Raw genomic sequence first — 56,788 nt, 5'->3', positions numbered from 1 at the left:
TCGCCTTCCTCGTCCAGCAGCTCGTAGGCATTCTCGTAATAGACCGGCACGGTGGCGGACGTCATCCCCTTGTTCGCGACCGCGTTCCAGCCCGGATCTTGCATCCGGATGACCGCCTTGCCGTTCTCGACCAGAATCGATTCCACCTTCGCCCGCGGGTTCGTCCACAGCTCATGATAGACGAATTCGAGGTCGGCGACGTTCCGCCAGCCGGCAATATACGTATCGTCCGACACGTAGCCGTCCGCCGTCTTGACCGGATTCGTCAGCCCTGCAGCGCTCCGGGCGCGCACGGCTCGGACGCCGTCGACGAACAGCTGGCGGGTCGCCAGATCCGTTCCCGCGTCCGCCTTATAGATGCCATGCGCCTCGTCATGCAGCGTCCACCCGTCGATCGTCCGTCCGCCGCTGAGCGCCGCCGTCTCGCCCGGATAGCTTCGGTACGCGACGAAGTACCCGTTCGCGCCGGAGTCCTCCGTCGTGAACGTCAGCGCCTCGTCGAGCGTATACGTCCCGCCGCGTAAATACACGACGATGTCCCCGGTCATGGCGTCGTTCAGCGCCCGAACCTCCTGCTGCGCCCGCTCGATCGTGCGGAACGGCGCCTCTAACGTGCCCGCGGCGGCGTCGTCGCCCGCCGGCGAGACGTACAGCTCCCGATACGCGGAGCGCTCCGTCACCGTCACCGTCGCTTCCCCGCGCACGAGGCCGCCCGGCGTCGACGCGACGATCGTCGTCGTCCCCGGGCCGACGCCCGTCACTTCGCCGTTCCCGTCTACCGTCGCGACGCGCTCGTCCGCCGAGCTCCAGTCGATGCGCCGGTCCGTGCTGTTCGCGGGCAGCGCGTCCGCGGTCAGGAACGCGCGCGACTCGACCGGCAGCGTCAATGCGGACGGGCTCACGGCGATCGATTCCACCGGCACCTCGAACACGGTGACCGCGACGCTGACCGCGGGAATCGGCTCCCGCGGCGTCGCGGTAATCGTCGCCGTTCCCGGCGAGACGCCCGTGACGACGCCGCTCGAGGACACCGTCGCGACCGCCTCGTTATCCGAGCTCCAAGACGCGCTTTGGTCCGTCGCGTCCGCCGGCTCGAACCGCAGCGGCAGCGCCGCCGTCGCTCCGGCGGCCACTTCATATGCGGCCTCCTCGAAGGAAGCGCTTACAGCTGCTTTGTACGAATGCAGGTGCATCTCGTCGAACGAAGCCGCGCCGACGCTGTCCTTGTAGATGCCGAGATACATACTCGAGACGGAGCCGCCTTCCGTCATCGGCTCCCGGTTCAACTTCATCTCGCCGTCGACGAACAGATCGAACGTATCGCTGTCGGTGTCCATCGCGAGACGCACCTCGTGCCAGACGCCGGCCTGGTACGGCGCGAGCTCGGTCCACCCGGAGGCGCCGGGTTTCATGTACGCGAACTTTCCGTTGTACAATGCGAACCGGTTCAGCACGACCGATCCGCTGCGCACGGACGGCAAATAAAACACCGCGTTCGTCTGCTCGGCGCGCACCTTGTACGTCAGCACCGTCTTCGCGGTCGGAACGCCCGAGAAATTCCGCGACAGGGTGAACGTCGCGGTCGACTTGCCGTTCTTCTCCACGCGGAACACGCGTCCCGCTTCGCCCTGCAGCTCCTCGACCGTCGCCTTCGCGACGTACGGCTCCGGCGCCGGCGATACCGCGGCCGGCGCGCTCCCGGTCCAGCCCGGCGGACGCGCTCCGATCTGGGCCGCGTCGAACGTGTCCGCGAGCAGATCCCCGCCGGTCGCCGCCGCCGCGCGCGGCGCGGCGCCCGGCGCCATGCTTCCCGCCAACAATGCCGCAGCCAAGAAGACGCTTACCAAATTTCGTAATCCCCTCGGCCGATGGACTCGCTTCTCCTGCAATGTCATCTTCCTCCTTTCAGATTCGGCCCTCAGCGTACGTCCGCGAATCGCCTCCTGACAATATCCAATTTTCCCGTATACGCTTATTCCGCGACGGAATCGTCGAATTCGAGCCGCACGACCAGCGCTTCGCCGGCGAATTCGTTCACGGGCACCCGGCGCAGCCGCAAGTACGGCTTCTCCTTCCAATACCAGGGCAGCAGCTCCACGGCGCAGTCGAGCTCCCGACCGTCGTTCAGCAGCACGGCCCGCTTCGGCTGCTTGTCGAGCGGACGCAGCACGATGCAGTCGCTCTGCAAATCTTTATACGCATGTACATAAAGATGATTGCCCTTCCGCGTCAGCAGCACGTGATCCCGCGCGACGACGCTGTGCACCTCGTCCGAGGAGACGATCTCGTCGCGGCCGCCCATATAGGAAGCGGGCTCCGCCCCGAGGAACGCTTCCTTCACGCGGCCGAACCAATCCCCGAGCCTTCGCAGCGTCGCCGCATTGATCGGATCGAGCGTGCCGTCCGCCCTCGGCCCGACGTTCAGCAAATAATTGCCGCCCATCGCCAGCGCCTTGTCCATGCTCTGCATGATGAATTTGTCGGAGTAATAATCCTCGTTCTCGCGGTACCCCCAGCTTTCCCGCCCGAGCGATTGACACGCCTCCGTCGGCGTCCGAAAGACGCCGCCCTCGGGCACGTGGCGCTCCGGCGTGCTGTAATCGCCGTCTCCAGGGCCTCGGTTGTTGATCAGAATGCCCGGCTGCAGCTCCCTGATCCGCTCGTTGATCGACGGATCGCGGTGCTCGGCCACGTTGACGTCCCAGAACCATTGATAGATCGGACCGTATCGGGTGAGCAGCTCCTCGATCTGGCGGCGCACGTACGCGTAGTACTTTTCCAAATCCGGCTCGTCTCCGGCCCTCGGACCGAACATCTCGTGATGGCGCCCGAGATTCGGATAGTTCGGGTGATGCCAGTCGGGACATGAATAATAGAGGCTGAGCGGCATGCCCCGCTTCGCGCACGCTTCCGCGAGCATCGCCAGCACGTCCTTGCCGTACGGCGTATTCATCACGTTATAGGACGTCTCCTTCGTGTCCCACATGCAAAATCCGTCGTGATGCTTCGTCGTGAAGCAGACGTACTGCATGCCGGCCGCCTCCGCGACGTCCAGCCACGCCTCCGGGTCGAACCGCTGCGGGTCGAAGCGATGCATCAGCCGCTCGTATTCTTTGCGCGTCGCGTTCCCTCGCCACAGCAGCTGTTCGTGCCAAGCGGGAATCGCGTACAACCCCCAATGAACGAACATGCCGAAGCGCATATCGAAAAATCGGTCTCTCGCATCCTGAAATCTAGGGATCATGGTCGTTCCTCCTCTTTGGAAAAAGGAATACGCCTCAAGACGAGGCGTATTCCGGTGCATCGCTTCTCCTTACGGAGCCATCTCGTACAGATCCTTCATCAGAAGGGCGCTGTCTTTGCTCTTCTCGTACCAATCGCTGTAGAACGCATCGACCTTCGCGCCGCCCGCTTTCTCCCACACGGACTTCGCTTCGTCGACGAATTGGTCGACGGTGTACGAGCCGCCGCTCACGATCGCCTTCACCGCGAGATCGACGATCGTCTTGTTGGCGTTCGTCTTGATTTGCAGCAGGTCTTGCGGCAGGATCGGCATGAAGCTGCTGTGCGTGAGGCCGACCATCGGCTTCGCCGGATCCATGTACGCCTCGCGCGCCATCGCGCGGATCGCGATCATGCCCTTCTCCGCTTCGGTCGGATTCACCTTGTTCTCGAGGCCGAAGCAGTCGCCGACGAGCGGCGCCAGCATGTTCATGTCGCCTGCGTATCCGAGCTCTTTCTTGTTCTTCTCGGCGTCGATCGCTTGCGGGCAGCCGTTCTCGGCTTTCGTATGGTGCACGCCTTCCAGCCCGTTCGCGATCGTGTCGCGGTACGTCTCGGACGCCATGAAATCGACGTGCTTCATGACGGCGGCCGGATCCTTCGCGGCGGCGTTGATCATGCCCGTCAGTTGGACCGGAGCGGAGAGAATCGGGCTGAATTGGCCGAACTCGGTTACCGGCAGCGCGATCGGGACGATCTCCGCCTCCGGAACGTTGGCTTTCAGCGCTTCGTAAATTTTCACGTCGGAGCCGTTGCCGCCGTAGATGCCAAGCTTGCCGGCGATCCACTGCTGCTTCTGCTTTTCCCCGTTCTTGTCCGTGACGAAATCTTTATCCGCGACGCCGGATTCGTAGATTTGCTTCTGGAACGCGAGCGCCGCCTTCATGCGATCCCAGTCGTGAACGACCTTGCCGCTCTCGTCGAGCATCCAAGGGTTCTGATCGGTGCCGAACAACGTGAAGCCCGAGCCGAACATATGATTCAAGATGATGCCGGCGACGAAGCTGAGGCCGATGCCTTCCGTATCCGCTTGGCCGTTGCCGTCCGGATCCTGCGTCGCGAACGCCTTGGCGACTTCCAGCAGCTCTTCCGGCGTCTTCGGCGCTTCGAGGTTCAGCTTCTTCAGCCAGTCCGCGCGGATGAACAGGTAATGCTGGGGACCGAATTCGAGCGGGCGGCCGAGCATGTACATCTTGCCGTCGTCCATCGTGGCGGCTTTCTTGATGGCCGGATACTTTTCCAACATCGCCTTGTACTCCGTGCTATGTTCGGCGATCAGGTCGTCGAGCGGCATCAGCTGCTTCTGCGTGTACAGCTGGCCTTGGTACGCGGCGTCGAATTCGAGAATGAGGTCCGGCGCCGTTCCCGATGCGAACATGACGTTGAATTTCTGCAGCGACTCGAAGCGCGGCACCGTCACATACTTCACGTCGACCGGACCGTTCTCGTTCACCCACTTCGTCCAGCGATTGTTGTCCATCGTGCCTTCTTCGGCCGGAACGGTGCCTCTGTCGTACAGCGACGACGTGATCGATCCGCGCTTCTCCGGCTCCTGAGCCGCCGGTTCGGCGGGCGTCTCGGCGCCTGCCGCGGGCGTCTCCTCCTCCGTCGAAGCGTTGTCCGCCGGCGCGGTCCCACAAGCGGCGGCGACGAAGCTCATCGCGAGAACGGCGGTCAGCGGCGCCGTCGTCTTGCGCATCCATGTACGTTTCTTCATTTCGAAAAACGACCTCCCTAGAATAAGTGTATTGTCTCGCATTCGGAAAGCAAAGATCAACGGGTGTTTCAGCCTTTCACCGCGCCGATCATCACCCCCTTCACGAAATACTTTTGGAGCAGCGGGTAGACGATCAGCATCGGGAGAATCATGACCATAATGCCTGCGGCCTTCATGCCCTCCGGCGTGACGTTCACTTCCTCCAGCTGGCTCATCGTGTTGAACTCCTGCAGAATCGTCTGACTCTGCACCATCTGTTGGATGAGCACGGTAAGGTTGTACTTCGCCGGGCTGTTCATGTAGATCAGGACGTTGAAGAAGGAGTTCCAGAAGCTGACGCCGTAAAATAAGCCGATCGTCGCAAGCATCGGCAGCGACAGCGGAAGATAGATGCGGAGCAGCAGCCGCCATTCGGTGCAGCCGTCCATCCGCGCCGCCTCGTCGAGCTCCTCGGGAATATTTTCGAAGAACGTTCGCATGATGAGCATATTGAACGTGCTGACGAGACCCGGCAGCCAGAGCGCCCAATACGAATCGATAAGGCCGAGCTGCTTCACGACGAGGTAACTCGGAATCAGGCCGCCTTGGAACAGCATCGTGAACACGATGGCGAGCGTCAAGTACCGCCGGCCGAAGAACACCTTCCGCGATAGCGGATAGGCGGCAAGGATCGTGAAGATCATGCTGTACAGCACGCCGAACGCCGTGATCGTTACGTTGTTGAGCATCGCGCGGACGACCGGAGTGCCTTGGAACAACAGCGCGTACGATTCGAACGTCGCGTCGATCGGCCAGATGCCGACGAAGCCGGACATGACGGCCGTCTTGCCGCTCAGCGACAACGAGACGAGATGCAGCAGCGGCAGCAGGCAGGAGAGGCCCGCCGCGGCGAGAATCGCGTAATTCAATCCGTAGAACAGCTTTTCCGAAAATGCGCTTCGCACGTTAGGTTCCTCCTCTCACCACAATTGTTTGTTGAAACGCTTCGCGACCGCGTTCGTCAGCACGACGAGGACGAAGCCGACGAGCGATTCGAACAAGCCGAGCGCCGCGGTCAAGCTGAATTGTCCGCCTTGAAGACCCGCCGTGTAGATGAACGTGCTGATGACCTCGGAGACGTTCGAGACGATCGGGTTTTGCAGCACGTACACTTGGTCGAAGCCGACCTCCATGACGCGCCCCATCGCCAGAATGAGCATGACGACGATCGTGGAGCTCAGGCCCGGCAACGTCACGTGCCACATCTGCCGCCACTTGCCGGCGCCGTCGATGCTGGCCGCCTCGTACAGACTCGGCTCGATGACCGTCAGCGCGGCCAAATAAATGATGGCGCTGAAGCCCGCTTCCTTCCAGATGCCGGAGCCGAGGAAGATCGAGATCCACGCCCATTCGCTGTACAAATAAGCGAACGGCTCCCCGCCGAACAGCCGCGTCGACAGCCCGTTGACGATGCCGCTCTGGGAGAAGAGCGTGACCACGATGCCGCCGACGACGACCCAGGAGAAGAAGTGCGGCAAATATACGAGCGTCTGGATCATTCGCTTGAACCAAGCCCGGCGCACTTCATTGAGCAAAATCGCGAGCAGAATCGGGAACGGGAAGCCGACGAACACCGTCAAGACGCTAAGCATCAGCGTGTTCCGAATGATCTGGACCGACTGCGCCTGCGTGAACAGGTTGTCGAAGTTGTCCAGTCCCACCCATTGGCTGCCCAGGATGCCCTCGTAGAAGGTGTAGTTCTTGAAGGCGATGATCAGGCCGAACATGGGGGTGTACTTGAAAATCAGATAGAAAGCGACGACCGGCAAAAACATCGTCCATAGCGGAACATTTTGCCTGAACGCTCGGTTCCGCCAGAACGGGCGCCGGTTCGCGCCGGAGTCGGGCTTCTTCGCTTCTGCAGCGACTGCGTGATTAGGTTGCAAGTTTCGTTCTCCTTTCGGCAGAAGTCGATGTGTGATAGGTCTCACAGTACCCCCTGGCCGCCGCTTCCGGCAATATTCATCTTTCTTGTATACGCCCAAAGGAAAACCGCCCCGAGGCGCGGAGCCATCGGGGCGGTTACGGCTTCTATTCGGTTGGCTTCGCGCCGGCGTCCTTCCGGTAATCGCCCGGCGTCACGCCTTCGACCTTCTTGAATACGCGGATGAACGACATCGGATACAAATATCCGATTTTCTCGGCGATCGACTGGATCGGTTCCGACGTCTCCGTCAGCAGCCGCTTCGCCTGCTCCACGCGTACCTTCGCGAGGTAATCGACGAATTTCTCGCCGAATTCTTCCTTGAAGATCCGGCTTAATGTCTTCTGATTCATCTCGAACGCGTCGCTGACGTGGGAGAGCGACAGCTCCGGGTTCGCGTAGTGCGCGGCGATGTACTCCCGCACCTGGGCGGCCAGATGATAGCTCTGCCGGTCCATCCTCAGCTTCCGCAGCTCCCGATCGGCGTCCTTCAGCACGTCGAACAGCGCGTCCTTCGTCTGCGTCGCCCACTCGGGCTCCTCCGGAACGGCCTGCAGCCTTCGGGCCCCGACGGAGGACCACGCTTCCTGAAGATTGGCTTGCAGCTCCAGCATCTCCCGATTCAGCTGCGACTTGAACAGGCGGATCATGCCGGTTACCTCTCCGCGGGTATAGACGCCGGACGCGATCGTTTCGAACGCATGGTTCAGCAGCAGCTCCCAATCCGGATTGCCGAGACGATACAAGGTCGCCGCTTCGCGAAGCTGCTGCAGCAGCATGTCCGCGCCGGACGGCTCGGTCAACAAGCGCCACTGGGGATCGTACGCGATGACGCGATTCGGTCCGAGCGAAATTTTCCGCTCCAGCGCCGCAGACGCCTGCTTGAACGACTCCGCCGCTTCCGACGGTTCCCGGACGGCCGAGCCGATGCCGAACGTGACGGTGAACTTCAAGTAGCGCTCCACCCAAGCTCTCGCCCGCTCCGACATACGGCTCGCCTTGAGCGCCATATGCCGTTCGCCGCTGCCGCCCGGCATTCGGTACAAGACGCCGAGCCGCTTCGGCGTCACCCACTCGGTCAGGACGAGCTCGTCCTCCTCCTCCGCGATTTCCTCGATGACGCTTCGCACCGTGAACTTGAAGAGCGACTGATCCCGCTGCGAGAAGCTCGAGACGAAGCCGGCGTAATCGTCCAGTTCGACGACGGCCGCGAGCATATGATCGAGCGTTCCTTCCAGGTCGAGCTCGGCGAGCTCCCGGCTCAGCTCCTCCTTCGTCATCGGCCGCGTGCCTTCCGTCAGCTCCTTGAACAGATGGCTACGCCGGTAGAGCAGGCTCTCCGCCTGCCGCTCCTCGAAGTGGTTCGTCTGCTCGATCAGGCTGACCAACGCGTGATCGATGAAGGCGAACTCGTCCTTCAGCTCCCCCTTCGACGCGAGATCGTCGCGATCCTCGCCGAACGAACGAATGCGGGTGAGCACCTGCTCGAGCGGGCGATAATGCCGGTGGCTGATATACGTCATGGCCGCGATGCCGGCGGCGACGGCGAGCAGCCCGAGCCAGAACCAAATATACGAGAAGGTCGACACGAACGAAAAGGCGCTCTGCGCCGGCAGTCCGATCCGGAGCTCCCAGCCCGTATACGCCGAAGTCGACGAATAGGAATGCGCCGCGGCGCCGTTCGCGCAGGCGGAGCCCGGACCGGCGAGCGGGACGCCGTCGGCGTCGTACAGGCAAGCCGTTCCCCCGCCCCCGCTTTCGTACATCTCGCGGACGAGCGCTTGCAGCGAGCTGGAGCGCACGTTGACGACGATGAGCCCCTTTTCCCCTGAATAATAAGGCACCTTCTTGACCAACGAGACGACTTGCGAGGTTCGGTCGTCGCCCTCGAACAGCCGAAGCGTTCTCGCTCCGCTCCAGATCATCGGTCCGTCGATGCGCATGCCCTGCTCGATGAAGCGGCGGTCCCCGAACGACGTCAAGTCGGAGGCGTAGTGCTGCATGAGCACCTTGCCGTCCGACTCGCGGTACAAATAGATGGAATCCACCATCGGCATCGTCGTCGTGAAGCCTAATAACACCTCGGTAACCCCGTAATACGTATAGGGGGATTGCTCCCCCGCTCGGTCGAAATAATCGACGACCTTCGGATTCAGCAGCAGATCTCTGCTGGCCATCGCGTCGATGTTTTGCAGCGTCGAATCGACCAAGTGCCTCACTTGTTCGGAATACACCTGATGCGCGTTGAGCGACTGCTTCCGCAGCAGCTCGCCGAAGCCCATGAAGAACGCCAGCATCAAGCAGAAGACGACCGCGAAGAAGATCGGGATATAAGACATAATAAGACGGAACAGCCATTTCTTCTGCAACTTGTCGATCCCTCCCTCGATGTCGGCGTTCGCGTGTTTATAAGTCGTCCGCTAACTATTATAGCATTGCCCTACCGAGCGTTCGACCGATCCGTTCGGCCAGCCTCTCGCCCATCCGAACGTTCCCGTACGTCCCCGGATGAATCAGATCGCAGGTAAGATCGCCGAGATCCGCCGCGATGTCCCCGCCTTCGATCAGCGCCAGCCGCTCGTCGCCCAGCCGATCGACTTCCCTGCGCACGATGTCGTTGAACGCTCTTTCCCTCGCTCCCGAGACCGACTCGGCCTCCGTCGCGAAGTTCGGGAAGACGGTGAGCGCGAACAGCGGCTTCTTCGGATGGCGCGCGCGGAGACGTTCGAACGCGTAGCGCGCTCGTCGCTCGAACGTCTCGGGTTCGAACCGCTCCCGCATATTCACGCCGAGCTCGAGCGTCGCGAAGTCCCAGTCGTCGCAAGAAGCGATGAAATCGATCGCTTCCTTCTCGCACCAGCACGATCCGCTCAGCCCCTTGTTCAGGACGTCGACGCCGAGGCGCCGGGCCGCGTGGTCGATATAGCTGTGCGGGTAGGCGCCGTGCCCGTGCGTGATCGAGGAGCCGTACGCGAGCCAGCGGAGCGTCGGCATCTCGTCCGCTCTCGGCGGCCGGACCTCGCGCCCGAACGTATGGACGCGCAGCAGCGCGACCGGCAAGCGTCCGAAGACGACGCGCCACACCTCCGGCGCGAAGCCCGACGCGAGCAGCCGCCCCCGATCGACGGCGTCCATTCTCGCCGGACGCTCCAAGTGGAGCGTCTTGACGACGCCGGCTTCCGCGCGGTGGAGCGAGTGCTGCAGTCCGCCCTTATAGACGGCGATATCCCCGCCCGCCTCCGAGAAGATCGTCACCCGCACGTGCTCCGCGTCGGTCGCGAACCGAAGCTCGCAGCCGGTCGCCTCCTCGGCGACCCATCTGCCCCGCTCGCCGAGCGCATGCCGGGCGGCCCGCGGGTATCGCTGCAGCTGCAGCGCCCCCGGCAGCGCGCCCTCGTCCAGCTCCGCCGCGTTGTGAAAATACAATCCGTTCCGAATCACGCCGTCCGCCCTCCTACAGCTTCACTTCCGCGCCCGTTCGCGCCGATTCGTAAAGCGCCGATAAAATCCGGATCATGTCGATCCCGTCCTGCGGCGTATTGATCGGCTTCGCCCGGCCTTGGAGGCAATCGACGAAGTGATGCAGATGCTCGGTATGGCCGCCGCTGTCCTTCGGCAGCTTCGGGATCACGTCCACGAGCGTCCCTTCCAGCTCGGTGAACACCTTGGCTTCGCCGCGTCGATAGTGCAGCCCCGCCTTCGTCCCGCGGAGCTCCACGAAGTTCGCTTCCTCTTCGACGTTCGCCGCCCAGCTGAACTCGATCTGCAGCGTCGCGCCGTTGTCGAACCGGATGAAGCCGGTCGCGAGATCCTCCACGTCGAAGATGCCGTCCGCCTTCTTCTCCCCGAAGGCGCTGTGGACCGAATCGCTGATGACGGCGTCCGCGAACTTCGCGTACGTCGCCCCGGTCACCGACACCGGACGCGGATCGCCCATCAGCCAGATCGCTACATCGATGAAGTGCACGCCGAGATCGATGAGCGGTCCGCCGCCGGACAGCGCGGCCGTCGTGAACCATCCGCCCTTGCCCGGAATGCCGCGGCGCCGCGTCCACCCGCAGCGGCCCGTGTAGATATCACCGGCGTATCCGCGATCCGCCAGCTTCTTCAGGAATTGCACCGCCGGACGGAAACGGTTGTTCCGCATCGACATCAGCAGCTTGCCGCTCCGCTCGGCCGCCTCCGCCATCGCGGCCGCCTGCGCCGGATCGACGGCGTCCGGCTTCTCGACGAAGACGTGATGTCCCGCGTCCAGCGCCGCGACGGCGATCTCGCTGTGGAACGCGTTCGGCGTCGCGATGTCGACGAAGTCGAGCTCCGGATGGTTCCGCAGCAGCTCGCGGTAATCCGCATATACGTGCGCGAGCGGAACGCCGAGCTCCTCGGCCCGCGCCTTCGCTTTATTCGCGTCGGGGTCGCAGATCGCGACGAGCTCGACCTCAGGATGGTTCGCCAGCGCCGGCGCATGCGCCGTTCTGAATATATTGCCCGCGCCGACGATGCCGGCCTTCAATTTCGTTTTCATGCTTTTTCTCTCCCTCGCCGATGGACGGCCCTTTAATTCTGTCAGCCTCCACCGTAACTCGGAGCCGCCGGGAGAACAATATACATCTTTCTCGTTTATTCGAGGGTCCCGCCGACTGCACCGGCGTGCAGCGTTTTCCGCCCCATCTCGTTACAAATTTTGCACCGCCGCGGTGCGCCGCACCACCCCTTCGCGCCAGAGCTAACCTGTATCCCCGTTGATTGCACCATTGTGCAGCACTTTCCGCCCCATCACGTTACAATTATTGCACCGCCGCGGTGCGCCGCACCTCCCCTTCGCGCCAGAGCTAACCTGTATCCCAGCCGATTGCACCGTCGTGCAGCGTTTTCCGCCCCATCTCGTTACAATTATTGCACCCCCGCGGTGCGCCGCACCTCCCCTTTGCGCCAGAGCTAACCTGTATCCCCGTTGATTGCACCGTCGTGCAGCACTTTCCGCCCCATCCCGTTACAATTATTGCACCGCCACGGTGCAATACGTCTTCTGTTAGCGGATTGGGCGTCGGCGCAACGCAAAAACGCCCGCCATCGGGAAGCCCCGATGACGGGCGTACGAAGTATGACAGCTCTACCGCAGCCCCGCCGCGGCGAACGCCTTGTCGAAGCCGGCCTTGGACCGTTCGAGCAGCGTCTCGACCGGGTCGGTCGGCGGCGACTGCGTAAGCACCTCTTGCGTGACCGCGCCGGCGTATCCGGTCGACGCCAGCGCGCGCAGGAAGCCCGCGAGGTCGATGACCCCGTCGCCCGGCAGGACGCGGTCGTTATCGAGCGCCTCCGATACCGGTACGTCGCGCGCGTCGTTCAGATGTACGTGTACGATCTGATGCGGCTGAAGCTTCGCGATGTCGCCTGCCGCCAATTCGGTCGTATACCAGTGATACGAGTCCAACAACAATCCGACGTTCGGTTCCGCAATTGTCTCGACCAGTTCCAGCGTTTCCTGCTGCGTCCAGATGAACGGATTCGCCCACCGGGTCCGGAGATGATGCGGGCCGACGTACTCCAGCCCGAGGCGGATGCCGTACGCGCCGAGCAGCTGCGCGCAGAGGCGCAGCCTGCGGACGGCTTGAGCCATGAAGCGAGCGGCCGGCGCATCCGTCGAAGGAAGGATGTACGTGCAGCATGCCGTAACGCCGATCGCCGCGGCGGCTTCGGCCGCGTCCCGCAGCTTCCCGAGACCGTTCCGGAACGCTTCGTCCGTCGTCCGCCATTCGACCGGCAAGCCGATCGAGCTCGCCTCTACGCCGTGCTTCGCAAGCAACTCCCGCGCCCCGTCGACGCCGTGGCGCGTCACCAAGCCGACAGCGTCAAGGTCGACCGTCTGGAAGCCGTAAGCGCCCGCCAGCTCGATGAATCGCTCGTCCGAACCGATGTCGCCGAGTCCGGCACGCGTCAATCCGATTTTCATATTCAAGGAAAACACCTCTTCTTCGTTAATAATTCCAGTTTAACTTGACTTCGTTCCCCGTGCGAGAAGATTCGTAAATCGCGTCCAGGATGAGGCTGTTCGCGAAGCCGGTCATCGCCGAGCTGATCGGCTGCTTGCCTTCGCGCACGCACTCGAGGAAGTGGCGGCTGAGCCGTTGGCGCGCGCCTTCGTCGCCCTCCGGCGTCCGCAGCTCCGTCTCGAGCGGACGGTCGAACTTCTCCGTGAGCAGCTTGCCGTGGGCCCCGCGATACGAAGCGCCGCCCTCGCTGCCCATCAGATGGATGAACGGCGCGCTGTCCGTATCCATATGGACCGCCCAGCTCACTTCGAGCGTCAAGGAAGAACCGTCCTCCATCTTGATCATCGCCGTGGCGAGATCCTCCACGTCGTATACGCCGTCCCAGTTCGGCTTGCCCCACGTGCCGATGCCCTTCTTCTTCGGGCCGAATTCCGCGTACGTCGAGCCGTAGACCGATACCGGCTTCGGATTGCCCATCAAGTACAACGCCAGGTCCAACATATGGACGCCGATATCGATGAGCGGCCCGCCGCCGGACTCGTTCATCCGCGTAAACCACGTGCCCCATCCGGGAATGCCCTTCCGGCGGTACCAACCCGTCTTCGCCGTATAGATGCGCCCGAGCTCGCCGCGGAGCGCCTGCTCCTTGATCTGCATCGGCACCGATTCCCACCGCATCTGATGCGCGATCATCAGCGTCCGATCCGTTGCGGCGGCCGCTCGCATGATCGTCCGCGCCGCTTCGGCGTCGATCGCCATCGGCTTCTCCAGCAGCACGTGCTTGCCGGCCTCGAGCGCTTGCACCGCCAGCGGCGCATGAAATTGGTTCGGCACGCCGATCACGACCGCGTCGACGTCCTTGCTCGCGATGAGCGCCTCGGCCGACGACGCTACCGTTCCGACGCCGTATTCCTTCGCCCTCGCTTCCGCGAGCGGCAAATAAACGTCCGTCACCGCCGTAATTTCGCATGCGTCGGACAGCTTCGAGAACTCTTTCAAGTGAACGTTTCCAATATTGCCGGCGCCGATGACGCCGAGCCTCAGCTTGTTCGTGCCGCTCATCATTTTTCATCCCCCGCGAATCGTTTTTTTGCTATGATCATGGTAACCGAGCCCGAGCGAAAATACGTACCGCTCGTTTCGGCGAATGTCTCATTTTTTCGGAGTCGGAGGACCCTCGTCATGACGCACTATCCCGGTTATTTGAAGACGTATCCCAATATGCACGCGCCCTTCCCGTTTCATCTCGGGCTCCATCGGCTGACGAACGGATTTCGCGCCCACCGGCACGACTTTCTCGAATTTTCGTACGTCGTGGAAGGCAGCGGCTCGGAGACGATCGACGGCGTGAACCACCCGATGGTGCCGGGCACGTTCACCTTCATCCTGCCGTATCAGGTGCACGAGCTGTTCACGGATCCGGGAAGCACCTTGGTGTTATATAATTGCAATTTCGGAATGGACTTGTTGTACGAGACCGGCATGAGCGGGGGCTTCGGCGAGCTGTTCGCCGGGTTGGACGACTTGCCTGCGTATGCAAGGCTCCAAGGGGAAGCGATGGAGGAGATGCGGGTCCGCATCGAAGAGATGTACCGCGAGACGATGTCTACGGAGCGGTGGCGCGACACGCTGCTGAAGGCGAAGCTCGCGGAGACGCTCGTCCGATTCGACCGGTACCGCCATCAGTCCGAGGCGGCGCCCGAGACGAGCGGGGCTACCGCTTCCGTCCGGCCGCCCCGGAGCGGGAAGAGCTCGGTGTGGGCCGCTGTCCATTACATCCACAACAATTATCAAGAGGATCTGTCGCTGAGCGACCTCGCGAGGCGCTTCTCGCTCAGCGCCTCGCGCATGAGCGAGGTGATCAAGGAGGCGACCGGCCAGACGTTCGTCCGGTTCGTGCACGACCTGCGCCTTCGCCAAGCGGCCAGCCTGCTCGTCTCCACCGACATGTCCGTCACGGACATCGTGCACGAGGTCGGCTTCGGCTCCTACAAGACGTTCGCTCGGATGTTTAAAGAAGCGAAGGGCATCTCCCCGACCGATTATCGGAAGAGCAAGCGGGGCCGTCCGGCGGCGGTCAGGGACTCATTTTCGCAAGGGAAGGAATCGCAGCTATGAACATCTTTCTCCTCAATGCCGTCGATGCGTCGGAGGACGAGCCTCGCGTTACGTGCCGGGCGTACTCCGATTTCCTCGGGGAGCGTGCGAGCCCGCCGCATTGACGGACGGCTCGCTCCGGTTCTCCCGCTTGATCACCCACGCGAAGTTGAACTGCATGAGCGCGGCTCCGAGCACGACGGCCCCGATCCACGGGCTGTCCAAATCGGACGAAAGCGCGATCATGAGGAACAACGCGACGACGCGCCCGACGTTGATGAACGCCTCGCGAGCGACGATCGTTTCGACCCGCAGGTTTCCCTTGAGCGGCAGCTGGCCGACCAGGCGGTAATGGTACGCGGAGAAGGAGTTCACGAGCAGCGGTATGCAGCCGTAATACGACACCGCGAACGCGGCGACCGTCCACACATGAACGCCGAACGCCGTCAGCAGCGCGGCGCCGGTCGTGAAGGCGCAGGCGGCGATCAATGCGTAGCGCTTCGCGAGCTCGGGCTTCGCGTACCGCGAGAGCAGGTAGCTCGTCAGAATCGTCAGGCCGAGCAGCGCGACGCCCGCATAGCCGACCCAATCCTCGCGGCCCAACGCGTCGAACAACAGGATGTTCGGCAGAAACAACAGCAGCCCTTGATACAACCCGAGAATCATCCACCCGAACAAGCTGTGCCGGAACGACGCGTCCTTACGAAACAAGAGCGGCAGCAGCCGTAAATAATACGATTTATGATGGCTGCCCTTCGCCTTCAATCGGAAGCTTCCGATCGTGGCGAGGACGAACGTGACGAACGCGATCGTAAAGACGATCATATACCCTTCCAAGCCGTCGGCGAGCCCGATCATATAGCCGGCCGCCGCCGGACCGATCAGCCCCGCGAGATTAAAGCAGATGGAATTGAGCCCCAGATACCGAATCCGATTCTGGTCCGTGGACACGTCGTACATGAGCGTTAAGTACCCGAGCCAATAGAAGGCGCCCGAGGTGCCGGCCAGCATCGCGAAGACGTAGTAATAATCGACCACTCGGGGGCCGGCGATAATGACGAGCAAATAAAAGGTCGCCGTCATCGCGATGCCGAGCCGATACGCGAAGAGCCGATCCTTCGTCTTGGCGTATTTGCCGCCGATCGCGAAGACGATCGGGCCGACGGCGTACGACAGCAGCGCGTACATGCCGTTGATCGCGAGACTTTCCGTCAGACGCCATAAGTACAAATTGAGAAACACGCCGGACATCGACGCTCCCAGTTGGAAGAAGCTGTGGATCGAGATCGTCGTGACGGCTTCCTTGGATAATCGTTTCTCGAGCGGAACGCCCGCGGAGAGGCGCTTCCATCGTACGCTCGGAAAGGCCATGAACGGTACACCTCGGTTCGGTGAGTTGACCTGCTATGCCCGAAGGCGAATTCATTATAGCAGAAACCGGAGCGCCGCGGGGAAAAGAATACCGGCGTCAATTGCCCCGGAAATGATCAAAAAGCCCGCCGGCGGGTTTCCCCGACAGCGGGCTTCGCATAATTACAGCCGAAATTCGACGCCCGTTAGCCGCTCCGACACGTCCCAAAGCCGACGCGCGACTTCGGGGTCGTCCTTCTTCGCGCCGACGGCGTCCGGCGCCGGATACCCGCGGCGCCCGCCGCGCCCGTCCGGGCCGATCAGCTCGCCGCCGCGTATCGACGGGCTCGTCGCCGCGTACAGCGTCGGCAGCGCCCCCATCTCCGCGGAGTGTCCGACGGAGGCGAGCAGCATCTTCATAAACCAACCCGATTGTTTGCCGGAGCCTCGCGAGAACAAGTTCGTCGTCGAGATGCCCGGGTGGCAGGCGACGCTGATCGCGGCCGCGCCGGAAGCGCTCAAGCGCCGCTGCAGCTCGAGCGCGAACAGCAAATTCGCGAGCTTGCTCTGGGAATAGAACTTCATGGCGCCATACCCGCGGGATCCGTCCAAGTTGTCGAAGTCGATGCGTCCGGAACGTGCGGCGATGCTCGTGAGCGTAACGATGCGGGCGCGGCCGGACTCCGGCGACGTCAGCGACGGCAGCAGCAGGCCGGTCAAGGCGAAGTGCCCCAAGTGGTTGCTGCCGAATTGGAGCTCGAAGCCGTCCTTCGTCTTGCCGTACGGCGGAATCATGACCCCCGCGTTATTGATCAGCAGGTCGAGCCGACCGCGAGCCTCCCGGAACGCCGCGGCGAACGCCCGCACGCTGGCGAGATCGGCCAGGTCGAGCGGCAGCAGCGTCAGCTTCGCCCCGGGTACGGCGGCTCGGATGCGCTCCGCCGCCGCTTCCCCCTTCGCCGCGTTGCGCACGGCCATAACGACGTCGGCGCCTTTCCCCGCGAATACCCGAGCCGCTTCCAAGCCGATACCGCTGCTGGCGCCGGTCACGACGACCGTCTTCCCGGTTTGATCGGGGATATCCTCCTGTCCCCGCGCGTTCCCCGTCTTCTTGTTTTCACTGCTTCCATTGTGCATCTACCGATCGTCTCCCTTCGAAAAATCGCGCATGCATGGATCCGAGGGCTTACTTCCCTACATACGTAAGCTTATCTGGATTGCGCATAAGATAGATGTTCCGGATCCCGTCCTTCGCGATGCGGAACATGCCCGCGGTATGGACGATCCCTTCTTCCGAGCGAATGACGAAGCCCGCTTGTCCATTGAGACGGACAAGGTCGATCACGACGTCGTCCCCGACCGTAGCGGCCTTGCGAACGCCGCCGAGCAGAAACTGCGCGACGCGCTCTCTCGTTCGAATCGGATTCAATGCCGCGACCGCCTTGCCGCCTCCGTCGGCGACGAGGACGACGTCTTGATCCAGCAACGCGTAGAGCCGGTCCAGATCCCCCTTCTTAAGCGCCGCCACGAAGTCGTCGGCCCAAGATCGGCCTGCCGGATCGGAGCGAATCGGCTCGTCCTCGGGAAGCTCCATCTTCGCTTTCGCCCGGCTGAACAGCTTCCGGCAGCCGACCTCGCTCTTGCCGAGAAGCTTTGCGACTTCCCCGTACTCGAAGCCGAGCGCTTCGCGCAGGACGAACACGGCGCGTTCCGAGATCGACAGACGTTCGAGCAATACGAGCATGGCATACGATAAGAGGTCGTCCTGGACGACCGATTCCGACGAATCTTCCGCCGCGCCTTGGAGCGGCTCCGGCAGCCATTCCCCGACGTAATGCTCCCGCTTCTTGCGCGCCGATTTATACAAGTCGCGACAGCGATTCGTCACCATCTTGCATAGGAAAGCTTTCGAATCTTCCAGCCTGCTCGGCGGAAGGCTCTGCGCTTTCAAAAATACATCGTGGACGACGTCCTCCGCATCGGCGGCCGATCCGGTCAATTGATAAGCCAGCTTGAACATCAACCCTTTGTACTGCACGTACAGCTCTTGCATCGGAGCACTCCTCCTTCCGCGCGATCGATTTCCTTCCCTCACTCTATCTTCTGCGAAGCGGTTAAGCAAGGGATGTCACAAAACGATCCGCTCGGTCGTGTTATGGATGAAGCCCGCTGCGACGAACCGGCCGTCGACCGGCTTCGACATCACGCCGCCCCGCAAGGAGGGCTATATCCCAGGAGGTTATCATATGAAAATCGTAATCGTCGGCGGTACCGGATTGATCGGCAAAAAAATGATCGCTAGACTTCAGTCGCTCGGACATGAGACGGCGGTCGCCTCGCCGTCGGCAGGCGTCGATTCCGTCACGGGAGAAGGATTGGCGAAAGCGATCCGAGGCGCGCAGGTCGTCGTCGACGTGACGAACTCCCCATCGTTCGAAAGGGATGCCGTCATGTCGTTCTTCCAGAAGTCCACGCGGAATCTCCTCGCCGCCGAAGCGGCCGCCGGGGCGGTCCATCATGTGGCGCTGTCCGTGGTCGGCGCGGACCGGCTCGAAGAGAACGACTATCTCCGCGCGAAGCGGGCGCAGGAGAAGCTGATCGAAACTTCCGAAATCCCGTATACGATCGTACGCGCTACGCAATTTTACGAATTCGCCGGTACCATCGCCTACACCGCGACGGAAGGGCAAACCGTCAATCTGCCCTCCGCCCTCGTGCAGCCGATCGCCGCGGACGACGTAGCGGAAGCGATGGTCGACTATGCCCTCGCCGCGCCTGCGAACGGCGTCGTCGAAATCGCCGGACCCGAGCGGCTCGGTCTGGACGAATTCGTCCGCGTCTCCTTGCGCGCGAGCCGAGACGAGCGGCAAGTCGTTACGGACGATTCGAAGGGGTACTTCGGCGCGCCGCTCCAAGCGGAATCGCTCGTCCCCGTCGAGGACGGCGCAAGGATCGCCTCGACGCGCCTCGGCGATTGGCTCGCCCGTCTCGGAACCCAAGCCTAAACGAACGCAGCCGGTGTATGCGAAAAAGCGGCGCCCCCGATCGATATCCGACCGGAGGCGCCACTTCTCTATACGCTTATTGGCTAAGCCACTTCTTGAACAACAGCTTCGTCGTGTCGCGGTTGATCGCGGCGATCGACGTCGTCAGCGGAATGCCCTTCGGACACGACTGCACGCAGTTCTGCGAGTTGCCGCAGCCCTCGATGCCGCCGTCCTGCATCAGCGATTCGAGACGCTCGTCCGCGTTCATCTCGCCCGTCGGATGCGCGTTGAACAAGCGCACCTGCGAGATCGGCGCCGGACCGATGAAGTCGTTCCGGTCGTTGACGTTCGGGCACGCCTCGAGGCAGACGCCGCACGTCATGCACTTGGACAGCTCGTACGCCCACTGGCGCTTCGCTTCCGCCATCCGCGGACCCGGTCCGAGATCGTACGTGCCGTCGATCGGAATCCACGCCTTCACGCGCTTCAGCGAGTTGAACATCCGGCCGCGGTCGATGACGAGATCCCGCATGACCGGGAACGTCTTCATCGGCGCGAGGCGGACCGGCTGCTCGAGCTTGTCAACGAGCGCCGTGCACGCCTGGCGCGGCTTGCCGTTAATGACCATCGAGCAGGCCCCGCACACTTCCTCCAAGCAGTTGGACTCCCAGCAGACGGGGGACGTATTGTCGCCCTTGGCGTTCACCGGATTGCGCTGTACTTCCATCAGCGCGCTGATGACGTTCATGTTCGGGCGGTACGGAATTTCGAATTCCTCCGTGTACGAAGGAGATTCCGGCGTATCTTGACGCGTTACGATAAACTTGACTGTCTTCTTGTCGTTCGCCGTTGTCGTAGACATCGCTCTGGCACCCTCCCTTTCTTATTTCTTCTTATCCGAAGTATAATCGCGCTTGCGCGGCGCGATGAGCGAGACGTCGATATCCTCGTAGGAAATCTCCGGACCGTTCGACGTATACTTCGCGACCGTCGTCTTCATGAAGTTGTCGTCGTCGCGCTCCGGGAACTCCGGCTTGTAATGCGCGCCGCGGCTTTCGTTCCGCTGCAGGGCGCCGATCGTCATGACGCGCGCGAGCTCGAACATGTTCCACAGCTGACGCGTGAACGACGCCGCTTGGTTGCTCCACTTCGCCGTGTCGTTGATGTTGATGTTCTTATAGCGCTGCATGAGCTCCTGGATTTTGTTGTCCGTCTCCTGCAGCTTCTTGTTATACCGGACGACCGTCATGTTGTCGATCATCCATTCGCCGAGCTCCTTATGCAGCACGTACGGGTTTTCAGTGCCCTTCGTAAGACCGAGAATGCCTTCGTATTTCTCCGTTTGGCGCTTCTTCTCCGCGCTGAACACGCGCTCGTCCAAGTCCGCCGAGGACTTCTTGAGACCCTTGATATATTCGACCGCTTTCGGTCCCGCCACCATGCCGCCGAAAATCGCCGAGAGCAGCGAGTTCGCGCCGAGGCGGTTCGCGCCGTGGAATTGATATTCGCATTCGCCCGCCGCGAAGAGACCCGGGATGTTCGTCATTTGGTTGTAGTCGACCCACATGCCGCCCATGGAGTAATGTACCGCAGGGAAAATCTTCATCGGAATTTTTCGCGGATCGTCGCCCATGAACTTCTCGTAAATCTCGATGATGCCGCCGAGCTTCACGTCCAGCTCTTTCGGATCTTTATGCGACAAGTCGAGGTACACCATGTTCTCGCCGTTAATGCCGAGCTTTTGGTCGACGCACACCGCGAAAATTTCGCGCGTCGCGATATCCCGAGGCACGAGGTTGCCGTAGGCCGGATACTTCTCCTCGAGGAAGTACCACGGTTTGCCGTCCTTGTCGTACGTCCAGATGCGTCCGCCTTCGCCGCGCGCCGACTCGGACATGAGGCGCAGCTTGTCGTCGCCCGGAATGGCCGTCGGGTGAATCTGAATGAACTCGCCGTTCGCGTAGTAGACGCCTTGCTGGTATACCGCGCTTGCCGCCGTACCCGTGTTAATGACCGAGTTCGTCGACTTCCCGAAGATGATCCCCGGTCCGCCGGTCGCTAGAATGACCGCATCCGCGCGGAACGTGTGCACTTCCATCGAACGGAGATCCTGCGCGGAGATGCCGCGGCAGACGCCTTCTTCGTCGATGACGGCGCCGAGGAATTCCCAATGCTCGTACTTCGTGACGAGGCCCGCCACTTCCCAGCGGCGCACCTGCTCGTCGAGCGCGTACAGCAGCTGTTGGCCCGTCGTCGCGCCCGCGAACGCCGTCCGGTGATGCTTCGTGCCGCCGAAGCGGCGGAAGTCGAGCAACCCTTCCGGCGTCCGGTTGAACATAACGCCCATCCGATCCATCAAGTGGATGATGCCCGGCGCGGCTTCGCACATCGCTTTGACAGGAGGCTGGTTCGCGAGGAAGTCGCCGCCGTAGATCGTATCGTCGAAGTGCTCCCACGGGGAGTCGCCTTCGCCCTTCGTATTGACCGCTCCGTTGATGCCGCCTTGCGCGCACACCGAGTGGGAGCGCTTGACCGGCACGAGCGAAAACAGGTCGACGTGCTGACCCGCTTCCGCCGCTTTGATGGTTGCCATCAGGCCGGCGAGACCGCCGCCGACGACGATGATGTTTTGGTTCGCCATAATGTTACCGTTCACTCCTCTTCTATTGTAGGGACGCAGAGGCAAGCGGCTCCGCGAAAGAATCGTCCAAGAACCCGCCCATCGCCATCCAGAACATGAAGGTCATCAGGACGAAGAGCGCCATCGTCGCATAAGAGGCGACGCGCTGCGCGCGCGGGCCGACTGCGATGCCCCAGGACACGAGGAACGACCACAACCCGTTGCAGAAGTGGAACGACGCCGCTAAGACGCACACGAAATAAATCCAAAAATACACCGGGTTCGACAAGATCTCATGCATTTGCACCCCGACGGCGTCCTGCTCGACCGTGCCGAGCGCGATTTGCACCCGCGTGCTCCAAATATGCCATACGACGAAGACGAACGTGATGACCCCGGTGATGCGCTGCGCAAAGAACGCCCAGTTCCGGATATAGCCGTAATTGCTGACGTTGTTCCGCGATTGGTACGCGACATACAGACCGTACACGCCGTGATAGAGAAGCGGAAGCCAGATGACGAAAATTTCGAGCCCCAGCACGAGCGGCAAGCCGTGGATCCAATGGATGTGCTCGACGAATTTTTCTTGCCCGCCTTGAAAAGCGGAGTAATTCGTGAGCAGGTGCTCGATGAAGAAGCCCCCGAGCGGAAGCACGCCTAATAAGGAGTGGATCTTCCGGTGCAAATACGAATTTCCTTTCATGTTCCTTGTTCCTCCCTGATTGAAATCGCCGTTCCGTTCACTTTGTGACAAACCGTACACAATTCTACTCCCGCGGGATAAGCCCGTCAATACGATCGGCACAGTCCGTTCAAAAAAGTTTCACATTGTAAATGATACAACTCCGCCTCTTATAATGGAAGTACCGATTTATTATAATGAATAATACCTAAACTGCATAAGATCATATATGGAGGTGTCCCCCTCATGTACGACCAGATGATCGCCCTCGCCGCCGTCGTCGAGCACCGGAGCGTCAACAAAGCGTCGCAGGCGCTCAATATTAGCCAGCCTGCGCTGTCGCGCAAAATTTCGACGCTCGAGGAGGATCTCGGCGTGAAGCTGTTTCATCGGCGCGGCAAGCGGCTCGAGCTGACGCGCGTCGGCCAGATCAGCTACGAATTCGCCGTCGAGATGCGACAGCTGCAAGGGCGGTTTCTACAGACGCTCGGCGAATTCAACTCGGCCAACCGGGGCCGCTTGACGCTCGGGGCGAGCCTCACCACGCTGCAATCCACGCTGCCCGATCTCATCGCCGCGTTCACGCGCCACGCCCCCGACGTCGACATTCACGCCGTCACCGGGAAAACCCACGAGATCGTCACGCTCGTGAAAGAGAAGAAGTGCGACGTCGGCCTCGTCGCCTCCGCCGTCGACACGCCGGACACCGTCTGCGTGCCGCTGTTCGACGACCACTTGTCTCTCGTCCTGCCCGCCTTCCACCCGCTCGGGGCCAAGGCCGAGCTGTCGATCGGCGACTTGGAGCGGCTGCCGATGATCTTATTTTCCCAAGGGACGTGGTATCGGGTGTTAACCGACGAGCTGCTCGCCGCGAACGGCGTCGTGCCGGACGTCAAGATGGAGATCGATTCGTTCGAGGTGATCGTTCGCCTCGTCTCCGCCTGCAATCTCGCGACGCTGCTTCCGCAATCGTATCTCCGCAGCAGCGTCGCCGACGACGACGCGGTCGTCGTGCGGCACATTCCCGACATCGCCCATTTCACCCGGACGACGTCGCTGCTGTATTCGAAGCATAGTCCGCTGACGCCCGCGGCCGCTCAGCTGATCGAGCTCGCCCAGCAAACGAAGCTGTGGGGCTCGGCGTCGTCGCATGAATCGTTCCGGACGCCTATGATAAAATAAAACGACGTCTATCATTAAGTATGTACATAAATGTTAGGAGCGAAATCATGACTATTTCGAAAATCGCAAAGTCGTTATGGATCGCTTCGGCGGTCGGCCTCCTTGTATTTCTTGCGACCAACGTCGTCCCGATGGTCGCGGGCAATGATCCGAGCGCGACGACGCACGTCGTCGACCGTTCGGGAGCCGAGCAGGCCGCTGAAGCGTACGTTCGGGAGCGGACCGGGGACGCCGGCGCGGAGCTTCGTTCCTTCGCGATGTATTCGGCCGACCGGGACGTCTTCGGGTATTTCTACGAGGCCGAGACGATCGCCGACGTACAGAAACGGTGGTCCGCGACGCTTCCGTTAGAGGCGTACCGCGTCGAAGTGGAAGACGCGGGGACCGGCGCGAAGCACTGGGTCGACGTCAATCCGTACACCGGTCGCGCGACCGAATGGAGTTTGGGCGTCGCCGGCGAACCGGTCGCCGGAGGCGAGCTGGAAGCGATCGGCCGCCAGGCGATCGCGGACCTCGGCTGGACGGGCGCCGAGCCGGAGCTGCTCTGGGCGGACGAGGACGTCGGCGAGGCGGCCTACGCGCTCTCGGACCCGGTCTTCGGCGAGGCGTCCGCCGAGGTGTCGGTGCGGGCCGACGATCTGCGAGCGACCGCCTTCACGGTGCGTTGGATCGTCCCCGAATCGTACGCGTCCCGTATCGCGGACCAAGACGCCAAGTCGTCCGCGCTCGGTCTGATCGGCCTGCTGCTCAGCGGCGTCCTGCAATTCGCCGCCTTCATCTATGCGCTCGCGCAGGCCGGCTCCGTCCGTTGGAACCGCGGCGTCTTGATGGCGCTCGTCTTCGGCGTGTTCTATTGCGCGATGAACGTGAACATGTACCCCGGACTCAAGGCGACGATGCTCGACCTCCTGAACGGCGGCGACTATACCGGCATCGCCGAGCTGGACGGCGCCGGGGCGATCGCCGGCATGATCGGCGGACTCGTCGTCACGAACGCCCTGACGCTCGCCATGGCGATCGGCCTCTACTTCAGCGCCGTCGCCGGCGATACGCTCGCCGCGCGGCAAGGCTACCGGCTGTGGCCGCAGCCGGAAGACGCCGAGTACGGCTCGCACGTCGCGGCCGCGGCGAAGCTCGGCTACGTGTACGCGCCGATCTTGCTCGGCGTGCAATCGATCCTGTTTCTGTTCGCGGAGCAAGGCTTTCGCACCTGGTACACGATCGACGCGCTCAGCTCGCCGAACAACATGGCGTATCCGTTGCTCGCGCCGCTGCTCGCCTGGTGCGCGGCCGTCTCCGAAGAAGCCGTGTATCGCCTCTTCGCCATCGCGGCGCTGAAGCGGCTGTTCGCCTGGCCGCTGTCTTGGGCGTTGAAACCGCTCGGCGCGTCCAAGCGGACCGTCGGCGCCGTCGCCCTTGTCGGCGCCATCCTGCTGAGCAGCATGGTCTGGGCGCTCGGCCACGTTCAATATCCGATCTATCCGTATTACACGCGATTCGCGGAGGTGACGGCGCTCGGCTTGCTGTTCGCCTTCATCTTCCTGAGGCACGGCTTCCTCGCCGCCGTCTTCGCGCACGCGGTCGTCGACCTGATCTGGTTCGGCATCTCCGTCGTCTCCTCCGCGCCGACGGCAGGCGGCTTCGCCGCTTTCGCCTTCTACCTGGCGACGCCGGCGTTCGTAGCGCTCTACGTGCGTTGGAGCCGTCGGGACCGACCGGCCGCGCCGATCGGCTAAAGGAAAAACCTCCTTCCGCTTCCGTCCTCGGCGCTCGGCAATCGAGCGTCAAGGGCGGCAGGGACAGGAGGTTTTTACTTCCGCCGCTTACGTTCTTTAACCCATGTCAAGATCGACAAGGCGAAGGCGGCGCCGACGATCGCGCATTGCATCATCCATGGCGATTCGATCATAGCGGCGGACGCCCAAGGGAAGACGACGTTCATCGGTACGCCGCCCTCTTGAACCGCCTGCCGAGCCAGGAGGCCGCTCCGGCGGCTGCAGGCAGAAGGATAAACATCGGAACCCACAGCGCATACGGCAACCGCTCCAACCCCGCTTGCAGATGCTCCGAGAAATTGTTCGTCATCGTTAACGAGACGAAGAACGCGGAACCCGCCGACAACCAGATCGCGGCGCCGCTGTTCGCGGCCGCGGTTAATTCCTGGATGCACATCGCGGCCGCGATTAAGTGGACCGCCATTTTAACGAACGACGTGCATAAGAAATACATAGCGCCAAGAGCGTTCAAATTTTCCAAAAACCCTGCCACGCTGGATAGGTTCAAGATCGTGAACGCAGGGAAGATCATCTCCATAAACAGATGCTCCCCCATCGCGGCGATCCCGAGCACATCGAACAAGACGATAAACAGACCGGCGAACAACGTCGCCGCGATGCCGACGGTCGGAAGCCGCTCCTTCTTGTTCAGCAGATGCCAGAAGACGGCCATCTCGATGCTCTCCCCGTACGTCTGCGTAATGCCGAGCGGCCAGATCCCGGTAAACACTCTGCCCCAGCCTTCGCCGAGAATCGGAAAGAAATATTCCGGATGAAAGCTCTTCGAAGCGATCAGCAACACGGCTTCCAGCAGGCTGAACAACACAAGTATGGGGAGCAGGACGCCGGCGATGCGGCCCAACACCTCTACTCCCGAAAACATCAAATACAACGCTACCGCCAAAATCGCCGCGAGAAAAAACCATGGAGGCGTGGCCGGCAGCAGCGTCAGCGGCACGAGAAATTCCAAATCGGTTAATATTCGAGCGGCGTCATAGATGAATAGGAGCGGGTACAGCCATGCCAGCGGAACGCCGATCCAGGATCCGAAGCCGCCGCGAAACCATTGCACCAGGGAGACGTAGCCGGTCAATTTCGTAATGCCCGCGTAGCCCGCAATGAGAACGCAGCCTAGGAGGGCGGAACCTGCGGCGGTGATCCAGGCGTCCCGACCCGCTCCCGCAGCGAAACCGAAGATCACCGTCGTGCCGAACTGGAACAACACCAAAATCGAAAATAATTGGTAGCCGGTCATCGCTCCTCCTCCCATATGTCCACGCGCTTCCCGACAAGGCCGGTGTTCAACACTTGAACGGATACGGAGATGTCCGCGCGTACGTTCGGGAACGTCTCGTCCCATCGTTCCGCATACTCCCCGCGCCAACGCTTCGGATCGTTCCGGTACAAACTCTGTCCGAAGCCGACGATGTCCGTATGCAGATTCCGTTGCACTTTGTCGCAGAGAGCTCGAAGCCGCTCCTCCAGATCGCGTTCGAAGTAAGACTCGACGGTACCCAAATGTCGTTCGATTTCCATTTTCGAAGCGTTCTCCGCAATATCCAACGTCGCCTCGGTTTCGATTCGGATGCGAACCCGGCCGTCTCGAACGGACGGTCGAAATCGCGTCGAGCCGGATTTGATTTCGGCGCTGATTTTCCCGCCTCCGCGACTTTCCGGAACCTGAATCGTGATCACGCCGTCTCTCACCTCGTTGCGTAGCCATACAAGACCTCTAGTCGCTTCGTCGCCGAGCAGGCCTACAAGGCGATCGCCCCGGAACGCGGCCGTCTTCGTCGTCGCCCTGAGGTTCGAACCGTTCTTCTTCTCTGTCGATTTGGTCAATTCGACGACGGGAGCGAACGCTTCTTGGCCCTCCGCGTGTAACATCGCAAGAAACTCTACGAGCCGCACGTTCGTCCCGACCCCTCTAACGATTTCCTCTTCGATGATTTCGGAGGATAACTTCTCGAATGTGGGCTTGAACCGCAAAATGTCTTCCGGATGTTCGGCTACGAGGACGAAGCTGTTCAGTTGCGACTGCCGATTGCGCTGGAAGACGTCGAGCACGGGAGCGATCCCTTCTCTCGCCAGCCGCTCGCCTAACAGGAGGACGCGGTTATGCGAGAAATAGATCGTTCGCGGCAGCTTCGCTTGAATGTTCCGGAAGGCGTCCATCACCGTCTCGCCGCCGGCCGTGACGACCCACCCCGCCGTCGTCGACATCTTGCTTTCGCCGCCGCCCCCGGTCATTGAGGACGTGCCCACCAGACGCGGGATCGCGAACAGCAGCATCACTACGATGTCGCCATTATCCGACCGGTCTACCGCCGTGGCGGTTACGATGCCGATATCGTTCACCTCTTGTCGTCCCCAGCACCCGGTCATGACCGGAAGCAGCAACAACAGCAGCCACCATCTCCGACGTCCCAGCGAATATCCCGAAGCTCCCGGATTCACGCGCATTCCCCCATTACGGCTCTTGCCGTCCCTTGTTCCAAGCAAGCCATGGCCTGCGCATGAGCACGTCTTTGATGCCGTTCAGATTCAGCGGCGCCGCCGGGGATAAATAAGGGACGCCGAACGACTTCATCTTCGCAAGATGAATGAGGAGCGCCAGCAAAAACAAGACGATCCCGTACAACCCGAGGAGCCCCGCCACGATCATAAGCGGGAATCGCAGCAGGCGAACGGCCAAACCGAAGCTGTAAGAAGGAAAAATAAACGAAGCGATGCCGGTGAACGACACGACGATGACGAGCGAGGCGGAGACGAGGCCGGCTTGAACGGCGGCCTGACCGATGACGAGGGCGCCGACGATGCTGACGGCTTGCCCGACGGGCCTCGGCAGCCGCACGCCCGCCTCCCGCAATCCTTCGAAGGCCATCTCCATAATGAACGCTTCCACGATCGCCGGGAACGGCACGGCCTCCCTGGACGACGCGATGCTGAGCAGCAGATTCGTCGGCAGCATCTCCTGATGCATGGTCGTGATGGCGATGTACAGCGAAGGGAACACCAAGGCGCTGAAAGCCAGCCAATAGCGAAGCCACCGCGTTACCGACGCCACGATGTAATGTTGACTATAATCTTCGGACGCTTGGAGCATCTCCAAGGCCAGACCGGGCGCAATCAAGCCGAACGGCGAATTGTCCACCAATACTAGTACGCGTCCTTCCGCCAAAGCGGCCGCCGCCCGATCCGGACGTTCGGTCGCATGCAGCTGGGGAAACACGGTCATCCGCCGCTCCTTGATCAGCTCTTCGACCGCTCCGCTTTCCAGGATCGCGTCCAGACGGATGCGTTCGAGCCGCGACTTCACTTCTTCCACGAGGGAACGCGAGGCGATACCTTCCAGATACAGTACGGAAAGGGCGGTTTTCGTCAGCTTGCCGGCTTGGCGCATTTCCATCTTCAGCGCGGGCGTCTTCAGCCTTCGCCGAATCAGCGATATGTTCGTCTGCAAGCTCTCGGTAAAGCCGTCCCGCGATCCTCGAATGACGGGCTCGCTCGCTGGCTCCTCGACGGACCGCGCGGGATACGCCGCCAGCCCGATGAGCAGGACGGGGGTCACCCCGTCGACGAGCAGCATGACATAGCCGGCCAATACCGACTCCGTCGCGCGCTCCCGATCGCTTTGCACGACGATATCTTCCGCGGGAAGCGCCTCGGATACGAGCCAATCGAGTCGGCGGTCCGGTTCGTGCGGAGGAGAAGTCGCTTGGATTTGCATCAGCGGCAGCAGGACGTTCCTCTCGATCCGAAGATCGCTCGACATCGCTTGCGTATAGACGAGCGTCGCTTCGATCCGCCCGCCCGCGCGGACGGATCTGAAAGTCACGTCTTCGCATCGATCGAACGTTCGGCGGAAGTAGGCTACATTGTCGGCGTACGCATTCATCGGCGACAGGCGCCTCCTCTGTTCGATCCTGATCTTACCGTATACTTTTCCCAAATTCGGCAATCGATCATGCAGAGGCGAACGAGAAAAAAGAAAAAGCAGGAGGCCGCCGCCGGGCGGTCCCCTGCTTCTTATTCCGCTTGCATCCCCGATTCGGCGCCCGCTTCGAGCTCCGCTTCCGCCGCCGTCTCCTCCTCGGCCTGCGTCGGACCGCGCAGCGCGTCTACGATCTGCTGCGCCAGCTTATCGCCGAAGCCGAGCGGACGGAACGCCTCCACGTCGGCTTCGCGCATCGCCTTCACGCTGCCGAAATGCTTCAGCAGCTGCTTCTTCCGTTTCTCGCCGATGCCCGGAATGTCGTCCAGCAACGATGCGAACGACCGCTTCGACCGCGTATCCCGGTGGAACGTAATCGCGAAGCGATGCACCTCCTCCTGAATGCGCTGCAGCAAGTAAAACTCCTGACTGTCGCGACGCATCGGCACCGGCGTCGGCGGATCGCCGACCATCAGCTGCGCCGTCTTATGCTTCGCGTCCTTCACGAGACCGCATACCGGCACGAACAAGCCGAGCTCGTTCTCGAGCACGTCGACGGCCGCCGCGATCTGTCCCTTGCCGCCGTCGACCACGATCAGGTCCGGCAGCGTCAAGCCGTCGCGCAGCACGCGCTCGTAACGGCGGCGGATGACCTCGCGCATCGTCGCGTAGTCGTCGGGACCGACGACCGTCTTGATCTTATACTTGCGGTATTCCTTGCGGTCCGGCTTGCCGTCCGTGAAGACGACCATCGCCGACACCGGATCGGCCCCCTGGATGTTCGAGTTGTCGAACGCCTCGATACGGTGGATGCGGTCCGCGCCGAGCCACTCGGCGAGCCCTTCCACCGCCTTGACGGTGCGCTCCTCGTCCCGCTCGATCAAGCGGAACTTCTCCTCGAGCGTGACGCGCGCGTTGTCGGCCGCCATCTCGAGCATCTTCTTCTTGTCGCCCCGCTGCGGCAGCAGCACCTTCACCTTCAGCCAGGACTCGAGCGCGGCCGCCAGGTCGCCGCCCGCATCGCCGTGCTCGCCTGCGCCCTCCGCAGCCGCGCCCTCCGCAGCCGCGCCCTCGGCGCCGGCTTCCGCGCCGGCCGTCCCGGCCGCGGGCGGACCCGGCAGCAGCACTTCCTTCGGCAGCGCCGGGTTGTCGCTGTAATACTGCGTGACGTACGTCATGAAATCGTCGTACGCCTCGCCGTAATACGGGAACGCCGAGGCGCGGCGTTCGATCATTTTCCCTTGCCGCACGTACATGATCTGCACGCACATCCAGCCCTTGTCCACGGCGTATCCGAACACGTCGCGGTCGACGCCCGCGGCGGCCGTGATCGTCTGCTTCTCCATCAACGCGTCGATCGCCGCGATCATGTCCCGCAGCTCCCGCGCCCGCTCGAAGTTCAGCTCTTCCGCCGCGGCGGCCATCTTCTCCTGCAGCTCGTCCTTGATCGCGTCGTGCCCCCCGTTCAGGAAGCGCGTAATTTCCCCGACCATGCGCTCGTATTCCGCCTTCTCGACCGGGTACTCGCAAGGCGCCACGCATTGGCCGATGTGATAGTACAAGCACACCTTATCCGGCAGCGTCTTGCACTTGCGCAGCGGGTACAGCCGGTCGAGCAGCTTCTTCGTCTGCTGAGCGGCGAAAGCGTTCGGATACGGTCCGAAATATTTCGCCTTGTCTTTGACGACGCGCCGCGTCACCTCGAGCCGCGGATGCGCTTCGTTCGTGATCTTCAAATACGGGAACGACTTGTCGTCCTTCAGCAGCACGTTATACTTCGGGCTGTGCTTCTTGATCAGATTGCACTCGAGCAGCAACGCCTCCACGTTGTTCGCGGTGACGATATATTCGAAGTCGACGATGTCCATGACCAGACGGTGCGTCTTCGCCGAGTGGCTGCCCGTAAAATACGAGCGGACCCGGTTTTTCAGCACCTTCGCCTTGCCGACGTAGATGATCGTGCCTTCGTTGTTTTTCATTAAATAGCAGCCCGGTTTGTCCGGAAGCAGCGCCAGCTTATGGCGTATGGCTTCGAGCTCCTTCTCCCGGTCCCGGTTCGTTCCTTGTTCCATGCGGCCGTTCATCCTCTCCTGCGCACTCCTGTTCCCCTCATTCGATTGTACACGAAATCGTCCGTCGAACAAACGGGTCCGTTCAGGAAAAAATCGGCGCGAAAAACCCTCCCCCGCATAAACGGAAGAGGGTTGTAGGAACCTTACATATGACGGCTGACGACGTTCTTCAGAGCGTCCTTCGACTGGAAGCCGACGACCTTGTCGACCGGCTCGCCGTTCTTGAACACGATCAACGTCGGAATGCTCATGACGCCGAAGCGGCCCGCGGATTCCGGATTGTCGTCGACGTTCACCTTAGCGATCTTCAAGCTGCCCAACTCTTTATCGAGCTCTTCGAGCACCGGAGCGATCATCTTGCAAGGTCCGCACCAAGGCGCCCAGAAGTCTACGAGCACCGTACCCGTTCCCTCGACCTCGGTCTTGAAGGAATCGTCGCTTACGTTCACGATTGCCATACGAATTTGTACCTCCCTCATGCGAGAATAAGTCAACATGCAAAGTATACCACATTTCTTGCCGCCATCCTAACGCCGCCGGAACCTTCTTAGTATTGTCACATCCTTGACGCTTTACAATGGACGCTCGTTTTTCTATACTGTTGACATGGAATCTAAAGGGGGATGTAAGATGAACGACCCGAGACAGCACGTGAACGAAGAACCGCGCAACGACTTGCTCGACGTCGGCGTCGGCTTCCTGGGCATGTTCGGCCTTATGCTGGTCATCGCCGTCGCAGCCACGGTCATTCAAGTGATGACGCGCTAATCGACGATACAAACAACGAACGCCTGACGCTTCGCGAAGCACGCGAAGGTCGGGCGTTTTTTCGTGTCTTTTTCTTTTATTCGGAAAATGCTCCTTACGTCCCGCGCTGATTTCGGCCCGCGACCTCGATCACCTCGACGAACGGACGGATTCGGTCCATGATGCGCTGTCCCCGGTACTCGTCCTCGCCTTCGCGCGTCGTAAAGCTTAAGTGGCGCTGCAGCCCGTTCAAGTCGTGGTTCGACGTGTAGAACGTCGGCTTGCGGTTCATGCGGTAATTCAAAATCGTCCCGAGCACGTGATCGCGCGTCCAAGCGTTCAGATGCTCCGCTCCGATATCGTCGAAGACGAGCAGATCGGTTTCCTTCAGCAGGTCGATCGTTTCCTTCAGCTTCTGCGGATCGCCGAACATCGACTTTAAGTCCTCGACGAAGTCCGGTGTATAGACGATCACGCCCGTAAGGCCCAGCTTCGCCAGCTCGTACAGCAGATAACTCGCCAGGAACGTCTTGCCCGTGCCGAAGTCGCCCATCAAATACAAACCGTTCGGCTGCAGCCCCTCGTCCTTCGTACGCAGCACGTATTTCATGACCGCTTCGACCGCCGACGCCCGCCGCATATCCCGCGAGATGATCTCCGCCGGGGAATACTCGCGATTGAGCGCCTTCTCGTCGACGTAGAAGCTTTGGATGCGGGATCGGACCGAATCCTGCGCGGACTTCGTCGCTTGCAAGGAGCACGGCACCTTGTAATCCGCGATGCTCGCCTCCGCTCCGGCGCCGCTGACGACGAGCTTCGTGTAATGCCCCGGCATATCGTTGGGGCATCGTTCGAGCCCCGGGCAGCGGGCGCATTCTTTCGCTTCCTTCGCGTATTGGTACAGCCGCGTCACGTTCTTCGTCAACGCCTCGCGCTCCAACTCCGGATGCCCCGCCACCCACTCGGCGACGACCGCGTCGTTGAGCACCTTCATCTGCTGCCGCTTCCAGTCCGCTTCCCCGATCCCCGACGCGGCCCCGAGCCATCTCCCCATGGACTCCATCCGCTTCCTCTCCTCCCGACAAGCTTTAAGTAATTTATCCGTTCGTCAGCCGCTTGGCCATCTCCATCATTCTCATGATATCTTCTTCGGTCGCCTCCGGCGAGTCCGAAGATTTCGCGACCGGAATGACCGGCTTCGCCGTCCCCGGCGGCCGCCCGCGGCGCGCACCCGGCGCGCGCTGCGGCGCCGCTCCGGCCGCCGCGTTGCCCGCGTCGCCGCCGTTCCGTCCGGCGGCGCCGGCGCCCGAGCGCGACTGCTCCGCCTTCCGGAAATACGTGACCGCGTTCTCGAACGAGCGGATGCGCTTGCCCGCGACGTTCCCCGCGATCGCGTCCAAATAGTTGCGCTTCCAGTCCAAATCGTTCGCGCGAATATAATGGATCATGACGTTGAGCACTTCGTCCGGCAGCTGGTAGTTGACCTTCATCGTGAGGAACGCTTCCTCCACCGCGGTCGGCACGGCCGATGGTTGGAAGAACATCTTCAGTACGCGCGTATACGGCGAATTCGCGAGCATCGCGTTATACTGCCGGACGTCGCACTGACCTTGGAACTGCTCAGGCACCTCGAGCCAATACGGCGCCGAGACGTCGCGCTCCGCGGCAAGCGCCGACGCCTCGCCCTCGCGCGCGGCCGCCTGTTTATGCGTCGTCCGTTCCCTGCGCATCGCCTGCTCGTTCGAGCCGCGGTACACTTCCGCCGCCCGCGCCTGGAACCGATCCGCGGCCCATTCGCCGTTCGCGGCGAACATGCCGTCCTCGTCGAGCAGCGACACGGTCTGCTTGAGCGTCAGCTCGAATCGGCCGGCGTGATAGTTCAGCTCCGCCAGCCGCGCCGGGTCGGCGACGAGCCGCTCCACGGCGCGGCGATGCGCATGCGACCTCGGGAAGCGCCTCAGCAGCTCGTCGCCGCGGAAGCCGTCGCGGCCGAATTCTCCGCCGGCTAGAGCCGCGGACGGCTCGACGGGCTCCGGCGGCTCCTCGGCCGAGACGGCGCCGACGGTCATCCGGAACACCTCGTAGAACGGCGCCGAGATGTCCTCGAGCGTCTCGTGCTCGGCGGGTCGCGTCATGGCGCCTCCGTCCGCCGCGAACGAGCGCCGTACCGCCTCGGCCCCGTTCGGGCCGAGCTTCTCCTGCAGCAGCAGCCACAGATGGTGCACCCCGAAAAATTGATCCGGCCGAAGCGGCGGCTGCAGCCGGAATTCGTATGCCGCCACCTCGTCGCCGTCCATCCGGCGGAACGATTGGAGCAGCCCGACCGCCTCGAGCTTCGCCGTCTCGTCGACGAGCTGCTTGCGCCCGCGCTCGTTCGGCGGCAGGCCGCAAGCGAGAAACAGCTGGCCGAGCGTGCCCGCGTCGCAATCCCCGACGGCGTCGGAGGCGAGCGAGGAATAAAGCGTAGTATATAAAGCGACGGCCGTTCCCCCGATCATCGGTTGATACGCCGTCCATAAGAGCCGTGAATCCAAGGGGCTGAGCCCGAAGCGGCGCGAGACGACGTAGCGGTGATGCTCCGTCAGCTGCAACAGATTCGTTACTTTCAAGCGGCGCTCCCCTTCCTGTTCGACAAGTTTCGATAAACTCCATTGTAGCATAATTCCGCGTCCGCCGGGCGGGCAAAAAATAAAGAGGCCCGCCGAGAAATCCGGCGGGCCCGACAGGCGGGGGACGGCGTTAACGCATGATGCCGTGGTCGGCGAGGACGTCGTCCGGGATGCGGAGATCGTAATCCATCGCCTTCTTGATCAAGTTTTTGTCCACGTGGGACTCCCCGTTCGAAGCGGCGCGCAGCTCGTGCTGCATGATCCACTTCGTCACGAGATCGTGGAACGCGTCCATCCCCTTCGTCGGCACGTGATGACGGATGTCCGGAATGCGCGCGAGCGTCGAATCCGGCATCATCTGATGCAACTCTACGCCATGAGCGTAAGCCGAACGGTCATTGGCTCCATAGACGAGCAGCGTCGGCGCCTGAATGCTGCCGAGACGGCCCGTCGCCGAAAACTTCATGCCCGCTTCGTAGTATTGCTGCCAGTTCCGAATATCGCCGCGGATGGCCTCGTAATACAAATTATGGAACGTCTCCGGCATGTCCGCGTTCGCCTTCGCGATCAAGAGCGCAAGGCTCGTCTTCATCCCGAGCTTCGCGAGCGCGGAGGCGACGGCCAGCTGCCCCCTGACCATCAAGCTGAACGGCTCGGCCATCGCCCCTAACAAGATTCCGCCCCGGATTCGATCGGGGTACGTCAGCATCGTCTCCATCGCGACCCCGGCTCCCGCCGAATAGCCGCATAGATACGCCTTCCGAATGTTCAGATGATCGAGCAGCGCCTTGATGTCTTCCGCGATAAGCGCGTACGTGACCGGCGTCTCCGAAGCCGGACTGAAACCATGGCCGCGAATGTCGAAGGTAACGACTTGGAACGGATCCGCCAGCTGCACCTCTTGGTACCGGAATACGGCCCGATTCAGCAGCGGCGGATGGATGAAGACGATCGGCGTGCCGCGGCCGTGCACGTGGTAGTGCAGGATCGTCCCGTTGACGCTTGCTTTCGGCATGAGTCCACTTCCTTCCTTAGACGTAACTGGCCAGAATGAGGGTCATACCGTTACGATGCCCTTCGGAAGGGGGGCCATACGCGACACATTTTCCCGGTAAAATTAGAACATCTTGAAGCCTCTCACGCGAAGCGTGCGGATCGTTACGCCGCTCACGTACGCGCCCGCCAGTCCGCCGGCGACGGCCAGCCAATCGATGATGCCGTACTCGAGCAAGCTGGCGAATAGATTGCCCGTCCCCCAGCCGAAATACGCGAACAGCCCGACGATGAGCGCGAGGTACAAATATACCGTCAACCAGGTCGTCTTGAGCAGCATGTTAAGAATGAAGCCGATGCCGAACATAAGCACGAACGCCAGCACCGCGATCACGATGACTTGGAAAATGTTAGTTACCATCCGAATTTCACAGCCTCCTGCGCGATTCCCGAATCTTTCAATAGTTTACCGCCCGCGTTCGGCCTCGTCAAACGAGCCCGTTTGCCCCGGTCCGCCCGATTCGGTAAAATAAGGACAAACCTTAAGGAGAGTGACTTCATTCATGAGCGAAGCGGCACAAACGCTGGACGGCTGGTACGCCCTCCACGATTTTCGCCATATCGATTGGACCGTGTGGAAATCGCTGACGCCGGCCGAGCAGCGCCGGGCGGAGGACGAGCTGCGGGGGTATATCGCCGAGTGCGCGCAAGCGGACGAAAACAAGACGGGCAGCTTCGCCTTCTATTCGATCGTCGGACAGAAGGCCGACTTCGTGTTCGTCCACCTGCGCGAGACGCTCGAAGAGCTGAACGAGCTGGAGACCCGGTTCAATAAGACGTCGTTCGCCGACGTGACGATCCCTGCGCACAGCTACGTATCGATCGTCGAGTTAAGCAATTACATGGCGAAACCGGGCACTGATCCTATGGAAAGCCCGGAAATCGTCGCGCGCCTGAAGCCGTCGATGCCGAAGGCGAAGCACATCTGCTTCTACCCGATGAACAAGCGCCGTTCCGGCAGCGACAACTGGTATATGCTCTCGATGGAGGAGCGCCGCGAGATGATGCGCAGCCACGGCATGATCGGCCGTTCCTACGCCGGCAAGGTGAAGCAGATCATTACCGGCTCGGTCGGCTTCGACGATTGGGAATGGGGCGTCACGTTGTTCGCCGACGACGCGCTTCAGTTCAAGAAGCTCGTTTACGAGATGCGGTTCGACGAAGTATCCGCCCGATTCGGCGAATTCGGCGACTTCTACGTCGGCAACCTGACGGATGCGGATAAGTTCGCCTCGATGTTGAAGTAAAGCATAATCGGCATCGGGCCGGGACCGTCGCGGGTCATACACTTCGTTCGCTCCGTCGTAGGTGTGTTGTTTTCGATTAAACTTTAATAAGGAATACAACACACCTACGAAAAGTCGCTCACTGCGGTATGCCCCTCGCCAGTCCGGCGACTACCGGTTCGCTTCGCCTTCCCCGCGTTCTCGCCTGCCCCTCCAAATCGCCGGCTGAGCTAAGGGAAGTCAAGGAGAAGGAGTGCCGAAACACCTTCGCTGCCCGGCTCCAAAACAAAAACCACCTACGTCGGAGTATCCCCCCGTCGTCGGTGGTTTTTTAATGCCAAGCTTTCTAATCCTCGTCGTCGTCCTCGCCCGAACGCAGTCGTTCGATCTGGCGCATAAACTCCTCGTCCCGGCGGTCTCGTTCCCGGCCCTTCTCCTTCAACCGTTCGATAGCCGGTTGAATGAGCCGGTCGATCTCCTTCTGTACCGTCTGCGACAAGTCGTACCGCTGCTGCGATTCAAGGAAATGGCCGACGTCCATTAGCGCGTTATACCGGTCGAGCTCGTCCCGGGTCAGCAACCCTCTCACTTGCACGCTGCAATGGCGCATCGGTTAATTGAAATACCCCTTGCGCAGCACGAGCGGAATGCCGCCGATAATGTACAAGTAACGAAGATCGATGATCTTCTTCATCATGGCCGCGCTGCCGCCCTTCAGCTTGCGCCCCATCGCGATGCCGATCGCCTCGTTCTTGCCGAGCGACGCGACCGTGCCCTTGCTTTCGTATTTGAACGTCTTCAGCGACGAGTTGCGGATGGACGCGACCAAGTTATGCGCGAGCACGTCGGCTTGCTGAATGGCCATCTGCGCCGTCGGCGGATACGGACGGCCTTCTTCGTTCATGACGATCGAGCAGTCCCCGATGACGTAGACGTCTTCATGCCCCGGAATGCGCAAATATTCGTCGACCTTGATTCGGCCTCTCATCGCTTCGAAGCCCGCTTCTTCCACCAGACGGTTGCCGCGGACGCCGCCCGTCCAGATGACGGTTTGCGTCTTGATTTCTTCGCCGTCGGCCAGCGTAATGCTGTCCGGGGTGCACTCCTTCAGCGCGATGCCGATCTTGAACGTGACGCCCTTCTTCTGCAGCACTTCCATCGCGTATTGAACGAGCTCCGGATCGAAGCCCGGCAGCGCCGTCGGCGCCGCTTCGACGTTGTAGATCTTCACGTGATTCGGATCGACGTCGAACTCCTTGCACAGCTTCGGAATGCGGTCGGCGAGCTCGCCGATGAATTCGATGCCGGTGAAGCCCGCGCCGCCGACGACGAACGTCAAATAATCCTTCCGGTGCGGCTCCTTCTTGAAGCGCGCGAATTGGTATTCGATATGCTCGCGGATGAGGCGCACGCTGTTGATGCTTCGAATGAAATGGGCATGCTCCTTGAGTCCCGGGATGCCGAACGTCTCCGGCTCGCCGCCGAGACCGATGACCAAGTAATCGTAAGACAAGGTGCCGTCTTCCAAAATCACTTTCTTATCGTTCGGCCGGATTTGCACGACCGTGGACTTGACGAAGTCGATCTTAAATTCGTCGATCAGCTTCAGAATGCTCACCCGAGCGTTCTGCGGATCGTCCGTACCGGCAGCCGGCATATGGAGATGCGTCGTGATGTAGTGATAGTCATGCTTGTTGACCAGAGTGACGTCCGCCTCGTTGTAGTTGAGCTCTTTCTGCAGTCGCAAAGCCGTGACGATTCCGCCGTATCCCGCTCCAAGGATAACGATGCGTGGGATTCTGCTCATGCTTTCTCCAATCCTTCCGGTTATATATATATTTGTTTTTGTGAAAAGCTATATATTTATTTGTGAAAAATTACACATAAACAAACGAATTTATAGGTTTGCATGGTAGGATGCCCGAAATGGGAACACTTTATCGTGAGCTCTCACCCTATATAACAAAACAAATCAAACTGTCAATATCTTGCCACAATATTGAAGAAAGTTCAAGCCTAAAATCGCGACTGAATATGAACGAATTGTCACCGATTTTTCATCCGCGAAACGCGAAACAGGGTTTCATTCCGTAGAACTTCCTGTGTATAATGGTAACAAAATCTAATGATGTTAAGGATCATTACATCGGAGGTGCATCCTATGACGCGACAGCCAAACGAGAACGGAATCGTCGATATCGCGGTCATCGGCGGAGGTCCCGCCGGCTTGTTCGCGGCGTTCTACGCCGGTATGAGACAAGCGAGCTGCAAGATCATCGAGAGTATGCCGCAATTGGGCGGACAGCTTGCCGCGCTTTATCCCGAAAAATACATTTACGACGTCGCCGGCTTCCCGAAGGTTAGGGCGCAGGAGCTCGTAGACAATCTGATCCAGCAGATGAGCCATTTTCCGATCGAGCAGTGCCTCGAGGAGAAGGTCGTCCGCCTGACGAAGAAGGGCGAACGTCACTTCGTCATCGAGACGACGAAGGCGACGCACGAGGCGCGCGCGGTCGTCATTACGGCCGGCGTCGGCGCTTTCGAGCCGAGAAAGCTCGATTTGCCGGAAGCGGCGCATTATGAAGGAAAGAATCTTCATTACTTCGTCAGCAATCTCGAGAAATTCCGCGGGCGCCGCGTGCTCATCAGCGGCGGCGGCGATTCGGCCGTCGACTGGTCCCTCATGCTCGAGCCGATCGCCGAGCAGGTTACCCTCATTCACCGCCGGGATAAGTTCCGGGCGCATGAACACAGCGTGGAGCTGCTGATGAAGTCGAAGGTGGACGTTCGGACGCCGATCGAGATCGCCGGGCTGAACGGAGACGACGCGATTCGAAGCGTGACGCTGAAAGACGTGAAGACGGGCGCGGAGACGGAATTCGAGGTCGACGACGTGATCGTCAATTTCGGCTTCGTCTCGTCGCTCGGCCCGATTGCCGAATGGGGCTTCGACATCGCGGACGGCTCCATCCTCGTCGATACCCGCATGGAGACGTCGATCCCCGGCATCTTCGCCGCAGGCGACATTACGACGTATCCCGGGAAGCTGAAGCTGATCGCCGTCGGGTTCGGCGAAGCGCCGACCGCGATCAACAACGCCAAAGTATATATCGATCCGAACGCGAAACTGTCCCCGGGCCATAGCAGCAACATGAAGTTATAATCATGGAGTCTGATTTCTAAAAACGAAGGGCATCCTACCGTTAAGCCGAAGGTCAGCTTAAGGGAGGGTGCCCTTTTTCTATGAACACGATATGTCCGGTGTGCAACGGGTTCGCCGACCTGCGGGCGGCATGTCCGACTTGCAAGCGGGAAGCCGAGGACGGTGGACGATTAGGCGATTATTATGATCCGTATTCGGCCTATCGACCGATCGACGATGTGCGTCTGACGAACGGTTATCCCGACGTCGAAGCGCGGGAATGTCTTCACAGGGCGTATTGCGCGAACTGCGACGCCGCCTTCGTAGCGGCCGTACCGGAAAGCGAAGGATAATGACTGGAACGACGGATGATTCGAACTTAGTGCAGCGTTAAGGACGCGGCGTCGACTTCTAAGTTGCGTCGCTCGATTTCCTGCTCCAACAGCTTAATGAAGTCTTGTTCGAGCTCCAGGTCGAGCGCTTTGAAATACGTCTCGATCAAGCTTTCGTTGCTTAATCCCCTCATTCGGATTCCCTCCCTTGCTTGGTTTCCTCATATGCTACCAGAGGAAGGAAATCCGAACAACCGTTCCGATATCCACAGATTTCTGTGGACAGCATGTGCACAAGCTGTGACTAATCCCCCGGAACGGCGCTGTCCATTGTGTTTTATGTGGGCAACGATTTCGGTGGATATGTGGATAGTTTCGTGATAAATAAATTTAATCGGGCCGCTCGCCTAATTCGAAGAATATAGGTACTCGCACAGGGCGTTTCCCCCTCCTCCTCATACTATGGGTACGTACCCGAAACGATGAGGAGGTTGTACGATTGGCTGAATATTACGTAAATCCGAACGTGTCGCACATGCCGACGGCGAATATGGGGCCGATAGCGAACATGGGGCCGACGGTGAACGCCGCTCCTGCGGCGAATCCATCGCATGGTCCGATGATGGCGTCTCCCGCATTCGTCAAGCCGACATGTTCCTACGTCGGCGGAGCTCGCCTGTCCGCGGAAGCGGTTCTCGTCCTCTTTATCCTGCTCGTCATTATTACGCGTCTGTGCCGCTGACCGCACGACAAGGGCGCCGGAACGTTCGTCTCGTTCCAGGCGCCCGGCGGGTCCTGCTATTCCCATACATATGCTTCCCCTGCGGCGTCGTAAGCCACGACGCGATTTCTCCCTCGGCTCTTGGCCGTATAGAGCGCTCGATCCGCGCGTTCCAGCACATCCGTCTCCATTCCGCCCCCGCTCGGCACGAGCGAGCCGATCCCGATGCTGATCGATACGCGCGAGCCGTAGGTCGAATGCTCGTGCGCGATGCATAACGCGTCGACCGCCATCCGCATCCGTTCCGCCACCTTCGCCCCGCCCTCGATCGTCGTGTCCGGCAGCAGCGCCGCGAATTCCTCGCCGCCGTACCGCGCGATGAAGTCGTCCGGCTTCTGAACGCACGCCTCCAGCGTCTCCGCGATGCGGCGGAGGCAGGCGTCCCCGTTCAGATGGCCGTAGTTGTCGTTGTACCGCTTGAAGTCGTCGACGTCGAGCAGCAGCACCGTCAGCGGCTTCCCGCTGCGGGCGCAAGCGTCCCATTCGAACTTCAGATGTTCGTCGAGACTTCTTCGGTTCGCGATCCCCGTCAAGCCGTCTATCCCGGACAATCGCTTCAGCACCGTGTTCGCTTCCTGCAGCTTCTTCTCGTTATTCTTGATTTCCGTAACGTCCTGATACTTCCACAGATGAGCGGCGACCCGTCCCTCCTCGAATACAGGAGCGTAATCCAGCTGAAAGATGCGGCCGTCAACCATATCGATGTACATCCCCTTGGCCGGCGCCCCTCCTTCGGACAGCTCGAACATCCTCAGTCGCGCCTCGGGTTCGAGGAACGCGCCGCGATGCCGCTCGAACAGCTTCCGCTTCGACTCGCCCGTCAGGGCGTCCGGAGGCGCCTCCTCGCCGAACATCGCCAGGAGCTCTCGATTCACGTAGATGATTCGCTCCTCCTCGTCCTCGACCAACAACCCGCTCGGAATATGATCGAGCAGCGCTCGCTGCAGGTTCGCCGCGCTTCGAAGCTCGCTTTCGCTCTTGCGAAGACGCCGCTCGTTCTCGTACGCCCGTTCGAGGAACGACGAGAGCAAATACATGGCGATCCCCGCGACGATCGAAGTCAACCAGACGTACGCCGCCGCGGTCGCGAACATTCGCTTGTCGGGCACTCCCCATAAGAGAAGCAGCGTCACGAAGAAGGTCGCCGTGCCGTTCAGCAGTTGGAACTTAATGCCGGGCGACAGCTTGAAACGAGCGATCGCCGCGCACCCGAGTCCGATGACGAACATCGCCGCGGCGGCGTAAACGGACGCCTCGGTCCAACCGAAAAACAATACCCGGGACGCGGATACCGCCGAGGCGGATACGAGGCTTCCGATCCAACCGCCGTAGAACGCGGAGAGAACGATCGCGACGTGACGCAGATCCAGAAGAAGGCCATTCCCGATCGGAATGGAGAAAAACATTAACGAACTGCCCAGGATGCCGTACATAGCCCCGATCCAGAGGCTCCTTCGGACCGGCGTCATCTCGCGATCGGCGGTCCCGCGAAAGAAGAAGAAATGCAAAACGAACAAATAAGAGACGACGATCGATACGTTCATAACGATGTTCTGTATCAACGCGCACGCCTCCCGTCCGAATTATTAGAATTTAACGGCATTTCATGAACAAAATTCGACAACTTTTTACAAATTCCTTTTCATCTCATTCATATTTACCGATTTTTTCTAATCATTTATATGCTGAAAAGAAAAAGCCACCCGCGCACGCTGCGCGAATGGCCCGTCGAAAACGGCTTTTGCTTTATTCTCGAAGAGCATTTTCTATATAATGCCGATATCGCTCGCGCGAAGCCTCTTGAGCCTCGGACACGCGTTTGCCGGCCGTCGATCGATTATCGTAATGAGAATCGTAGATGTAATCGTTCAGATCGCCGTTCAAAAACCCTACTAATTTAGTATGTGCTTCGGAATAGTTCCGAATCGCATCCATGTACGCATTTAAGATCGGATCTACGAAATCATTTTCCCCAGGATAATTTTGGGTCACTCTTCGTGCCGCATCCATTACATCGTTGAATTCGATTAGGGCCGCCGTTATGCTTCGACTCTGTTCGCCTCGAGGAAGAACCGGCTTGATCGGAGATAGCATGATTCTCTCGTTGAGGAGTCGAAGCTCATTGTCGATGACGACAAGCTCGTCGCCGAAATCCTCGATGCGCTTATATAAGCTTGCCTTATCCACATTCGCCTTCGTCGCCGGTCGAGCGATCGGTTCCGATTCGGGGAGCGATACTTGCACCGTTTGATTGTCGCCGTTCCAGACCGCCTCCACGCCCAACGCCTTCAACATATAAATCGGCACCATCGTTCGCCCGTTGAGGTTCACCGCCGGCACATCCGCCGCTTGGATCGGTTGACCGTCCATTTGAACTTGAATAATCGGATTTCCTTCGAAAGTCCCGTTTACATTGGCATAACTTGTGGCCGCTCCCGTCAATACGAGGAGTACCCCGGCGACTCCAATCCATTTCCGCAACTCCATAGCCTCCCAGAAAAAGTATCTTGTAAGCTAGTATACACCTAAGCGGCAAGCGTCGGAAGACGGTATGCTCTTGACTCGCAGCTCCTTCATTTCTGATATAATCATAGAGGAGAAAATAACTAGTAAGAAAGGACTCCGATCTTATGCGTTCGAGCACCAAGCTCCTCTTAGCCGTATCGGTATTATCGATAGGCATATACTCCGGCGCGGCCGCTCCCGAAGCGGAAGCCGCCGTGAATTATCGCGACGTGAAATCGGAAGCCGCTTGGGCGCTCGCTCCCGTCGCCGAACTTGTACAGCGCGGAATTCTTACCGGGTATGACGACGGCACCTTCCGCCCCAATCAAACCGTATCCCGTATCGAGACGATTACGGGAATCGTACGGATGATGGGGAAACAGGACCAGGCGGTCCAAGCGGCGGCTGCCGCGAAGGATCTACAGTCGTCCGACGGGAAGCTCATTTTCGAGAAATACGAATGGGCCGTCGGTTATATCGCCGTCGCCGAGAAGAGCGGCTTGCTCGAAGAAGACGCGGTCAACCCTGCGGCAGGCGCGGAACGATGGTGGACGACGATGGTTCTCGTGCGGGCCATGGGACTCGAACGGGAAGCGAAACGCAGCATGAAAGCGGAATTAACATTCAATGATAGCGGCGACATTCCTGCGGAGGCCGTAGGCTACGTTGCCGTTGCGTTGGAGAAAGGGCTCGTGACGGGATACGACGACGACACGTTCCGCCCCAAGCGGAAGGTAAGCCGCGCGGAGTTCGCCGCGTTGTTGGACCGCGCCGGCAACATCGTTCCGATCGCCACGTCCGACCATGTCGAATTATCGGCGACGGTAAGCGCCGTCCAGGGCAACCTAGTTACGCTCACGAAGGACGGCGGGACAAACACCTTCGACGTCGGACAAGACGCGACGATCGTTCGCGAAGGCGAGCTCGTCGGCCTGAATTCGATTCGGGCGGGAGATCGAGTCACCGCCGTGCTTCGCGGCATGGAACTTGTACATATCAAAGTCGATGAAGCGGCGCTTAACGTCTCGAAAGAAGACAGAGGCGTCATCGCCGCCCTCTCCCCCGGCCTCATTGCGATCGAGGCGAACGGGCTCGTGACGCAATATTCTGTCGCGGATACCGTGACGATCCTGCGCAACGCGCTGCCGGCGGATTGGAACGCATTGAAGGCGGGCGACGACGCGATCGTCGCCTTAACGGACGGAGCGGTCGTCCGCATCGAGGCCACGAGCGCGAATATCATGAACGGTCGAGCGACGGGAGTCGTCTCGTCCGTAAGCCCGACCCAAATCTCCATTACGGAAAACGGCGTTACGACCGCTTACCCCGTGAGCCGTGACGCGATCGTAATCCTTAACAATTCCATCGGCGCATGGTCCAGCGTGCAGCCCGGCGATCAAGTGACGGCCTTGATCGCAAACGATGAGGTATACCACGTCAGCTTGACGAAGACGGCGGCCGTCTCGGGGGAAGTGACCGGGTTCGTCATTGCCGTCTACGGCCAACAAATCGCCATCGCTTCGAACGGACAAACCGTCGTTTACGCGTACGACGATCGGATCAACTTGGTTCGGGCCGGCAAGACGGCCGCCATCGCCGACATTAAACCGGGAGACGAAGTGCGGCTGTCATTGGTGGACCGAACGATTATATTGCTCTTCGTGACGACCCCGATCGACGAAAAGCAGTATTATACGATCGAAGGGACGTATCAAAACCACTTGGAATTTAACGGTTCGGTTACGGAAATTACGGTTTCCGTCGTACAAGGCGGCGTTCCGATCCCCCGGACGTATAAGGTCAAGTCGGACGCGAATGTGTTGATCGAAACGGGGATTACGAATAAACCCAACTTTCTAGTCAACCACACGAGGGTTGAGTTGAACGTAGCGAACAATGAGGTCTTCCTCATCGTTAAGAAATAAAACGAGGCCGCCGCCGGGATGCACCCGGCGAGCGGCTTTGTATTTCTTTAGAACAAAAACGACCTCCATAACCGGGTGTATTCAAACCCGTTATGAAGGCCGTTATTAACAATCTGACTACGCCGAAGGTTTTCCGATTAGCACTCGCCAGGCACGCCCGCCTCTTCCTTCGTCCGGAAGCTCGAGCCGCAGCCGCACGTCGCGATCGCGTTCGGATTATTAATCGTGAATTTCCGTTCGGCTGTCCGTATGGACATTTCCGCATTGTATCAACGTTTCACCGGCAACATACGGATTGTTAATGCGCAAGTGGATTGTTATCGCGCGCTTCGTATGACGGTAGTTGACGTTGATACTATTCTACCCAAATCGACATATAAGCGCAAACTAAACGTAACTCTTGGCGCGGATTATTTTCGGTATATAATGAAGGAAAATGCCGGGAGGGATTCGCATGAAAGGATATCAAACTTTCTCCGATAGCAAGGGGCGGCGCGGAAAAGTCGGAAGTCAGGTCTTTGTATATACCGGAGAAGGTTCCTTGGTGGACGGCAGATTTACGGTCATTGAAATCGGAAGACATGGTGCAAACGGTACATACTTGGTTCTTGATCCAGCACCGTTCCCGGATCGGAAGAATGTCGGATGGGGACCGGAAGTGGCGTGGGCCTCACAGGCAGTTATTGCAAAATAACACCCGAAGATAAAAAAGTTGCGCGCAAATTGCGGAGGCCTGATGAAGGGGTAGGCGAGGGTGGCTTGGGGGTAGCGGCGGCATCGATCCGGTCCGGCTGCATATCGTATTCAACCGCATTCATTCGGAGGATTGCGGATTGTTAATTATCAATTACGGCAGTATCCGTAGAAACCGCGCCGGATCAACGTTTTCAACGTATAGCCGCCGGTCAACCGTTTATGCATTCGAATCTCGCCCGTTATCGATCGGAGTCCCTCCGCTCGGCTGCATAAGATTCCGTATAAATCTACGTAGACCCCCCGAGTTCAGAACGGTCTCCCGATCCGAGCGATGCAGCGCCTGCAGCCGGGTTGAAGATTTTCGAGGGGGCGTGCATTCCGGGCATCGTGCGGGTATTTTCAGCACCCCCTAGAGTTGAAAAATCTACGTTAAACTCCGATTTTGTAACGGGTTATTCGGACGATATTATCGCCGTCGTGACGCCGTATTTCCGCCATTTATGCGCATTATCTCCGATTTTAGCCGACCCGGAGTACACTTCCGATGAGGTTTACGTCATCACATGTCGTAGTTTACACGATGATCCCCTCGATCACCGATACGTCTCCTCGAGCGAATGCCCTCCGGACTATCCCGTTCCACTTCCGCCGCGCCTGCCGATCCCACTCGCGGAACATTTTTTCGCGCTCTTCCGTATACAGCCGATTGAAATCCTTCCGCTTCAGCCACCGGTACAGCGTCATCCGCGATACACCGACCGCATCGGCAACGGATTGCCTCGTCTGATATCGGCGCCAATAACGAACCATAAGCTCGATCGCAAGACGCTGCCTATCCGTTAACGGCGGATGCGACCCTTTCGGCCGGCCTCTCTTGCGCCGTTTCTTCCGTTGAGCCATCGTCATCACCTCCGTAAATGAATCGGAGCCCCCATTACGGAGGCCCCTTCGTTATTACTCCGTTGGATCGTCTTACTCAAGTGTCGGAAGATCATCCGTCGCTGTCAGCGTTAGATTCATCCGGTGAACCCCGCCCTCAAACGTATGAACGTCCGCCGACACGTAATAAGCGCCGACTATGCCGGTCATCGGTTCGCGAACGTAAACGGCCGCTCCCGCAACGACATCGATATTTCCGAGGGCATCGACGGAGGCTTCATCGTCGATGACGGCGAGATCCTTTAACCGTTGCTTCGCGAGCTGCTCCACTTGCGATTTCGTCGCGTCTCCATCGACGTATTCTAAGTGTTGCATCGTGCCGAACAACGATTTCATTTCCGGATCTTCCTGCGTTGCGACAATCGGCGCTTCGTCATTCCCGCCGATGATCTTAACGGATGTCCTCGTGTCTTCGATCGACTGAATATAGGAGGCGCCGAGAATGTTGTATCCGGCCTCGATCGTGCCTTTGACGGCCATATCCTTCCGTTCGGTCAGGTTGAGTAGACCGTTTCGGGAGTACAGATAGAAGCGCCGGCCGTTCTGCTTCCGCGAATCCGTAAGGGCGATGGTCATCATCTCCCAAAGCGTTTGATCTCGGAATAGCAGTCTCGGAATCACGTAGCCGGTATCCGCGATAGTCCCGACCGGAATGCCGAAGTCGACGCACAACTTCCGGATGATCTCCGATGCCGTGACCTTGACGAATGCCTTGGAATCGGTGTTCTTCGTCAGATAGATATTCTCGTCGTAAGCACGCACGGTCGCCTGTCCGTTGATATCGATAAACGTCTCGAAGATGACGCCGCGGAAGATTTCGGTGCCGTCGTAAAGCACCGTCAGCTCCCTCCCGACTTCAAACGGAATAGCCTGCGTATCCCCATCGATCGTATTCGAGATGGCAATGTCGACCCTCCGGGCGGCTGCGTGAACCTCTCCGGACCAGGTGACGGATTGAACGATGGGATCGACGGTCAGTCCGTTATAAACGACGCTTACGTTACGCATAGGCTGCTCCGCCGAGTGACGAACTTACCTCGCGGGCCAATGCGCGGGCAATGGCGTCTATGTCGGATTCTTTGCGGATGTTCACCGGACCCGTAATCGTCACGTTCACGTCGCCATTTCCGCGGCGGTCTTGCTTATCCGCTTCCGAACGAGTGAGTACGCGTTCGCCTTGGTGCAACTCGGCTACATACCCATTTTTCGGCACCCTCGAAAGGCCGGTCGCATGAGATCCATCCGGTTTCGCTCCGCCCGTCATCCGGTAGTACTGTTGCATAAACCAATTCGCCGGCTTGACGTTCTCAATCGCCGTCGGCCCCGTAAGTCCTTTCGGATTGAGAATTGCGTCCCTCATCGCCGCCTGTTCCGCCAGCCGTTTCGCATCAAGGTTCGCTGTTCCGGCGTTAATCAGCGTCGTCGCGCCGGCCGTGACGCCCGCGGCTGCTTTCACCGGTAACGGACCCGGAGCAACTGACGCCGCGCCTCCGCCGGCAATCAGCGCCGAGAGAACCGGATAGTCCTTCGCGAAGTCCTTCATACCGTTCCACAATCCGCTGGCGACGGTCTTACCCATCTCCCGCGCGACCTTTTCGACCTTCGTCTTTCCGCTATCGTCCCACCACGTCTTGAACGTAGATTCCAGATCCGCGTAGATGAAGGCGATTTTCTGCTTGATATCCGGGAGGTTCTGAAAATCCGGATTGTTGATGAAATGAGAGTCGATATAACTCGACGCCCGTTGAACGGCATTGACTACACCGCCGAAGAAGTCGCCGAGCATGTCCCCGCCAAACTTAACGAAACGGTCGAAGGCATCCGTATCCAGGAGGCGATTAAACTGCTCGAGCAGCGGCTTCACCTTTTCGAGACCTTGCTCGCCCATACGCATCAGCGAGAGCTTAAGTTTATCGATCCCTTGCCGGTACATCGCGATCCCTGTAGAGTCCTGACGGTCAAGCATATCCTGCGTAAATCCCATTTCGTCGAGTACCCGGTCGAGAGCAACGAGCTGGTCCTCGAGTTTGAGGTTCTTAATCTCGTTAAGGACCTTCCGCGGCATGTTAAAGCGTTCAACCATCGACGTCGCATCGGAAGAAAACATCTCACGCATTGCGAAAGCGGCGCCTTCCATTCCCTCGGCCATGTTTGAGGCGCCAAGTCGCTCCTGAATTGCGACGATCTTCTCCAGTAAGGCAATGTCCTTAGTCACCGGAATGAACGCTTTTGCGCTGAAAAAGTCGTTTTCGCTGAAAAGGCTGTCGGCCGCTCTTTTTTCCAAGAACGCGAAGAACTGGTTGGCTGTCTTCGTGTCTCCCTTGAACATTGCGTCCATCGTGATTACATCGAGTTCACGGCGGCTTGCTGCTCCGACGGTTGCATCGAACAACTTGGCGGCTCCGTACGCTCCCCCGATTGCCGCGGCGAGTCCAACGAAGCCCGACCGCATGCTTCCGACGCCGGCGCTAACCTTTCCGAAGGACGTTCCGAGCTTCACGTTCTCCTTCGCGAATTTAACGACCGCAGACGCCGCCTTCCCCGTCGAGGATACGTACCCGCCAACGGACTTCGACGTTTTCTTAACGACGTCGTCCATCTTCTTCGTTTGGTCCATCGCTTTGCGAAGCGGCGCCGTCATCTTATCTTGAAGCCGAAGCACAGCGGTTAAACTGTAACTCATCCGTTACACCGCCTCCTTCTCGACGGTATTTCGAAACTTGGCGATCGCCGCTTCGAGCTTCTCGCCTTCCTCCGCTATTGCCTGCCGCTGCTTCCTCGCCGTTCTGGACGTCGGCTCATACGTATTGAACACGCGATCCGTATCGATTACGGCGTCGACTAGGCGATCGATCCGGAGCCCCACCGTCTGCAATTCCGGAACCTCCGACGCCTGGAATTGGCGGCAGATATCCGCGATTTCCTTGCGCTCGTGCTTATACGTCCATTCGAACCGGTAGCGGCCGGGCTCCTTATCTTCGATGAGCCGGCTGATTATACCGGTAATGTCGGCCGCCCGATCGAGCAGGCGCCATTCTTCGTCGCTTACTTTCGGCATATTTCCGTCCCCTTTCGTAAAAGTAAAGAGCGCCCGTTTCCGGACGCCCTCTCGTTGGTTATTCGAACTCGTATTTGGAACCTTCGATATCCCGCCGGTGGATCAGTGCGCGAATGCGGTTCCGGTGCTTCACATAAGCTGCAGCGTCGTATTTGTCCTTCGTCGAAAGTGCCCGTTGGTACATATTCGCGAGTACTTCAAGATTCGGTCGGCACGACGAGATATCAATCCGCTGGGTCTCCCCGTCGACTTCGCGTTCCCAATACGGCGCCGAAATATTAACGTCCGCCGCCAAATTGACTACTTCCTCGTCTTGATCGATGAATGTGGTGATGCCGTCGTTATAGATTCTCATTTGTTCGTGTCTCCTTTAGGAAATTAAAAACGCCACTTTTTAAGAGGCGTTTTCAGTGTTTTGCGATTCGTATTGTCTTTTGATGGTCGCGTAAGAAGCGATGTCCTGAGGGGCGGATGTACGCTGTGCTTTCTCGTGAGCCTTTTGTACATCAGCTTCGGTTACCTCTCGCTTTGTCTCCTGGGCGTCGTGTGCTTCGAAATCCTTGGTTTCTAATCGCCGCTTAGCGATCGCCATATGTGCCAAATTTTCCGCGGTTGGATTTTTGGCGACATGCCGGCGCAACTCCTCTATTTCTGCATTGGTGAATTCAACCCCGCCGCGAGCGATTTCTTCAAGACGTTTCCTCGCTTCAATGCCGGATCGGTACGTACCGCCGTCCTTGATATTTTTATAAAAATCGTATCGGTCTTTAATAATTCGATACCGCAGCTCATCGTCCGGTTCACCGGACTTTGCCCTCTCCTCGTACATCCTAATCCCTTCATCGTTTGGCGCATCGAGGTACGGAGTATCTTCGCCGCTAAACAATTGACTCCGGGTTTCAAGGTACTCCTGTCTAGCAAGATGAAACTGTGCATGCTTCCTCGGGTCGCCACTGATACGCGCTTCTTCCTTCATCTTCTCGAGTTGGCTTGGAAGGTAGAACTTACTCACGCCTCCACACCGCCCCACTTGGCTAATAGCCCACTGTAGGAACCGATTGTGCCCTGTCGCTTAGCACGACGAAGCAGTCTCTTGTCCGCATCGGTAAACTGATAACCCTTTGTGTCCTTATGGCTTAACATTTGAAGGATGTCCTGAGGCACTTTCGCTTGCGATAATCCCCAAAGTGTCCCATCGGAAATGTAATGAATTTCTCGCTCGGTCGTGAAGTTGAACTTCACGTCAGCGAGCTTATATCGATACCCTTCACCGAGTTCATGAATTACGCCCATTCTTTCGCCATCTAACTTGTTTACGATTTCGTAATGGTCCAACAATGCATCCACAAACTCGGACTTTGCTTTCATCAGCCGTTCAAGCGCTGGGTCAACGAGTTCTTCCTTGTACCTCGGTACATACTCGTTATTCCAAGCATCCGCAACTTGTTGCTCCGTGACTTCCCTTTTGATAACGGAACTGTACATATCCCGTTCTTGGCGCCTTCTAGCGTACGCCTTTTCAGCGGCCTCGATCTTATCTTGTAAAGCATCAAGTTCCTTAGTGGCGTCCCGTCTTTCCGAAAAGGAATCTCGAAGCACTTTTTCGTACTCCGCTTTTAGCGCTTGTAATTCCTCCGTCGCAGACTCAACTCGGCGTTGCAGCTCTTGATGTTCCCGCTGCCTTTTCACTTTTTGATCTCTTAAACGATCGATAAAGTCAAATCTCATAACGTCCATCTCCCTCTAATTTCGTGACTAATTTCCGCAATGGCCGCAGCATCCACGACCGCCACTTCGGAAGCACCGGTTTCGGCTCCGCTGCCGGCGCCTCGATTCCGTACAACTCCCGAAGGATCTCCGATTCCTGCTCGATGACCCTCCGTGTGATCGACGTATCCGACTTATGCTTTATCGCGCCGGCGTATCCGGGCTTCGATAGCATCTCGCCGTATAATGCGGTGTCTGACGTCCACACGACGGGAGAAGCGATCGAGTATCGTTCCGCCAGTCGCCGGATGATAATCGTAGCCTCGACCGGCGTCTCGCACGGAAGGATTACGGTGTCGAGCAACTCGTCCGATCCATCGTAAAGTAAAGTGACGATAAACCGCTCGGCGCCGACATATTCGAAGTTTGCGATTACGATCGGTCTCATTCGTCGTCCGCCTTTGCTTCTCGTTCCAGTTTCCGTTGAAACTTTCGCGCCCAGGAATGTGCTACATCATTAGGCAGCGTCATCTTCTTACGTCGGCCCTTCCGCTTCAACTTGTCAGCTCGGAAATCCGCACTATTTCTGCGTGCCATACGTTCACTCCCCGCCGAAGATCAATGTGACGTTCTGAGCGACGGGTCCTCTATCGCCTTGAGCCGGGTCGAATTCGACCTGTTGACCCAATTCCAACACGATCCACCCATCGGCATTAACATCGCGGGCATGAACGAAGTAATCGCGACCGTCAGCCCCCGCGATGAATCCGTATCCGTTTTCGTTTTTCCACTTTCGAATGTAGCCTTTTTCCATCTCTGAATCCCCCGTAGAATGATTAATTTTCATCCGCGTGCCCGCCGGGCTGCTTGTATTTCGTTCTTCCTTTTTTGTCGACGAGGAGCCTTATTAGCTGACGCCATTTCCACTCGGATACGTGGTCGCTGAACTTGAACCACAAGAACCGCCCGTCTTCCGTAATCACTCGCGCGAGAACCTGCTTATTCCCGTCCGGATACTGACTGCCGGGCACGCAGAACATGACGTTCATTACTCCGCCTCACCTTCGGTTTTTTCATAAGGAAAAGCTCGAGATAGTTGCAGCGAGTTACTTCCGGCTCGTCCGGACGAAAATATCGACATCGCTTGTCGTCGACATCGGTCATCGCGAGGAATAACGCGCATTCCCTGCCCGGTTGCAAAAATTCACACCGGTCTTTCGCGTCTTCGGCGCTGTATTTGGCATTCATCGGTACACCTCCTCGTAAATCGTGCATATTCCGCCCGCTAACGCGCGTTATTTGCGGCGTTTTAGGCACGACAAAGATGCCCCGAAGGTGTTGGTGCCTTCCGCGCTTACGACCGCTGTATGCCCGTTAAAATCGTTGTTTTGCGTACATCTACCGATCGACGTTCACGCCGAGCAGATGCCGCGCTGATCGCTTTCTCTCCGACGGTACCCGATATTGCAGCGCATAGATCACGCCGTCCTTCGAATACTCCGCCATAATCCAAAAATCGGGATAGCTGCGCCGGATCTTCCGCATGACATCGGTGTCCTCCGTATACGCTGCGAGATACCTTTCGTTAAGGCGCCATAGACGGTTCATCGGCGGTCCTCCCAATACTGGACGAAAGCACCCGGTGTAACTTCGAAGTCCTCCGGCCACTCTCCCGCCTTGATCCCCGCCTGCAATACGAAATAGATCGCCCCGCGGACCTCCGGCTTCGTGACGCCATAATTCGTCGTCGGTGAATACGATTTACAAAACATCGTCGCCAACCGCTCTACCAGCGACCAATACTTCGCGGGCTCCAACTTTCCGATGTGCTTCGGATGGTTAGCGACAGTCGTTACGTACCGGATAATCGTCTGCAAGAACATTTCCGACTCGACCCCGTCGATCCAGTAAACCGTGAGTTTGAGCAGCCGCTTATTTTCCGCGTACTTGATATAGGTGAATCCGTCTTGATCGTGTGAAATCTCCAATCCTTTCTCGTCCCTACGCGAAGGTTGCCGTGCCCTTCGTCTTCGATTCTCGCCGGCGTGATGCCCAGGAATATCGGCTCCCGTCGCCGTTATAACGCTAGCTTGTTCGAATCTTTTGCGCGCGCGATCGCTTCGATAATTTCGTCGTCGACACCGAACGTCTGCGCGATTTTAATCCGCAGCTTCCTAGAAACCGCACGACGTCCGCTCTCGACCGCGTCGATGCACGACCGCGAAACGTTAAGCACCTCGGCAAATTCCGGTTGTGACATGTTTTTGCTGATCCGGATCGCCCTCACAGCGTCTCCGCTCATCCACGTTTCCCCCTTTTCGCGTTAAATTGCTACATAGTAACCGGAGGAAAAATCCCCCTCATATACCGTAAGGATGTCGCCGGCTAAAATCACCGAGCCTTGAATGCGAGATATTCGATTTTTTCCGGACTATAAGACCGCTCGTAGTTACTTGCACGACTCAGCATCGCCTTCTCGGAGATCCAAAACGGATACTCGAGCCACCAAATATACTGAATCGGTTTCTTCGCTTTCACCGTCGCACCACGTAGCCGCTGAATCCCTCGCTGCTTCGTCTTCCTGGCGGTCTTGCACGAATCGCCGCATACCTTCGCCATTGTTGCCTTCGTCTTATCCCGGAAAGGGAATCCGCATGTCGCACATCGCTTAATCCGCGGATCATTCGATGGATTTTCGAACAGCTCCCGGATAATCGGCGCTGCCTCTTCGCGAGTCAGACCGGCGACGAGAGTCTTCGCGTATTCAATCGCACCCTCTCCAGGGAACTCGTATTGATATGGTTTCATTCGAATAAGGATCTCCTTTGAATAAACGACGTCTACTCGATGTATTTGCGGAGTTTGTTCGCCAATCGCTGCCTAACTCGCGAGGCCTGCTTCCGGTCTCTTACGCCAATTGCATCCGCCATATCTTGAAGTGTGGCGTCAGGATCTTCGCATAAGAAATCGAATAGCATCCGCTCCTGATCGTTCAATGACGGCTCACCGGCTAATTCCGCGATGAGGATACTTGTGACCGCTTCGTCTTCGGCGCTGCGTCCGGTAGTCTGCGCTTCAACTTTCGCCGCGATTTCTTCGTCGTCCAGCGATAACGCCAAGTGGTTAATGCGATTCTTCTTCCGCAAAGCATCTCGGACTAGATCGCGGCCGGCGTTCCGGATGGAGATTCGAAGGTAATCGAAAAACGACTCCTGCTCGCCTTTATACCGCAGCGCTGTTTTCGCCACCGTTAACCGAAAATGGCTTTCAAAGTCGTCTTCGTATAGACGGTATTTACGGCACATGCGTGCCCATTTTCCCGCCTCACGCCTGACGAATGCGTCCGTTTGTCTTGACAGCTCATCGAAGTCATACCGAAAGGGGTTCGCTTCATTTTTGTCGTATCTTCCACGTACTCCCCAATAGTAGTGGTACCAGGCCCAGCCCACGTCCGTCCGCCGTTCGTCGAAATAGATACGCTTGGAGAGACGGTCCGCCGCTTCCTTCCCTCTCTTGCTTGGAATAATGGACATAGGGAGTCCTTTCGAAAACTTTTTTGAATTATTTTCGTTTTGCCTGCCACAAACACCCCAAAAAAAGCGTTATATAATACGTAAGAGTTTCGCGGGGCTCCATATATACACCGCCCTATATACCTCTTACACCGCGTCCCTTGGTGTATACTCCGACATATCCTTACGTAACTGAGTACTATCAACGAAGACAAAGATATTGAACCCCGGCCTCATTTTATTCTGAGCGACTTTGATAAGCTTTTGGCCGCGGTATATAAGCCAGCCCGCCATCCTTTGCGAATGTACTATGTAAGTCTGTGCGCTACCTTGTACCATGTCTTCGGCTCCTTTCGGCGGGTCTAATTTGCACAGCGCCGCCTCCCCGTTGGGACATCTACTCTGTTATGACGACCGTGAATCTACATTCGCACACTTTTCCGCCGATATTGTTATATACAAGGCCCGATTGGATTTTGTACACTTGGCCGCCGTATTTTTATAACGACGGCCGGTCGTTCGTTCCCCCTTCCGTTACTCTTCTCTCGTCAAATATTCTTCGAGCACCGATCTTGCAACACGGAGCTGTTTCCCCGCCTGTATCACCCGAAACTCACCGGATTTCATTAATCGGTAAGCGGAGTCTCGCCCGATACGGAATATCTCCCGGACGTGGTTTACGTCTAAAACGGGCGGATAGCCTTCGAGAATTGATTTCGGATCATTCGTACTCATGTTGTCGCCTTCCTCTCGTTGGGATAGGCGTATTCTGCTCATCTGATGGCGTGCGAAATTCCTGCGGAAACTCTACGCAAGCCTTACGCATCGTGGTTTTGACGCTATTGTATTATTCGGATGTACTATCCCGTTTGGCACACCGCACAAAAAAATTTCACCATTTT

59 protein-coding genes and 1 pseudogene (1 of these 60 cut by a window edge) are annotated in these 56,788 nt (G+C 59.1%); 11 read left to right on the top strand and 49 right to left on the bottom strand.

Features of this window, described 5'->3' with window-relative positions; translation table 11 throughout:
* From FE782_RS03970 to FE782_RS03925, 10 genes are all read right to left on the bottom strand, one after another.
* Nucleotides 1-1,889, bottom strand: partial view of an Ig-like domain-containing protein gene (locus tag FE782_RS03970; protein ID WP_138192727.1) — the beginning only. The gene continues 2,866 nt to the left of window position 1, outside the view; only the first 1,889 of its 4,755 coding nucleotides appear in the window; the start codon lies at nt 1,887-1,889; the stop codon falls past the left edge of the window.
* An 83-nt stretch (nt 1,890-1,972) separates the two neighbouring features.
* Nucleotides 1,973-3,244, bottom strand: a complete 1,272-nt coding sequence (locus FE782_RS03965; RefSeq protein ID WP_138192725.1) for an alpha-L-fucosidase — start codon at nt 3,242-3,244, stop codon at nt 1,973-1,975.
* Between the two features lie 69 nt (nt 3,245-3,313).
* Nucleotides 3,314-4,999, bottom strand: a complete 1,686-nt coding sequence (locus tag FE782_RS03960) for an extracellular solute-binding protein (protein WP_158299245.1) — start codon at nt 4,997-4,999, stop codon at nt 3,314-3,316.
* 68 nt (nt 5,000-5,067) lie between these two features.
* Nucleotides 5,068-5,943, bottom strand: a complete 876-nt coding sequence (locus FE782_RS03955) for a carbohydrate ABC transporter permease (protein ID WP_138192721.1) — start codon at nt 5,941-5,943, stop codon at nt 5,068-5,070.
* A 15-nt stretch (nt 5,944-5,958) separates the two neighbouring features.
* Complete coding sequence (locus FE782_RS03950) at nt 5,959-6,924, bottom strand: ABC transporter permease (protein ID WP_439116417.1); 966 nt, start codon at nt 6,922-6,924, stop codon at nt 5,959-5,961.
* Between the two features lie 145 nt (nt 6,925-7,069).
* Complete coding sequence (locus FE782_RS03945) at nt 7,070-9,331, bottom strand: helix-turn-helix domain-containing protein (RefSeq protein WP_138192720.1); 2,262 nt, start codon at nt 9,329-9,331, stop codon at nt 7,070-7,072.
* Nucleotides 9,332-9,389: 58 nt separating this feature from the next.
* Complete coding sequence (locus FE782_RS03940) at nt 9,390-10,403, bottom strand: SGNH/GDSL hydrolase family protein (protein WP_138192718.1); 1,014 nt, start codon at nt 10,401-10,403, stop codon at nt 9,390-9,392.
* Nucleotides 10,404-10,416: 13 nt separating this feature from the next.
* The gene (locus tag FE782_RS03935; protein ID WP_138192716.1) at nt 10,417-11,487 is read right to left on the bottom strand and encodes a Gfo/Idh/MocA family protein; all 1,071 of its coding nucleotides are present in this window, start codon (nt 11,485-11,487) and stop codon (nt 10,417-10,419) included.
* 588 nt (nt 11,488-12,075) lie between these two features.
* Nucleotides 12,076-12,915 carry a sugar phosphate isomerase/epimerase family protein gene (locus FE782_RS03930; RefSeq protein WP_138193081.1) on the bottom strand — a complete coding sequence of 280 codons (840 nt, stop codon included), beginning with the start codon at nt 12,913-12,915 and terminating at the stop codon, nt 12,076-12,078.
* 25 nt (nt 12,916-12,940) lie between these two features.
* Complete coding sequence (locus FE782_RS03925) at nt 12,941-14,017, bottom strand: Gfo/Idh/MocA family protein (RefSeq protein ID WP_138192711.1); 1,077 nt, start codon at nt 14,015-14,017, stop codon at nt 12,941-12,943.
* 120 nt (nt 14,018-14,137) lie between these two features.
* Here FE782_RS03925 and FE782_RS03920 point away from each other — a divergent pair, with 120 nt between their 5' ends.
* Nucleotides 14,138-15,073, top strand: a complete 936-nt coding sequence (locus tag FE782_RS03920) for an AraC family transcriptional regulator (protein ID WP_158299244.1) — start codon at nt 14,138-14,140, stop codon at nt 15,071-15,073.
* A gap of 48 nt (nt 15,074-15,121) precedes the next feature.
* On the opposite strand, the gene FE782_RS03915 is transcribed toward FE782_RS03920, so the two are convergent.
* The 3 genes from FE782_RS03915 to sigJ form a co-directional block, all read right to left on the bottom strand.
* Nucleotides 15,122-16,423, bottom strand: a complete 1,302-nt coding sequence (locus FE782_RS03915; protein WP_138192707.1) for an MFS transporter — start codon at nt 16,421-16,423, stop codon at nt 15,122-15,124.
* A gap of 162 nt (nt 16,424-16,585) precedes the next feature.
* Nucleotides 16,586-17,539, bottom strand: coding sequence for an oxidoreductase (locus FE782_RS03910; protein ID WP_138192705.1), 954 nt, complete (start codon nt 17,537-17,539; stop codon nt 16,586-16,588).
* A 49-nt stretch (nt 17,540-17,588) separates the two neighbouring features.
* Nucleotides 17,589-18,455: an RNA polymerase sigma factor SigJ gene (sigJ, locus tag FE782_RS03905; RefSeq protein ID WP_138192703.1), complete on the bottom strand. Its 867-nt coding sequence runs from the start codon at nt 18,453-18,455 to the stop codon at nt 17,589-17,591.
* Between the two features lie 193 nt (nt 18,456-18,648).
* Here sigJ and FE782_RS03900 point away from each other — a divergent pair, with 193 nt between their 5' ends.
* Complete coding sequence (locus FE782_RS03900) at nt 18,649-19,407, top strand: SDR family oxidoreductase (RefSeq protein WP_138192701.1); 759 nt, start codon at nt 18,649-18,651, stop codon at nt 19,405-19,407.
* A 76-nt stretch (nt 19,408-19,483) separates the two neighbouring features.
* Here the strand turns inward: FE782_RS03900 and sdhB are convergent, their stop codons facing one another.
* From sdhB to FE782_RS03885, 3 genes are read right to left on the bottom strand one after another with little or no spacing between them, the layout of a single operon-like run.
* Nucleotides 19,484-20,251, bottom strand: coding sequence for a succinate dehydrogenase iron-sulfur subunit (gene sdhB / locus FE782_RS03895; RefSeq protein WP_138192699.1), 768 nt, complete (start codon nt 20,249-20,251; stop codon nt 19,484-19,486).
* Nucleotides 20,252-20,272: 21 nt separating this feature from the next.
* Nucleotides 20,273-22,030, bottom strand: a complete 1,758-nt coding sequence (gene sdhA, locus FE782_RS03890; protein ID WP_138192697.1) for a succinate dehydrogenase flavoprotein subunit — start codon at nt 22,028-22,030, stop codon at nt 20,273-20,275.
* 22 nt (nt 22,031-22,052) lie between these two features.
* Nucleotides 22,053-22,712: a succinate dehydrogenase cytochrome b558 subunit gene (locus FE782_RS03885; RefSeq protein WP_138192695.1), complete on the bottom strand. Its 660-nt coding sequence runs from the start codon at nt 22,710-22,712 to the stop codon at nt 22,053-22,055.
* 225 nt (nt 22,713-22,937) lie between these two features.
* Between FE782_RS03885 and FE782_RS03880 the strand changes: the two genes are divergently transcribed.
* Nucleotides 22,938-23,873: a LysR family transcriptional regulator gene (locus tag FE782_RS03880; protein WP_138192693.1), complete on the top strand. Its 936-nt coding sequence runs from the start codon at nt 22,938-22,940 to the stop codon at nt 23,871-23,873.
* A gap of 47 nt (nt 23,874-23,920) precedes the next feature.
* Nucleotides 23,921-25,609 carry a CPBP family intramembrane glutamic endopeptidase gene (locus tag FE782_RS03875; RefSeq protein ID WP_138192691.1) on the top strand — a complete coding sequence of 563 codons (1,689 nt, stop codon included), beginning with the start codon at nt 23,921-23,923 and terminating at the stop codon, nt 25,607-25,609.
* Nucleotides 25,610-25,683: 74 nt separating this feature from the next.
* Here the strand turns inward: FE782_RS03875 and FE782_RS33080 are convergent, their stop codons facing one another.
* The 6 genes from FE782_RS33080 to trxA form a co-directional block, all read right to left on the bottom strand.
* Nucleotides 25,684-25,815, bottom strand: a complete 132-nt coding sequence (locus FE782_RS33080) for a hypothetical protein (RefSeq protein WP_274388702.1) — start codon at nt 25,813-25,815, stop codon at nt 25,684-25,686.
* The gene (locus FE782_RS03870) at nt 25,812-26,903 is read right to left on the bottom strand and encodes a GerAB/ArcD/ProY family transporter (protein ID WP_158299243.1); all 1,092 of its coding nucleotides are present in this window, start codon (nt 26,901-26,903) and stop codon (nt 25,812-25,814) included. The genes FE782_RS33080 and FE782_RS03870 overlap by 4 nt, the downstream gene beginning before the upstream one ends.
* Entirely contained in the window at nt 26,900-28,105 is a 1,206-nt protein-coding gene (locus FE782_RS03865) for a Ger(x)C family spore germination protein (RefSeq protein ID WP_158299242.1), read from the bottom strand. The genes FE782_RS03870 and FE782_RS03865 overlap by 4 nt, the downstream gene beginning before the upstream one ends.
* A gap of 13 nt (nt 28,106-28,118) precedes the next feature.
* On the bottom strand, nt 28,119-29,546 hold the full coding sequence (locus FE782_RS03860; RefSeq protein WP_138192685.1) for a spore germination protein: 1,428 nt from the start codon (nt 29,544-29,546) through the stop codon (nt 28,119-28,121).
* A gap of 131 nt (nt 29,547-29,677) precedes the next feature.
* Nucleotides 29,678-31,654: an excinuclease ABC subunit UvrC gene (gene uvrC / locus FE782_RS03855; RefSeq protein WP_138192683.1), complete on the bottom strand. Its 1,977-nt coding sequence runs from the start codon at nt 31,652-31,654 to the stop codon at nt 29,678-29,680.
* 143 nt (nt 31,655-31,797) lie between these two features.
* The gene (gene trxA, locus FE782_RS03850; protein WP_238392339.1) at nt 31,798-32,112 is read right to left on the bottom strand and encodes a thioredoxin; all 315 of its coding nucleotides are present in this window, start codon (nt 32,110-32,112) and stop codon (nt 31,798-31,800) included.
* A gap of 172 nt (nt 32,113-32,284) precedes the next feature.
* Here trxA and FE782_RS03845 point away from each other — a divergent pair, with 172 nt between their 5' ends.
* Nucleotides 32,285-32,422 (top strand): YqzM family protein, encoded by a 138-nt coding sequence (locus FE782_RS03845; protein ID WP_238392338.1) that lies wholly within the window; start codon nt 32,285-32,287, stop codon nt 32,420-32,422.
* A gap of 94 nt (nt 32,423-32,516) precedes the next feature.
* On the opposite strand, the gene zapE is transcribed toward FE782_RS03845, so the two are convergent.
* The 4 genes from zapE to FE782_RS03825 all read right to left on the bottom strand — a co-directional run bounded on the left by zapE (nt 32,517) and on the right by FE782_RS03825 (nt 36,424).
* Nucleotides 32,517-33,464, bottom strand: a complete 948-nt coding sequence (zapE, locus tag FE782_RS03840; RefSeq protein WP_138192679.1) for an AFG1/ZapE family ATPase — start codon at nt 33,462-33,464, stop codon at nt 32,517-32,519.
* Nucleotides 33,465-33,498: 34 nt separating this feature from the next.
* Nucleotides 33,499-35,010: a replication initiation and membrane attachment family protein gene (locus FE782_RS03835; RefSeq protein ID WP_138192677.1), complete on the bottom strand. Its 1,512-nt coding sequence runs from the start codon at nt 35,008-35,010 to the stop codon at nt 33,499-33,501.
* Nucleotides 35,011-35,140: 130 nt separating this feature from the next.
* Nucleotides 35,141-36,025, bottom strand: coding sequence for an alpha/beta fold hydrolase (locus FE782_RS03830; protein WP_138192675.1), 885 nt, complete (start codon nt 36,023-36,025; stop codon nt 35,141-35,143).
* A gap of 102 nt (nt 36,026-36,127) precedes the next feature.
* On the bottom strand, nt 36,128-36,424 hold the full coding sequence (locus FE782_RS03825) for a YuiB family protein (RefSeq protein ID WP_238392337.1): 297 nt from the start codon (nt 36,422-36,424) through the stop codon (nt 36,128-36,130).
* Between the two features lie 142 nt (nt 36,425-36,566).
* Between FE782_RS03825 and hemQ the strand changes: the two genes are divergently transcribed.
* The gene (gene hemQ / locus FE782_RS03820; RefSeq protein WP_138192673.1) at nt 36,567-37,310 is read left to right on the top strand and encodes a hydrogen peroxide-dependent heme synthase; all 744 of its coding nucleotides are present in this window, start codon (nt 36,567-36,569) and stop codon (nt 37,308-37,310) included.
* 325 nt (nt 37,311-37,635) lie between these two features.
* On the opposite strand, the gene FE782_RS03815 is transcribed toward hemQ, so the two are convergent.
* Nucleotides 37,636-37,899 (bottom strand): hypothetical protein, encoded by a 264-nt coding sequence (locus FE782_RS03815; protein WP_138192671.1) that lies wholly within the window; start codon nt 37,897-37,899, stop codon nt 37,636-37,638.
* Nucleotides 37,900-37,902: 3 nt separating this feature from the next.
* The gene (locus FE782_RS03810; protein ID WP_138192669.1) at nt 37,903-39,096 is read right to left on the bottom strand and encodes an NAD(P)/FAD-dependent oxidoreductase; all 1,194 of its coding nucleotides are present in this window, start codon (nt 39,094-39,096) and stop codon (nt 37,903-37,905) included.
* Between the two features lie 354 nt (nt 39,097-39,450).
* Between FE782_RS03810 and FE782_RS03805 the strand changes: the two genes are divergently transcribed.
* Together FE782_RS03805 and FE782_RS03800 are read left to right on the top strand one after the other, a co-directional pair.
* Nucleotides 39,451-40,452: an NAD(P)/FAD-dependent oxidoreductase gene (locus FE782_RS03805; protein WP_138192667.1), complete on the top strand. Its 1,002-nt coding sequence runs from the start codon at nt 39,451-39,453 to the stop codon at nt 40,450-40,452.
* An 80-nt stretch (nt 40,453-40,532) separates the two neighbouring features.
* Complete coding sequence (locus FE782_RS03800; RefSeq protein ID WP_138192666.1) at nt 40,533-40,784, top strand: hypothetical protein; 252 nt, start codon at nt 40,533-40,535, stop codon at nt 40,782-40,784.
* A 26-nt stretch (nt 40,785-40,810) separates the two neighbouring features.
* Here FE782_RS03800 and FE782_RS03795 read toward each other — a convergent pair whose 3' ends face one another.
* On the bottom strand, nt 40,811-40,957 hold the full coding sequence (locus tag FE782_RS03795; protein ID WP_138192664.1) for a sporulation histidine kinase inhibitor Sda: 147 nt from the start codon (nt 40,955-40,957) through the stop codon (nt 40,811-40,813).
* A gap of 305 nt (nt 40,958-41,262) precedes the next feature.
* Here FE782_RS03795 and FE782_RS03790 point away from each other — a divergent pair, with 305 nt between their 5' ends.
* Nucleotides 41,263-41,505: a hypothetical protein gene (locus FE782_RS03790; protein WP_138192662.1), complete on the top strand. Its 243-nt coding sequence runs from the start codon at nt 41,263-41,265 to the stop codon at nt 41,503-41,505.
* Between the two features lie 56 nt (nt 41,506-41,561).
* Here the strand turns inward: FE782_RS03790 and FE782_RS03785 are convergent, their stop codons facing one another.
* Together FE782_RS03785 and FE782_RS03780 are read right to left on the bottom strand one after the other, a co-directional pair.
* Entirely contained in the window at nt 41,562-43,106 is a 1,545-nt protein-coding gene (locus tag FE782_RS03785) for a GGDEF domain-containing protein (RefSeq protein WP_138192660.1), read from the bottom strand.
* Between the two features lie 184 nt (nt 43,107-43,290).
* Nucleotides 43,291-44,025, bottom strand: a complete 735-nt coding sequence (locus FE782_RS03780; RefSeq protein WP_158299241.1) for a stalk domain-containing protein — start codon at nt 44,023-44,025, stop codon at nt 43,291-43,293.
* Between the two features lie 149 nt (nt 44,026-44,174).
* Between FE782_RS03780 and FE782_RS03775 the strand changes: the two genes are divergently transcribed.
* Nucleotides 44,175-45,974 (top strand): S-layer homology domain-containing protein, encoded by a 1,800-nt coding sequence (locus FE782_RS03775; RefSeq protein ID WP_138192656.1) that lies wholly within the window; start codon nt 44,175-44,177, stop codon nt 45,972-45,974.
* Nucleotides 45,975-46,111: 137 nt separating this feature from the next.
* On the opposite strand, the pseudogene FE782_RS03770 reads toward FE782_RS03775, so the two are convergent.
* A pseudogene (locus FE782_RS03770) lies at nt 46,112-46,204 on the bottom strand (iron-sulfur cluster assembly accessory protein); the annotation flags it as partial.
* Nucleotides 46,205-46,428: 224 nt separating this feature from the next.
* Between FE782_RS03770 and FE782_RS03765 the strand changes: the two are divergent.
* A complete protein-coding gene (locus tag FE782_RS03765) occupies nt 46,429-46,668 on the top strand; it encodes a hypothetical protein (RefSeq protein WP_138192654.1) in 240 nt (79 codons plus the stop codon).
* Nucleotides 46,669-47,243: 575 nt separating this feature from the next.
* On the opposite strand, the gene FE782_RS03760 is transcribed toward FE782_RS03765, so the two are convergent.
* From FE782_RS03760 to FE782_RS03685, 17 genes are all read right to left on the bottom strand, one after another.
* Entirely contained in the window at nt 47,244-47,570 is a 327-nt protein-coding gene (locus FE782_RS03760; protein ID WP_158299240.1) for a phBC6A51 family helix-turn-helix protein, read from the bottom strand.
* Between the two features lie 72 nt (nt 47,571-47,642).
* Nucleotides 47,643-48,617 carry an XkdQ/YqbQ family protein gene (locus FE782_RS03755; protein WP_138192650.1) on the bottom strand — a complete coding sequence of 325 codons (975 nt, stop codon included), beginning with the start codon at nt 48,615-48,617 and terminating at the stop codon, nt 47,643-47,645.
* Nucleotides 48,610-50,292 carry a hypothetical protein gene (locus tag FE782_RS03750; protein WP_138192648.1) on the bottom strand — a complete coding sequence of 561 codons (1,683 nt, stop codon included), beginning with the start codon at nt 50,290-50,292 and terminating at the stop codon, nt 48,610-48,612. Before FE782_RS03750 ends, FE782_RS03755 begins: the two co-directional genes overlap by 8 nt.
* Nucleotides 50,293-50,295: 3 nt before the next feature.
* A complete protein-coding gene (locus FE782_RS03745; RefSeq protein ID WP_138192646.1) occupies nt 50,296-50,667 on the bottom strand; it encodes a hypothetical protein in 372 nt (123 codons plus the stop codon).
* 58 nt (nt 50,668-50,725) lie between these two features.
* The gene (locus FE782_RS03740) at nt 50,726-51,022 is read right to left on the bottom strand and encodes a hypothetical protein (RefSeq protein WP_138192644.1); all 297 of its coding nucleotides are present in this window, start codon (nt 51,020-51,022) and stop codon (nt 50,726-50,728) included.
* A gap of 39 nt (nt 51,023-51,061) precedes the next feature.
* Nucleotides 51,062-51,679, bottom strand: a complete 618-nt coding sequence (locus tag FE782_RS03735; RefSeq protein ID WP_138192642.1) for a hypothetical protein — start codon at nt 51,677-51,679, stop codon at nt 51,062-51,064.
* Complete coding sequence (locus FE782_RS03730; RefSeq protein WP_138192640.1) at nt 51,676-52,395, bottom strand: hypothetical protein; 720 nt, start codon at nt 52,393-52,395, stop codon at nt 51,676-51,678. The genes FE782_RS03735 and FE782_RS03730 overlap by 4 nt, the downstream gene beginning before the upstream one ends.
* On the bottom strand, nt 52,385-52,822 hold the full coding sequence (locus tag FE782_RS03725; RefSeq protein WP_138192638.1) for a hypothetical protein: 438 nt from the start codon (nt 52,820-52,822) through the stop codon (nt 52,385-52,387). Before FE782_RS03725 ends, FE782_RS03730 begins: the two co-directional genes overlap by 11 nt.
* Before the next feature lie 153 nt (nt 52,823-52,975).
* A complete protein-coding gene (locus FE782_RS03720; RefSeq protein ID WP_138192637.1) occupies nt 52,976-53,188 on the bottom strand; it encodes a cold-shock protein in 213 nt (70 codons plus the stop codon).
* A gap of 185 nt (nt 53,189-53,373) precedes the next feature.
* Nucleotides 53,374-53,622, bottom strand: a complete 249-nt coding sequence (locus FE782_RS03715) for a hypothetical protein (protein WP_138192635.1) — start codon at nt 53,620-53,622, stop codon at nt 53,374-53,376.
* Nucleotides 53,623-53,772: 150 nt separating this feature from the next.
* A complete protein-coding gene (locus tag FE782_RS03710) occupies nt 53,773-53,982 on the bottom strand; it encodes a hypothetical protein (protein WP_138192633.1) in 210 nt (69 codons plus the stop codon).
* On the bottom strand, nt 53,979-54,362 hold the full coding sequence (locus FE782_RS03705) for a hypothetical protein (RefSeq protein WP_138192632.1): 384 nt from the start codon (nt 54,360-54,362) through the stop codon (nt 53,979-53,981). The genes FE782_RS03710 and FE782_RS03705 overlap by 4 nt, the downstream gene beginning before the upstream one ends.
* An 89-nt stretch (nt 54,363-54,451) precedes the next feature.
* Entirely contained in the window at nt 54,452-54,676 is a 225-nt protein-coding gene (locus FE782_RS03700) for a helix-turn-helix transcriptional regulator (protein ID WP_138192630.1), read from the bottom strand.
* A gap of 89 nt (nt 54,677-54,765) precedes the next feature.
* Entirely contained in the window at nt 54,766-55,182 is a 417-nt protein-coding gene (locus FE782_RS03695; protein WP_138192628.1) for a hypothetical protein, read from the bottom strand.
* A gap of 32 nt (nt 55,183-55,214) precedes the next feature.
* Entirely contained in the window at nt 55,215-55,907 is a 693-nt protein-coding gene (locus FE782_RS03690) for a hypothetical protein (protein WP_138192626.1), read from the bottom strand.
* A gap of 126 nt (nt 55,908-56,033) precedes the next feature.
* On the bottom strand, nt 56,034-56,225 hold the full coding sequence (locus FE782_RS33255) for a DUF5659 domain-containing protein (protein WP_369127150.1): 192 nt from the start codon (nt 56,223-56,225) through the stop codon (nt 56,034-56,036).
* A gap of 195 nt (nt 56,226-56,420) precedes the next feature.
* The gene (locus FE782_RS03685; protein ID WP_138192625.1) at nt 56,421-56,621 is read right to left on the bottom strand and encodes a helix-turn-helix domain-containing protein; all 201 of its coding nucleotides are present in this window, start codon (nt 56,619-56,621) and stop codon (nt 56,421-56,423) included.
* Nucleotides 56,622-56,788: the final 167 nt, after the last annotated feature.

It is taken from the genome of Paenibacillus antri (genome assembly GCF_005765165.1).
Classification (GTDB): domain Bacteria; phylum Bacillota; class Bacilli; order Paenibacillales; family YIM-B00363; genus Paenibacillus_AE; species Paenibacillus_AE antri.
Note: the sequence above shows the minus strand (reverse complement) of the source record. Positions and strands in the feature narration are given on the sequence as shown.

Coding starts and splice junctions, on each gene's coding strand:
- FE782_RS03965 (WP_138192725.1), bottom strand. CDS start 3,244: ATGATCCCTAGATTTCAGGATGCGAGAGACCGATTTTTCGATATGCGC.
- FE782_RS03960 (WP_158299245.1), bottom strand. CDS start 4,999: ATGAAGAAACGTACATGGATGCGCAAGACGACGGCGCCGCTGACCGCC.
- FE782_RS03935 (WP_138192716.1), bottom strand. CDS start 11,487: ATGAAAACGAAATTGAAGGCCGGCATCGTCGGCGCGGGCAATATATTC.
- FE782_RS03930 (WP_138193081.1), bottom strand. CDS start 12,915: ATGAAAATCGGATTGACGCGTGCCGGACTCGGCGACATCGGTTCGGAC.
- FE782_RS03925 (WP_138192711.1), bottom strand. CDS start 14,017: ATGAGCGGCACGAACAAGCTGAGGCTCGGCGTCATCGGCGCCGGCAAT.
- FE782_RS03920 (WP_158299244.1), top strand. CDS start 14,138: ATGACGCACTATCCCGGTTATTTGAAGACGTATCCCAATATGCACGCG.
- FE782_RS03915 (WP_138192707.1), bottom strand. CDS start 16,423: ATGGCCTTTCCGAGCGTACGATGGAAGCGCCTCTCCGCGGGCGTTCCG.
- FE782_RS03910 (WP_138192705.1), bottom strand. CDS start 17,539: ATGCACAATGGAAGCAGTGAAAACAAGAAGACGGGGAACGCGCGGGGA.
- sigJ (WP_138192703.1), bottom strand. CDS start 18,455: ATGCAAGAGCTGTACGTGCAGTACAAAGGGTTGATGTTCAAGCTGGCT.
- FE782_RS03900 (WP_138192701.1), top strand. CDS start 18,649: ATGAAAATCGTAATCGTCGGCGGTACCGGATTGATCGGCAAAAAAATG.
- sdhB (WP_138192699.1), bottom strand. CDS start 20,251: ATGTCTACGACAACGGCGAACGACAAGAAGACAGTCAAGTTTATCGTA.
- sdhA (WP_138192697.1), bottom strand. CDS start 22,030: ATGGCGAACCAAAACATCATCGTCGTCGGCGGCGGTCTCGCCGGCCTG.
- FE782_RS03885 (WP_138192695.1), bottom strand. CDS start 22,712: ATGAAAGGAAATTCGTATTTGCACCGGAAGATCCACTCCTTATTAGGC.
- FE782_RS03880 (WP_138192693.1), top strand. CDS start 22,938: ATGTACGACCAGATGATCGCCCTCGCCGCCGTCGTCGAGCACCGGAGC.
- FE782_RS03875 (WP_138192691.1), top strand. CDS start 23,921: ATGACTATTTCGAAAATCGCAAAGTCGTTATGGATCGCTTCGGCGGTC.
- FE782_RS33080 (WP_274388702.1), bottom strand. CDS start 25,815: ATGAACGTCGTCTTCCCTTGGGCGTCCGCCGCTATGATCGAATCGCCA.
- FE782_RS03870 (WP_158299243.1), bottom strand. CDS start 26,903: ATGACCGGCTACCAATTATTTTCGATTTTGGTGTTGTTCCAGTTCGGC.
- FE782_RS03860 (WP_138192685.1), bottom strand. CDS start 29,546: ATGAATGCGTACGCCGACAATGTAGCCTACTTCCGCCGAACGTTCGAT.
- uvrC (WP_138192683.1), bottom strand. CDS start 31,654: ATGGAACAAGGAACGAACCGGGACCGGGAGAAGGAGCTCGAAGCCATA.
- trxA (WP_238392339.1), bottom strand. CDS start 32,112: ATGGCAATCGTGAACGTAAGCGACGATTCCTTCAAGACCGAGGTCGAG.
- FE782_RS03845 (WP_238392338.1), top strand. CDS start 32,285: ATGAACGACCCGAGACAGCACGTGAACGAAGAACCGCGCAACGACTTG.
- zapE (WP_138192679.1), bottom strand. CDS start 33,464: ATGGAGTCCATGGGGAGATGGCTCGGGGCCGCGTCGGGGATCGGGGAA.
- FE782_RS03830 (WP_138192675.1), bottom strand. CDS start 36,025: ATGCCGAAAGCAAGCGTCAACGGGACGATCCTGCACTACCACGTGCAC.
- FE782_RS03825 (WP_238392337.1), bottom strand. CDS start 36,424: ATGGTAACTAACATTTTCCAAGTCATCGTGATCGCGGTGCTGGCGTTC.
- hemQ (WP_138192673.1), top strand. CDS start 36,567: ATGAGCGAAGCGGCACAAACGCTGGACGGCTGGTACGCCCTCCACGAT.
- FE782_RS03815 (WP_138192671.1), bottom strand. CDS start 37,899: ATGCGCCATTGCAGCGTGCAAGTGAGAGGGTTGCTGACCCGGGACGAG.
- FE782_RS03810 (WP_138192669.1), bottom strand. CDS start 39,096: ATGAGCAGAATCCCACGCATCGTTATCCTTGGAGCGGGATACGGCGGA.
- FE782_RS03805 (WP_138192667.1), top strand. CDS start 39,451: ATGACGCGACAGCCAAACGAGAACGGAATCGTCGATATCGCGGTCATC.
- FE782_RS03800 (WP_138192666.1), top strand. CDS start 40,533: ATGAACACGATATGTCCGGTGTGCAACGGGTTCGCCGACCTGCGGGCG.
- FE782_RS03795 (WP_138192664.1), bottom strand. CDS start 40,957: ATGAGGGGATTAAGCAACGAAAGCTTGATCGAGACGTATTTCAAAGCG.
- FE782_RS03775 (WP_138192656.1), top strand. CDS start 44,175: ATGCGTTCGAGCACCAAGCTCCTCTTAGCCGTATCGGTATTATCGATA.
- FE782_RS03765 (WP_138192654.1), top strand. CDS start 46,429: ATGAAAGGATATCAAACTTTCTCCGATAGCAAGGGGCGGCGCGGAAAA.
- FE782_RS03760 (WP_158299240.1), bottom strand. CDS start 47,570: ATGGCTCAACGGAAGAAACGGCGCAAGAGAGGCCGGCCGAAAGGGTCG.
- FE782_RS03755 (WP_138192650.1), bottom strand. CDS start 48,617: ATGCGTAACGTAAGCGTCGTTTATAACGGACTGACCGTCGATCCCATC.
- FE782_RS03750 (WP_138192648.1), bottom strand. CDS start 50,292: ATGAGTTACAGTTTAACCGCTGTGCTTCGGCTTCAAGATAAGATGACG.
- FE782_RS03745 (WP_138192646.1), bottom strand. CDS start 50,667: ATGCCGAAAGTAAGCGACGAAGAATGGCGCCTGCTCGATCGGGCGGCC.
- FE782_RS03740 (WP_138192644.1), bottom strand. CDS start 51,022: ATGAGAATCTATAACGACGGCATCACCACATTCATCGATCAAGACGAG.
- FE782_RS03730 (WP_138192640.1), bottom strand. CDS start 52,395: ATGAGATTTGACTTTATCGATCGTTTAAGAGATCAAAAAGTGAAAAGG.
- FE782_RS03725 (WP_138192638.1), bottom strand. CDS start 52,822: ATGAGACCGATCGTAATCGCAAACTTCGAATATGTCGGCGCCGAGCGG.
- FE782_RS03720 (WP_138192637.1), bottom strand. CDS start 53,188: ATGGAAAAAGGCTACATTCGAAAGTGGAAAAACGAAAACGGATACGGA.
- FE782_RS03715 (WP_138192635.1), bottom strand. CDS start 53,622: ATGAATGCCAAATACAGCGCCGAAGACGCGAAAGACCGGTGTGAATTT.
- FE782_RS03710 (WP_138192633.1), bottom strand. CDS start 53,982: ATGAACCGTCTATGGCGCCTTAACGAAAGGTATCTCGCAGCGTATACG.
- FE782_RS03700 (WP_138192630.1), bottom strand. CDS start 54,676: ATGAGCGGAGACGCTGTGAGGGCGATCCGGATCAGCAAAAACATGTCA.
- FE782_RS03695 (WP_138192628.1), bottom strand. CDS start 55,182: ATGAAACCATATCAATACGAGTTCCCTGGAGAGGGTGCGATTGAATAC.
- FE782_RS03690 (WP_138192626.1), bottom strand. CDS start 55,907: ATGTCCATTATTCCAAGCAAGAGAGGGAAGGAAGCGGCGGACCGTCTC.
- FE782_RS33255 (WP_369127150.1), bottom strand. CDS start 56,225: ATGGTACAAGGTAGCGCACAGACTTACATAGTACATTCGCAAAGGATG.
- FE782_RS03685 (WP_138192625.1), bottom strand. CDS start 56,621: ATGAGTACGAATGATCCGAAATCAATTCTCGAAGGCTATCCGCCCGTT.